48 protein-coding genes and 1 tRNA gene (2 of these 49 cut by a window edge) are annotated in these 57,671 nt (G+C 60.3%); 30 read left to right on the top strand and 19 right to left on the bottom strand.

What is annotated here, in order from left to right:
* The 8 genes from rpe to OC71_RS13910 form a co-directional block, all read right to left on the bottom strand.
* On the bottom strand, positions 1–477 hold the 5' portion of the coding sequence (gene rpe / locus OC71_RS13945; protein ID WP_003228808.1) for a ribulose-phosphate 3-epimerase. The gene continues 198 nt to the left of window position 1, outside the view; the window shows 477 of its 675 coding nt (coding positions 1–477); the start codon lies at positions 475–477; its stop codon lies off the left edge, out of view.
* An 80-nt stretch (positions 478–557) separates the two neighbouring features.
* Positions 558–1,706, bottom strand: coding sequence for an iron-containing alcohol dehydrogenase (locus OC71_RS13940; protein ID WP_041070104.1), 1,149 nt, complete (start codon positions 1,704–1,706; stop codon positions 558–560).
* Between the two features lie 219 nt (positions 1,707–1,925).
* Positions 1,926–2,750, bottom strand: coding sequence for an ABC transporter permease (locus tag OC71_RS13935; protein ID WP_041070101.1), 825 nt, complete (start codon positions 2,748–2,750; stop codon positions 1,926–1,928).
* A gap of 12 nt (positions 2,751–2,762) precedes the next feature.
* Entirely contained in the window at positions 2,763–4,010 is a 1,248-nt protein-coding gene (locus tag OC71_RS13930) for an ABC transporter permease (RefSeq protein ID WP_041070099.1), read from the bottom strand.
* Between the two features lie 178 nt (positions 4,011–4,188).
* A complete protein-coding gene (locus tag OC71_RS13925; protein ID WP_041070096.1) occupies positions 4,189–5,232 on the bottom strand; it encodes an ABC transporter substrate-binding protein in 1,044 nt (347 codons plus the stop codon).
* Between the two features lie 49 nt (positions 5,233–5,281).
* The gene (locus OC71_RS13920; protein WP_041070094.1) at positions 5,282–6,406 is read right to left on the bottom strand and encodes an ABC transporter ATP-binding protein; all 1,125 of its coding nucleotides are present in this window, start codon (positions 6,404–6,406) and stop codon (positions 5,282–5,284) included.
* A 340-nt stretch (positions 6,407–6,746) separates the two neighbouring features.
* Complete coding sequence (locus OC71_RS13915) at positions 6,747–7,376, bottom strand: response regulator transcription factor (protein ID WP_003228820.1); 630 nt, start codon at positions 7,374–7,376, stop codon at positions 6,747–6,749.
* A gap of 85 nt (positions 7,377–7,461) precedes the next feature.
* Positions 7,462–9,858, bottom strand: a complete 2,397-nt coding sequence (locus OC71_RS13910) for a PAS domain S-box protein (protein WP_041070091.1) — start codon at positions 9,856–9,858, stop codon at positions 7,462–7,464.
* A 74-nt stretch (positions 9,859–9,932) separates the two neighbouring features.
* Here OC71_RS13910 and OC71_RS13905 point away from each other — a divergent pair, with 74 nt between their 5' ends.
* Entirely contained in the window at positions 9,933–10,922 is a 990-nt protein-coding gene (locus OC71_RS13905; RefSeq protein WP_041070089.1) for an alpha/beta hydrolase family protein, read from the top strand.
* Between the two features lie 101 nt (positions 10,923–11,023).
* On the opposite strand, the gene OC71_RS13900 is transcribed toward OC71_RS13905, so the two are convergent.
* Genes OC71_RS13900 through OC71_RS13890 form a run of 3 tightly spaced genes read right to left on the bottom strand, consistent with a single transcriptional unit; the run spans position 11,024 to position 13,480 of the window.
* Positions 11,024–11,791, bottom strand: coding sequence for a TerB family tellurite resistance protein (locus tag OC71_RS13900; protein WP_041070087.1), 768 nt, complete (start codon positions 11,789–11,791; stop codon positions 11,024–11,026).
* A 1-nt stretch (position 11,792) separates the two neighbouring features.
* On the bottom strand, positions 11,793–12,464 hold the full coding sequence (gene murU, locus OC71_RS13895) for an N-acetylmuramate alpha-1-phosphate uridylyltransferase MurU (protein ID WP_041070084.1): 672 nt from the start codon (positions 12,462–12,464) through the stop codon (positions 11,793–11,795).
* Positions 12,461–13,480, bottom strand: coding sequence for an aminoglycoside phosphotransferase family protein (locus OC71_RS13890; protein WP_041070081.1), 1,020 nt, complete (start codon positions 13,478–13,480; stop codon positions 12,461–12,463). The genes murU and OC71_RS13890 overlap by 4 nt, the downstream gene beginning before the upstream one ends.
* A gap of 130 nt (positions 13,481–13,610) precedes the next feature.
* Between OC71_RS13890 and OC71_RS13885 the strand changes: the two genes are divergently transcribed.
* From OC71_RS13885 to OC71_RS13835, 11 genes are all read left to right on the top strand, one after another.
* Positions 13,611–16,385, top strand: coding sequence for an LPS-assembly protein LptD (locus tag OC71_RS13885; RefSeq protein WP_041070078.1), 2,775 nt, complete (start codon positions 13,611–13,613; stop codon positions 16,383–16,385).
* Positions 16,366–17,682 (top strand): peptidylprolyl isomerase SurA, encoded by a 1,317-nt coding sequence (gene surA, locus OC71_RS13880; RefSeq protein ID WP_041070075.1) that lies wholly within the window; start codon positions 16,366–16,368, stop codon positions 17,680–17,682. The genes OC71_RS13885 and surA overlap by 20 nt, the downstream gene beginning before the upstream one ends.
* On the top strand, positions 17,679–18,668 hold the full coding sequence (gene pdxA, locus OC71_RS13875; protein WP_041070072.1) for a 4-hydroxythreonine-4-phosphate dehydrogenase PdxA: 990 nt from the start codon (positions 17,679–17,681) through the stop codon (positions 18,666–18,668). The genes surA and pdxA overlap by 4 nt, the downstream gene beginning before the upstream one ends.
* Entirely contained in the window at positions 18,665–19,483 is an 819-nt protein-coding gene (gene rsmA / locus OC71_RS13870) for a 16S rRNA (adenine(1518)-N(6)/adenine(1519)-N(6))-dimethyltransferase RsmA (RefSeq protein ID WP_041070068.1), read from the top strand. The genes pdxA and rsmA overlap by 4 nt, the downstream gene beginning before the upstream one ends.
* A gap of 113 nt (positions 19,484–19,596) precedes the next feature.
* Entirely contained in the window at positions 19,597–19,977 is a 381-nt protein-coding gene (gene apaG, locus OC71_RS13865) for a Co2+/Mg2+ efflux protein ApaG (protein ID WP_041070065.1), read from the top strand.
* On the top strand, positions 19,977–20,858 hold the full coding sequence (locus tag OC71_RS13860; RefSeq protein ID WP_041070062.1) for a symmetrical bis(5'-nucleosyl)-tetraphosphatase: 882 nt from the start codon (positions 19,977–19,979) through the stop codon (positions 20,856–20,858). The genes apaG and OC71_RS13860 overlap by 1 nt, the downstream gene beginning before the upstream one ends.
* A gap of 33 nt (positions 20,859–20,891) precedes the next feature.
* Positions 20,892–21,221: a thiosulfate sulfurtransferase GlpE gene (gene glpE, locus OC71_RS13855; protein ID WP_041070058.1), complete on the top strand. Its 330-nt coding sequence runs from the start codon at positions 20,892–20,894 to the stop codon at positions 21,219–21,221.
* A gap of 294 nt (positions 21,222–21,515) precedes the next feature.
* Positions 21,516–23,438, top strand: coding sequence for a PrkA family serine protein kinase (locus tag OC71_RS13850; protein WP_003228848.1), 1,923 nt, complete (start codon positions 21,516–21,518; stop codon positions 23,436–23,438).
* A 205-nt stretch (positions 23,439–23,643) separates the two neighbouring features.
* Positions 23,644–24,915 (top strand): YeaH/YhbH family protein, encoded by a 1,272-nt coding sequence (locus OC71_RS13845; protein WP_041070055.1) that lies wholly within the window; start codon positions 23,644–23,646, stop codon positions 24,913–24,915.
* On the top strand, positions 24,912–26,474 hold the full coding sequence (locus OC71_RS13840; protein ID WP_041070053.1) for a SpoVR family protein: 1,563 nt from the start codon (positions 24,912–24,914) through the stop codon (positions 26,472–26,474). Before OC71_RS13845 ends, OC71_RS13840 begins: the two co-directional genes overlap by 4 nt.
* Before the next feature lie 64 nt (positions 26,475–26,538).
* Positions 26,539–27,762 (top strand): multifunctional CCA addition/repair protein, encoded by a 1,224-nt coding sequence (locus tag OC71_RS13835; RefSeq protein WP_041070050.1) that lies wholly within the window; start codon positions 26,539–26,541, stop codon positions 27,760–27,762.
* Between the two features lie 90 nt (positions 27,763–27,852).
* Here the strand turns inward: OC71_RS13835 and folK are convergent, their stop codons facing one another.
* Positions 27,853–28,368: a 2-amino-4-hydroxy-6-hydroxymethyldihydropteridine diphosphokinase gene (folK, locus tag OC71_RS13830; protein WP_041070047.1), complete on the bottom strand. Its 516-nt coding sequence runs from the start codon at positions 28,366–28,368 to the stop codon at positions 27,853–27,855.
* Entirely contained in the window at positions 28,359–28,715 is a 357-nt protein-coding gene (gene folB / locus OC71_RS13825; protein ID WP_041070044.1) for a dihydroneopterin aldolase, read from the bottom strand. The genes folK and folB overlap by 10 nt, the downstream gene beginning before the upstream one ends.
* A 74-nt stretch (positions 28,716–28,789) precedes the next feature.
* Between folB and plsY the strand changes: the two genes are divergently transcribed.
* Positions 28,790–29,359 carry a glycerol-3-phosphate 1-O-acyltransferase PlsY gene (plsY, locus tag OC71_RS13820; RefSeq protein WP_041070041.1) on the top strand — a complete coding sequence of 190 codons (570 nt, stop codon included), beginning with the start codon at positions 28,790–28,792 and terminating at the stop codon, positions 29,357–29,359.
* Between the two features lie 23 nt (positions 29,360–29,382).
* On the opposite strand, the gene tsaD is transcribed toward plsY, so the two are convergent.
* Positions 29,383–30,408 carry a tRNA (adenosine(37)-N6)-threonylcarbamoyltransferase complex transferase subunit TsaD gene (tsaD, locus tag OC71_RS13815; protein ID WP_041070038.1) on the bottom strand — a complete coding sequence of 342 codons (1,026 nt, stop codon included), beginning with the start codon at positions 30,406–30,408 and terminating at the stop codon, positions 29,383–29,385.
* A gap of 199 nt (positions 30,409–30,607) precedes the next feature.
* On the opposite strand from tsaD, the gene rpsU reads away from it, so the two are divergent.
* The 16 genes from rpsU to OC71_RS13735 all read left to right on the top strand — a co-directional run bounded on the left by rpsU (position 30,608) and on the right by OC71_RS13735 (position 51,112).
* Entirely contained in the window at positions 30,608–30,823 is a 216-nt protein-coding gene (gene rpsU, locus OC71_RS13810; protein ID WP_002551877.1) for a 30S ribosomal protein S21, read from the top strand.
* A 478-nt stretch (positions 30,824–31,301) separates the two neighbouring features.
* Positions 31,302–33,266 carry a DNA primase gene (gene dnaG, locus OC71_RS13805; protein WP_041070033.1) on the top strand — a complete coding sequence of 655 codons (1,965 nt, stop codon included), beginning with the start codon at positions 31,302–31,304 and terminating at the stop codon, positions 33,264–33,266.
* A gap of 67 nt (positions 33,267–33,333) precedes the next feature.
* Positions 33,334–35,181: an RNA polymerase sigma factor RpoD gene (gene rpoD / locus OC71_RS13800; RefSeq protein ID WP_041070030.1), complete on the top strand. Its 1,848-nt coding sequence runs from the start codon at positions 33,334–33,336 to the stop codon at positions 35,179–35,181.
* A 126-nt stretch (positions 35,182–35,307) separates the two neighbouring features.
* Positions 35,308–39,054 carry a bifunctional diguanylate cyclase/phosphodiesterase gene (locus OC71_RS13795; RefSeq protein ID WP_041070027.1) on the top strand — a complete coding sequence of 1,249 codons (3,747 nt, stop codon included), beginning with the start codon at positions 35,308–35,310 and terminating at the stop codon, positions 39,052–39,054.
* A gap of 15 nt (positions 39,055–39,069) precedes the next feature.
* Positions 39,070–39,146, top strand: a tRNA-Ile gene (locus OC71_RS13790).
* Between the two features lie 136 nt (positions 39,147–39,282).
* Positions 39,283–40,023, top strand: a complete 741-nt coding sequence (locus tag OC71_RS13785; RefSeq protein ID WP_041070024.1) for a hypothetical protein — start codon at positions 39,283–39,285, stop codon at positions 40,021–40,023.
* A 160-nt stretch (positions 40,024–40,183) separates the two neighbouring features.
* Positions 40,184–40,645, top strand: coding sequence for an Lrp/AsnC family transcriptional regulator (locus OC71_RS13780; RefSeq protein WP_007966501.1), 462 nt, complete (start codon positions 40,184–40,186; stop codon positions 40,643–40,645).
* A 206-nt stretch (positions 40,646–40,851) separates the two neighbouring features.
* A complete protein-coding gene (locus OC71_RS13775; RefSeq protein ID WP_041070021.1) occupies positions 40,852–42,534 on the top strand; it encodes an NAD(P)/FAD-dependent oxidoreductase in 1,683 nt (560 codons plus the stop codon).
* A gap of 12 nt (positions 42,535–42,546) precedes the next feature.
* Positions 42,547–43,341, top strand: a complete 795-nt coding sequence (locus tag OC71_RS13770; RefSeq protein WP_041070017.1) for a carbon-nitrogen hydrolase family protein — start codon at positions 42,547–42,549, stop codon at positions 43,339–43,341.
* A 48-nt stretch (positions 43,342–43,389) separates the two neighbouring features.
* Positions 43,390–45,807, top strand: a complete 2,418-nt coding sequence (gene pqqF / locus OC71_RS13765) for a pyrroloquinoline quinone biosynthesis protein PqqF (protein WP_041070014.1) — start codon at positions 43,390–43,392, stop codon at positions 45,805–45,807.
* A gap of 156 nt (positions 45,808–45,963) precedes the next feature.
* A complete protein-coding gene (gene pqqA / locus OC71_RS13760; RefSeq protein WP_003422658.1) occupies positions 45,964–46,038 on the top strand; it encodes a pyrroloquinoline quinone precursor peptide PqqA in 75 nt (24 codons plus the stop codon).
* 81 nt (positions 46,039–46,119) lie between these two features.
* Entirely contained in the window at positions 46,120–47,031 is a 912-nt protein-coding gene (pqqB, locus tag OC71_RS13755) for a pyrroloquinoline quinone biosynthesis protein PqqB (protein ID WP_041070011.1), read from the top strand.
* 135 nt (positions 47,032–47,166) lie between these two features.
* The gene (pqqC, locus tag OC71_RS13750; protein WP_041070008.1) at positions 47,167–47,919 is read left to right on the top strand and encodes a pyrroloquinoline-quinone synthase PqqC; all 753 of its coding nucleotides are present in this window, start codon (positions 47,167–47,169) and stop codon (positions 47,917–47,919) included.
* Positions 47,916–48,191: a pyrroloquinoline quinone biosynthesis peptide chaperone PqqD gene (gene pqqD / locus OC71_RS13745; RefSeq protein WP_041070005.1), complete on the top strand. Its 276-nt coding sequence runs from the start codon at positions 47,916–47,918 to the stop codon at positions 48,189–48,191. Before pqqC ends, pqqD begins: the two co-directional genes overlap by 4 nt.
* Entirely contained in the window at positions 48,163–49,335 is a 1,173-nt protein-coding gene (gene pqqE / locus OC71_RS13740; RefSeq protein WP_041070002.1) for a pyrroloquinoline quinone biosynthesis protein PqqE, read from the top strand. The genes pqqD and pqqE overlap by 29 nt, the downstream gene beginning before the upstream one ends.
* Entirely contained in the window at positions 49,301–51,112 is a 1,812-nt protein-coding gene (locus OC71_RS13735; RefSeq protein WP_084234192.1) for a S9 family peptidase, read from the top strand. Before pqqE ends, OC71_RS13735 begins: the two co-directional genes overlap by 35 nt.
* A gap of 143 nt (positions 51,113–51,255) precedes the next feature.
* Here the strand turns inward: OC71_RS13735 and OC71_RS26860 are convergent, their stop codons facing one another.
* Both OC71_RS26860 and OC71_RS13725 read right to left on the bottom strand, forming a co-directional pair.
* Positions 51,256–51,414 (bottom strand): YqaE/Pmp3 family membrane protein, encoded by a 159-nt coding sequence (locus tag OC71_RS26860; protein ID WP_003228885.1) that lies wholly within the window; start codon positions 51,412–51,414, stop codon positions 51,256–51,258.
* Between the two features lie 196 nt (positions 51,415–51,610).
* Positions 51,611–52,894: an aspartate aminotransferase family protein gene (locus OC71_RS13725; RefSeq protein ID WP_041069994.1), complete on the bottom strand. Its 1,284-nt coding sequence runs from the start codon at positions 52,892–52,894 to the stop codon at positions 51,611–51,613.
* 169 nt (positions 52,895–53,063) lie between these two features.
* Between OC71_RS13725 and OC71_RS13720 the strand changes: the two genes are divergently transcribed.
* On the top strand, positions 53,064–53,993 hold the full coding sequence (locus OC71_RS13720) for a LysR family transcriptional regulator (protein ID WP_041069991.1): 930 nt from the start codon (positions 53,064–53,066) through the stop codon (positions 53,991–53,993).
* A gap of 227 nt (positions 53,994–54,220) precedes the next feature.
* Here the strand turns inward: OC71_RS13720 and OC71_RS13715 are convergent, their stop codons facing one another.
* The 3 genes from OC71_RS13715 to OC71_RS13705 form a co-directional block, all read right to left on the bottom strand.
* Entirely contained in the window at positions 54,221–55,999 is a 1,779-nt protein-coding gene (locus OC71_RS13715) for an acyl-CoA dehydrogenase C-terminal domain-containing protein (protein ID WP_027610696.1), read from the bottom strand.
* A 189-nt stretch (positions 56,000–56,188) separates the two neighbouring features.
* The gene (locus OC71_RS13710) at positions 56,189–57,478 is read right to left on the bottom strand and encodes a GGDEF domain-containing protein (protein ID WP_041069989.1); all 1,290 of its coding nucleotides are present in this window, start codon (positions 57,476–57,478) and stop codon (positions 56,189–56,191) included.
* A 192-nt stretch (positions 57,479–57,670) separates the two neighbouring features.
* Position 57,671 carries a 1-nt sliver of a phenylacyl-CoA dehydrogenase gene (locus tag OC71_RS13705; protein ID WP_041069986.1) on the bottom strand. It continues 1,805 nt past the right edge of the window, so only 1 of the gene's 1,806 nt is visible here; its start codon lies beyond the right edge, outside the window; the stop codon is cut by the window's right edge — 1 of its three bases falls inside, at position 57,671.

Here is a 57,671-nt window from a genome sequence, read left to right as displayed (position 1 = left end):
GCGCAGTTTGTCGAGGGTGCCAGGAATGAACTTCTGCCCGCCGAAGCCCGGGTTGACGCTCATCAGCAAGACCATGTCGACCTTGTCGATCACGTACTTGAGCACGTCCAGCGGGGTCGCCGGGTTGAACACCAGGCCGGATTTGCAGCCGCCTTCACGGATCAGTTGCAGCGAACGATCGACGTGCAGCGTGGCTTCCGGGTGGAAGGTGATGTAGGTGGCCCCGGCCTCGATGAAGTCGCCGACGATGCGATCCACCGGGCTGACCATCAGGTGCGCGTCGATCGGCGCGGTGATGCCGTACTTGCGCAATGCGGCGCAGACCATCGGGCCGATGGTCAGGTTCGGCACGTAGTGGTTGTCCATGACATCGAAGTGAACGAAGTCGGCGCCGGCGGCCAGAACGTTGTCCACTTCTTCGCCGAGGCGGGCGAAGTCGGCGGAGAGAATCGACGGAGCAATTACGAAGGGCTGCATGACGCACCTTTTCTGAGCTAAATCACGATGGCGCGCATTGTATACCTCAAGTTTCCGTGCGCGCACCGTGACCGCGATGATCAGTACGCCGCTCGGTAGATCTTCTCGATATCCGCAGCGCTGAGCCTGCGCGGGTTGTTGCGCATCAAACGCTCGATTCCCGCGGCCTCCACGGCCATGGCCGGGATCGCCTCTTGCGGGACGCCAAAACTGCGCAACCCGACAGGAATTTCCACTGACGCGCACAACTCGGTCATCGCCTGCACGGCTTTGTCCGCCGCCTCGGTCGCGCTCAAATGAGCGGTCTTCACCCCCATGGCTTCGGCGATATCCTGCATGCGCTCGACGCAGGCCATCTTGTTCCAGGTCATGACATACGGCAGCAGCAAGGCGTTACTGACGCCGTGGGCGATGTTGAAACGCCCGCCCAGCGGATACGCCAACGCATGCACCGCGCCGACCCCGGCATTGCCGAACGCCATGCCGGCCATCAGGCTGGCGGTGGCCATGTCTTCCCGGGCCTGCAGATTGCTGCCATTGGCGTAGGCCTTGGGCAGGGCTTTGGCAATCAACTTGATAGCGCCGATAGCCAGTGAGTCGGTAATGGGCGAGGCATTGACCGACAGATAGGATTCGATCGCATGCACCAGCGCATCAACACCACTGGCGGCGGTGACACTGCGCGGGCAGGTCAGGGTCATCTGCGGACTGACCAGCGCCACATCCGGCAACAGGTAGTCGCTGACGATGCCTTTCTTCAGTTGCGCGACCTTGTCCGAGAGAATGGCGACGTTGGTCACTTCCGAACCGGTGCCGGCGGTGGTCGGAATGGCGATCAGCGGCGGGCCTTTGCGCGGCACCTGATCGACACCGAACAGGTCTTCCAGCGCGCCGTGGTATCCGGCATACGCCGCCACGCTTTTGGCGATGTCGATGGCACTGCCGCCACCGAGGCCGATCAAACCGTCATGCCCGCCCTCGCGGTACGCGCGCATGCAATCTTCTACGATGGCGATTTCCGGGTCCGGCAGCACCCGATCAAAAATCTCGTACTCGCGCCCGCCCAATTGGCACAGCGCCAGCTCCACAGTGCCGGACTTGACCAGCGCGGCGTCGGTGACAATCAGCGGGTTGTCGATATCCAGCCGCGTGAGTTCCGCCGCCAGTTGCTCGATGGCCCCGGCGCCGGTGATCAGTTTGTGAGCGATTTTGAACTGGGACAGACTCATCGTGCGCAGCCTCTTATAGATGTGGGAGCTGAGCACAAGCGTAGCTGGGGAAACCGGGTTGTCTGCCATTCACCCCATGAATGACAACCACACATAGATTTTCTGTACGCACGAACATTCCTATGTAGGAGCTGCCGAAGGCTGCGATCTTTTGATTTTGATCTTAAAAAGCCAGATCAAAAGATCGCAGCCTTCGGCAGCTCCTACAGGGGATCAGCGTCAGACCTGGGCGGTACGCAGTTTCTCGCTACGGCCACGCAACCATTCCAGGGTCAGCAACAGGATGACGGAGAAGGCGATCAGCAAGGTTGCCGCCGCCGCAATCGTCGGACTGAGGTTCTCGCGAATGCCGCTGAACATCTGCCGAGGCAGCGTCGCTTGCTCGGGGCCGGCGAGGAACAGCGTCACCACCACTTCATCGAACGACGTGGCGAAGGCGAACAGCGCCCCGGAAATCACCCCCGGTGCGATCAACGGCAGAGTCACCCGGCGGAAGGTGGTCAGCGGCGATGCGCCAAGGCTGGCCGCCGCCCGCACCAGATTGTGGTTGAAACCCTGCAACGTCGCCGACACGGTAATGATCACGAACGGCACGCCGAGCACCGCGTGCACCACGATCAGCGAGAAGAAGCTGTTACCCAGCCCCAGCGGCGCGAAGAACAGGTAACTCGCCACACCAATGATCACCACCGGCACCACCATCGGCGAAATCACCAGCGCCATCACCAGCGCCTTGCCGGGGAAATCGCCGCGGGTCAGGCCGATCGCGGCCAGGGTTCCGAAGACCATCGCCAGCACCGTGGCCGCGGGAGCGACGATGATGCTGTTCTTCAACGAACGCATCCATTCCGCCGAGGCGAAGAAGTCCTGATACCAGTGCAGCGAGAAACCTTGCAGCGGATACACCAGGAAACTGCCCGAGTTGAACGACAGCGGCACGATGACCAGCACCGGCAGAATCAGGAACAGCAGGATCAGGCCGCAGAGGATCCGCAAGCTGTAGAACCACACCCGTTCAATGGGCGACATATAAGGACTCAGCATTTCAAATTCCCCTTAGCTCAGGCGCAGGCGACTGGCGCCCACCAGCCAGCTGTAGATCAGATAAAGCACCACGGTCGCCAGCAGCAACAAGCCGCCCAGCGCAGTGGCCATGCCCCAGTTGATGCTGGTGTTGGTGTAAAACGCGACGAAGTAGCTGACCATCTGATCGTTCGGACTGCCGAGCAGCGCCGGGGTGATGTAGTAGCCGATGGCGAGGATGAACACCAACAGACACCCGGCACCGACACCGGCATAGGTCTGCGGAAAATACACCCGCCAGAAACTGGCGAACGGATGGCAGCCCAGCGAAATCGCAGCACGCATGTAGGTTGGCGAGATGCCTTTCATCACGCTGTAGATCGGCAGAATCATGAACGGCAGCAGAATGTGCACCATCGAGATGTAGACCCCGGTGCGGTTGAACACCAGCTCCAGCGGTTTATCGATGATGCCCATGGCCATCAGCGCGCTGTTGATCAGCCCGCCCGACTGCAGCAACACGATCCACGCCGCAACCCGCACCAGAATCGAGGTCCAGAACGGCAGCAACACCAGAATCATCAGCAGGTTGCTCTGCCGCGATGGCAAATTGGCCAGCAGGTAAGCCAATGGATAAGCGAGGAACAGGCAGATCACGGTGATGATCAGGCCCATCCAGAACGTGCGGGCGAAGATGTCAAGGTAGATCGCCTGATCCGGGGTGGCCGGGGCCAGTTCGCCGAGATCGTCGATACGGTGATCGACCGCCGCCAGCAGGTAATACGGGGTGATGCTGCTGGTGTTGCGTTTGACCGCTTGCCAATAGGCCGGATCGCCCCAACGCTCGTCGAGCGCTTCGAGGGCTTCTTTATAGGAGGCCGGTTCGCTGGCGAAGGGCAGCGCCCGGGCGGTTTTGGTCAGCAGGCTGCGATAGCCGGCCAACTCCATGTTCAAGCGCTTGGACAGATCGCCCAGCGTCTGGTTCTTGCGGGCTTCGGCGAGGTCTTCGCCAGCCGCTTTGTACACTGGCTCAGCAGGCAGGCCGCGGCCGTCCCAACTGGCGATGGCCGCCACGGTGCGCGGCATGCCGCCGACCACTTCCGGGTTACCGACGCTTTTATAGAGCAGCGCCACGATCGGCACCAGGAACACCAGCAACAGAAACAGCACCAGCGGCGCAATCAACGCCTGGGCCTTCCAGCGGTTGACCCGCTCGGCGTGCTTGAGCTTCTGCTTCAAGGTGGGGCTGGCGCCCTCGTTCAGGGGAACGGCGATGGCCATGACGTACTCCGCAAATCGATCTTTCTAATTCATGCAACTTGTGGAAATTGGCCGTGTGGCGAGGGAGCTTGCTCCCGCTTGAGTGCGCAGCACTCACAAGTATTTTGGGGCTGCTTCGCAACCCAGCGGGAGCAAGCTCCCTCGCCACAACAGTTCGCTCCCGAAGTTGGAGTTTTGGTTACTTCGCAGCCCAGGAATTGAAGCGCTGCTCCAGTTGCTCGCCGTTGTCAGCCCAGAAGCTGACGTCGATCTGCACCTGGTTGGCGATGTTTTCCGGAGTGGTCGGCATGTCTTTCAGCACGTCCTTGCTCAGCAGTGGGACTGCCTGAGTGTTGGCCGGGCCGTAAGCGATGTTTTCCGAATAGGTCTTTTGCTGTTGCGGCTGGACCGAATAGGCGATGAATTTCTTCGCTGCATCGGCGCGGGTCTTGTCCAGACCTTTCGGGATCGCCCAGGCGTCGAAGTCGTAGATGCCGCCGTTCCACACCACTTTCAGGTTGGATTCTTTCTGCACGGCGGCGATGCGACCGTTGTAGGCCGAGCTCATCACCACATCACCGGAAGCGAGGTACTGCGGTGGCTGGGCGCCTGCTTCCCACCACTGAATGTTCGGTTTCAGCTCATCCAGTTTCTTGAACGCACGATCCTGACCACCCTTGCTCGCCAGTTCTTTGTAGACGTCTTTCGGCGCCACACCGTCGGCCATCAGCGCGAATTCCAGGGTGTACTTGGCGCCTTTGCGCAGGCCGCGTTTGCCCGGGAATTTCTTGGTGTCCCAGAAATCGGCCCAGCTGGTTGGCGCGGTTTTCAGCTTGTCAGCGTTGTACGCGAGCACGGTCGACCAGACGAAGAAGCCCACGCCGCAAGGCTGAATCGCGCCTTTGACGTAATCTTCGGTTTTGCCGAACAACGCCGGGTCGAGTTGTTCGAACATGTCTTCGTCGCAACCACGGGACAGCTCCGGCGATTCAACTTCCACCAGATCCCACGACACACTCTTGGTATCGACCATGGCTTTGACCTTGGCCATTTCGCCGTTGTACTCGCCGGCAACGATCTTGCCGTTACCCGCTGCTTCCCACGGTGCGTAGAAGGCTTTGACTTGCGCCGCCTTGTTCGCCCCGCCAAACGACACCACAGTCAAATCGGGACCGGCGGCCATCGCGCTGGCCGCACCCATCAGGCCCAGGGTCAGGGCGGTGAACTTCAGGGATCTCAACATTTATTGTTCTCTCCACGTGCAGGGTTGGTGTTGGTATTGCGGGGGCGTTTTAGTGCGCCTCTAGAAGTGGGTCGAGCGCGCGAACGTGCTCGACCTGCCAGCCAAGCGGTACCACGTCCCCGACCGCGAGCGCGGGATCGAGCTCGGCAATCGGCTGTTTCACGAAGAAGTCGGTCTTGCCGCAGACTTCCAGGCGCACCCGGACGTGGTCGCCCAGATAGATGAATTCCGCCACCCTCCCTGAGAAGCGGTTGACGCATTGGTCGCTCGAGCCATTGAGGCTGACGCGCTCCGGGCGGATCGACAGGGTCACCGGTTCGCCGGTCTGGCCGACGTTGACCGCCAGCGCCTCGACCTTCTCACCCCGGCCCAGCTCAACCACGCAACGCTCGCCGCTCTGGCTGAGCAGGCGGCCGTTGAGGCGGTTGTTCTCGCCGATGAAGTTGGCGACGAAGGTGTTTTTCGGTTCTTCGTAGAGGGTGCGCGGCGGCGCGATCTGCTGGATTTCGCCCTGATGGAACACGGCGACGCGGTCGGACATGGTCAGCGCTTCACCCTGGTCGTGGGTCACGTAGACCACGGTCACGCCGAGGCGCTGGTGCAGGTGCTTGATCTCCATCTGCATGTGTTCGCGCAATTGCTTGTCGAGCGCGCCCAGCGGTTCGTCCATCAGCACCAGTTGCGGTTCGAACACCAGCGCCCGGGCCAGCGCTACACGCTGCTGCTGACCGCCGGAGAGTTGCGCCGGATAACGTGAGGCGAACGCGTCGAGCTGGACCATGCTCAGGACTTTCTTGACCTTGTCGCTGACGTCGCTCTTGTTCAAGCCGCGCACGGTCAGCGGGAAGGCCAGGTTCTCGGCCACAGTCATGTGCGGGAACAGCGCGTAGTTCTGGAACACCATGCCGATGTCGCGCTTGTGCGGCGGCACGTTGTTGATGGCACGGCCGGCCAGGAGGATTTCGCCAGCGGTCGGCGTTTCGAACCCGGCGAGCATCATCAGGCTGGTGGTCTTGCCCGAGCCGGACGGCCCGAGCAGGGTCAGGAACTCGCCTTTGCGAATGTCCAGGTTGAGGTCTTTGACGATCAGGTTCTCGCCGTCGTAGCTCTTCTGCACTCCACGAAAGCTGACCAGCACGTCACTGGCCCCTGCGCTTGAATCGACCTGGCTCATACCCACACCTTTGTTATTGGTAACTGCTGTGGATTAAGCCTAGTGGCTGGCGCCAGCCGCGCAAATCGGGGCGCAGGAGAGAATCGCCTCAGCGGGATGGAAGGTTGGGGGTAGGGATTGCCCTACAAGGATGGCGCGTTTTGGCAAGCGCAGCGGCAAGCGATGGGCTGCAAGCTGCAAGTAAAGGCTTTAGCGGATTTACAGGCTGTCGCTAATGGGCATGCTGACACTGAACCTGTGGGAGCTGGCTTGCCAGCGATAGCGGTGGGTCAGTCGGCATTGAATTAGCAGACAGTCCGTCATCGCTGGCAAGCCAGCTCCCACAAGTTCTACAGTGTTGCTAAAGGAGTTTGTGTTCCATCGCGTATTTGACCAGTTCGGCCAGCGAGGTGATGTTGAGCTTCTGCATCAGCCGCGCCTTGTGGGTGCTGATGGTCTTGCTGCTCAGCGCCAGTTGCTGGGCGATGTCATTGACGTTGGCGCCCTGGGCCAGGCGTTCGAACACCGAGAATTCGCGCTCGGACAGCAGCGAATGCAACGGTCGCGTGTCGGTCAGGCCGACCTCGAAGACCATCCGGTCGGCCAGCTCCGGGTCAATGTAGCGCCCACCCGCCGCGACCTTGCGAATCGCCGTCAGCAGCAACGCCGGATCACTGTCTTTGGTCGCATAGCCAGCAGCGCCGACCTTCAGCGCGCGGGCGGCCATTTGCGCTTCATCGTGCATCGACAGCACCAGAATCGCCGGTGGATTGTTCAACGCGCGAATCCGCGGGATCGCCTCCAGGCCGTTGACGCCAGGCATAGAGATGTCCAGCAGCACCACCTCGCACGGCACACTGCGCAAGGTTTCGAGGAGCTGCTCGCCATTGCTCGCCTCCCCCACCACTTGCAGGTCCTTGGCCAGGCCGATCAATTGCTTGATGCCTTCCCGGACGATGGTGTGGTCTTCGGCTACCAGTACACGGATCAAATTTTCTCTCCAGATTTCAGGTACACACCAAACCCTGTGGGAGCGAGCCTGCTCGCGATAGCGTCAGCTCAAACACCACAAACCTTCAAACCTCACTCACCGGCACCCACACCGTCAGACTGGTGCCCTCGCCCGGCTCACTCTCAAGCACCAGCCGCCCGCCCATGATCAACACCCGCTCGCGCATGCCGACCAGGCCAAAGGATGTCGGCCGCTGCGCCGTCGCGACAAAGCCTGCGCCATCGTCGCTGACCGTCAGACACAACTCGTCGCCTTTCAGCGCCAGCGTCAGCTCCACAGTATGCGCTTGGGCGTGGCGCATCACATTGGTCAGCGCCTCCTGCAGGATGCGGAACAGCCCGATCGCCTTGGCGTCGCTGAGCACCGGCAGATTGTCCGGTACCTGCACCAGACATGGAATCTGCGTGCGCGCCTCGAATCGCCGCGCCTGCCACTCGATTGCCGAGGCGATCCCGGCATCGAGGATCGGCGGGCGCAGCGCCGTCGCCACATCGCGCACCAGCTGGAATAACTGGGCGATCAGGCGTTTCATGCTGTTCAACCGTTCGTGCAGGCCCGGATCGAGTTGCGCGTAGGCCAGCTCGCACATCGAGGTTTCCAGTTTCAGCACCGTGAGCATCTGCCCCAGTTCATCGTGCACTTCGCGGGCGATGCGTGCCTTCTCTTCTTCACGCACGCTTTCCAGGTGCGCCGACAGCTCGCGCAGCTGCTCGCGGGACGCCGCCAGTTCCAGTTCGATGCGCTTGCTTTCGCTGATGTCCCAGACGATGCCATCCCAGACATAGGCGCCATCCTCCAGCTGGCGGGTGATTGCCTTGATCTCGGCCCAGCGCTGTTCACCCTGACGGGTGAGGATGCGGCCCTGCCACGACCAGTCACTGTCGGTGTCCAGTGCCTGGTCCTGGGTCTGGTGGTAACTGGCCTTGTCGTCCGGGTGCACCAGGCTGCGCAAGCCCATATCACGGTGCGCAATGGCGGCCGGCGCGTAGCCGACCAGACTCTCGCTGCCCTCGCTGATGTAGGCGAAATCGATCTGCCCGGTCACTGGCGCCCGCTCCAGGCGAAACACCAGCCCCGGTACGTTGGCGGCGATGCCTTGCAGGCGCGCTTCACTTTCCTGTAACGCGGCCAGCGCGCGGCGACGCTCGGTGACGTCGGTGAGATAAACCACCAGATACTCGCTGTCGCGAAAGCGCAGAAAACTCAGCGAAACGTCCGCCGGCAGGATGCTGCCATCAGCGCGCACGCAGCTGGTTTCAAAGCTCAGCGGTCCTTCTTCACTGGCCCGCGCGCGTTTCCACAGGTTGAGCCAGCGGTCCATGTGCAGACCGGGTTCGAAATCGATCAGCGGCCGTTCGATCAACGCGCCCTGTGGATAACCGAGCATGCTTTCCGCCGCGCGGTTGGCGTAACGCACATGGCTGTCCCAGTTGACCCAAAGAATGCCGACAGTACTTTGATCGATGGAAAACTGGGTCAGGCGCAAGGCTTCTTCGCTGGCCGCGCGCAGGGCGATGTCTTCCCGGGCGGCCAGCAGGCGGTGTTCGAGACTGTGTTGCTGGCGTCGTTGCCAGACCACAATGGCCACACAACTGAGCAACAACACCGCAAACAGCAAACTGAGGTTCTGCCAGAACCCCGGCGACTCCGACAGACGCGGGTATTTGGGTTGCAGCCATTGCGTGTGCAGGCGTTCCAGATCCTTCGCAGGAATCGCCCGCAGAGCACTTTCAACAATGCCGGCCAACGCCGGCCAGTCGCGCCGTGTGGCAATCCGCAACAGCTGCGGCAAGCCGATATCGCCGACCACCACCAACCCGGCGAACTCAGGTTCGGCAGACAACCGTCCGAGTTGCGCTTCATCCACCACGGCGTAGGACGCCTGCTGGGTCAACAGCAGTTGTAGCGCCTGACGCTCCAGCGGCACGCCTTGCAGATTCAGATGGGGATAGGTGCTGCGCAAATAGTCTGCCGTCACGCTGGGCATGCGCACGGCGACGCGCGACAGGCTGTCGAGTTTTTCCAGCTCGACCACGCCGCCGCTCTTCTGGTCGCTGACCACCAGTTGCGGCACCCGCATGTAGGGATCGGAAAACTGCCACAGACGCAGTGCACCCGGGGTCTGGGTCAGGCCCGGGGCGATGTCGATTTCGCCGTCGCGGGCGGCCTCCTCCAGTTGCGCCAGATCCTGAAAATTGCGCCAGCTCAACTCGACGTTCAAGGTCTTGGCCAGTGACTTCATCAATTCGACATTGGCCCCGGACAAGCGCTGCAGACGTCGGTCGTATTGCGCGTACGGCGCCTGCAGCACCAGGCCCACACGCAACTCACGGTGCTGCGCCAGCCATTGCTGCTCGGCGGGCGTCAACAGCGCTGCATGCGCCGCCGGCGCAGACGCCGCCCAGCCCATCAAGGGAAAACACAACCCGCCGATAACCCACAGGCAGCAAAAACGCATCATTGAAGTCTCGTACACTGACAAATTCTGACCAACCCATTAGGCTGCCGGGATACTTTTCTGGCCTGGAATAACCGATGCCCTCTGTCTATCGCCTGGCAATGCCAGCATTGTGCCTGTCGCTGATCCTGCCTTGTGCGTTTTCCGTCGAAGCCGCCGATCCGGCGCCCGCCTCCTCCGTCGAGCAACCGGCCGCCGAAAAACCCGCCGAACGCCAGCCACTGCTTGAGCGTAGTCAGGAAGAAGCCGCAGCACTCGAACGCAAAGTCCCGGCACAAGAACAGCAGCAACTGCAGGCCGGCGCCGACACTTTCCTCGCCCTGTGGAAACCGGCCAACACTGCCGAACCCAAAGGTGCAGTGATTATTGTCCCTGGCGCCGGCGAAACCGCTGACTGGCCGCAAGTGATCGGCCCGCTGCGCAACAAATTGCCTGACGTCGAGTGGAGCAGCCTGAGTATCACCCTGCCGGATCTGCAAAGCGATGTCATCGCCCCACGCGTGATTGCGCCCGCCGCCGCGCCGAAAGCCGCGGAAAGTGGCAGCAAGGATGCCACCACCGCGCAACCGATCGAACAGGCCGCGGGCGGCGAAGCGGACGTGGCGGATCAGGTCGTGGCCGAAACGACTGAAGAACAATCCAAGGCCGATGCCGAGCGAATCTTTGCGCGGATCGACGCGGCCATTGCCTACGCCGAGCAACAAAGCGCACGCCGGGTCGTGGTCCTCGGTCACGGCACAGGTGCCTACTGGGCCGCACGCTTCCTCAGCGAGCGGCAGACTGCTCAAGTCGAGAAACTGCTGATGGTCGATGCGCAAACGCCGAGCAAGGCCAAGCCACAATTGGCCGAGCTGACGCCGACCCTGAAGTTGCCGACGGCGGATATTTTCTACATGGACAAGGCGCTGGATCGCAACGCGGCACTGGAGCGCATGCAGGCCAGCAAGCGCCTGAAGACTTCGGCGTTCAGCCAGGTGGCGCTCAAGGCGTTGCCGGATAAAAAGGCTGAGCAGGAACAGCTGTTTCGGCGGGTGCGTGGCTGGTTGAATCCGCAGAAGACTGACTGATAGAAACAAAAGCAAAAGATCGCAGCCTGCGCCAGCTCCTACCTCGGAATGCCTTTCCTGTAGGAGCTGCCGCAGGCTGCGATCTTTTGCTCTTTTGATCGCTAGCGAAAATCCCGCCGCGCCCGAATCAGGGTAAACGCGTTGTGCAACTCACGGGTTTTCTCGGTCGCCTCGCGCACCTGCTCAGGCGTCGCTCCGCTGCCGGCGATCTTGTCCGGGTGATGACGACTGAGCAGACGTCGATAGGCGCGCTTGATCTGTGCCGGCTCGCTGGTCGCCGACACGCCGAGCAGGCGCATCGCTTCCTGATAACTCACCGCCGCACTGACAATCGGCCGTTTATTCGGCTCGTAATCATTGGCCAGCGCCTGGATCTGGTGCGTCGTCCAGCCCAGCCACTTGCCCCACTGCGCCAATAATTCGCGCTCACTGACGCCCGCACGACCGTCGGCCCAGACCATCCGCCAGCAGGCGCGCAACACACCTTCGGCGGCATGCGGCTGAGCACTCAGGCGCCGCAGATAACCGCGCAGGCGGTCGCCGCCGGACTTGCCACGATTGAACGCAGCAATCGCCCGCCGCCGCGCCGGCTCGCTCATTTCCAGCGCGTTCATTTCATTGCGCGCCTGCTGGATATGGCCGTCCGTCACTCGCCCGTCACTCTTGGCCAGACGCCCGAGCAACACGAACAACAATTCGTCGTTGCGCAACATCGGCCGTCCGCCGAGTTTTTCCCGCAAGTGCCCCCAGCTTTGCAGGTGCAGGCGCCGATCCAGCGCCTGTCCCAACAATGCCCCAAGCATGGCCCCCGGAATGCTGGCGATCGCAAAACCCGCTCCGGCTCCAATCAGAGTCCCTGGCCACAACATATCAACGACTCGCTTCTATCAATGCTTCGGCTTCGGCCAGACGCTCATGCGTGCCGACATCCACCCAATGGCCTTTCAGACGTTCACCGCTGACCTGCCCGTCTGCCATGGCTTTGCGCAGCAACGGTGCAAGCTTGAAGGCTCCTTGCGTGCAGCCATCGAACAACTGCGGATGCAGGACGGCGATGCCGCTGTAGGTCAGGGTTGCCGCGTCCGGTTGGCCATCGATCACCTGACCGTTGGTCAAGGTGAAATCGCCTTGCGGGTGGTGGGCCGGGTTGTCCGCCAGCACCAGATGCGCCAGACCGCTGATCGGTTGGTGCAGTACGCTGAAGTCATAGTCGGTCCAGATATCGCCGTTGACCACCAAAAAGGCGTCGTCAGCGAGCAACGGCAAAGCACGGAAAATCCCGCCGCCGGTTTCCAGCGGCTCGCCTTCCGGCGAGTACTGGATGCTCACGCCAAACTGCGAACCGTCGCCCAGGTAATCCTCGATCTGCTGACCGAGCCAGGCATGGTTGATCACGATTTCACTGAAACCAGCCGCCGCCAGTGCGCGCAGATGGTATTCGATCAATGGCACGCCGCCGGCACGCACCAGCGGTTTCGGGGTGCTCAGGGTCAGCGGGCGCATGCGCTCGCCCTTGCCTGCCGCCAGAATCATCGCCTTCATGCGGCCACTCCGCCACGCAGACTGGCGAGCAATGCCTGCAGATCCGCCAGTTCAGGACGACGCACAATCACCGCTTCTATATAGGCGAAGAAACGCGGCACGTCGGCCAGGTAGCGCGGTTTGCCATCGCGATGGCAGATGCGCGCAAAGATGCCGATGACTTTCAGGTGGCGTTGTACGCCCATCAGGTCGCTGGCACGCAGGAAGTCTTCGAAGTCGGCGTGCACCGGAATGTCCAGCGCCGAGGCTTGCTGCCAGTAACTTTCCAGCCAGCCGCGCACGCGCTCTTCAGGCCAGCTGAGGAAGGCGTCCTTGAACAGGCAGGTGACGTCGTAGGTGACCGGGCCGTAGACCGCATCCTGAAAGTCCAGCACGCCGGGATTCGGCTCGCTGAGCATCAGGTTGCGCGGCATGTAGTCGCGGTGCACCAGGACTTTCGGCTGGGCCAGTGCGCTGTCGATCAGCAGCTCGCTGACGGACTGCCATTGTTGCTGCTGTGCCGCGTCGAACTCGATGCCGAGTTCGCGCTTCACGTACCACTCGGGGAACAGTTCCAGCTCACGGCGCAGCAGCGCGACGTCGTAGCTCGGCAGCGGTGCAACCATCGGCAATTGCTGAAAAGCCAACAGTGCCTGCAAGGCATCGCTGAACAAAGCATCGGCATTTTCGCCGTCGATCACGTCGAGATAGGTCTTGTTGCCCAGGTCATTGAGCAAAAGAAAACCGCGTTCGAGGTCTTCTGCATAAATTTTCGGCACGTTAATTCCGGATTTCGCCAGCAAAAAGGCGATATCCACGAACGGTTTGCAGTTTTCCTGGGGCGGTGGCGCGTCCATCACGACGAAACTGCGGCCCGCGCCTTCCCAACGGAAATACCGGCGGAAACTCGCGTCGCTGCTGGCCGCGGTCAACGTGGCCGGGGGCACGGTGCCCCAGCCTTGATCTGCAAACAGGATTGCCAACTGCTCATCGAGCCAAACTTTCAGGTGTTGCAAGCGTACATCTTGGTCAGGCATTGCAAGGGTCTCCGACGGCGCTAGCCGTCAAGCGGGTCATGCTTTATTATCCAGCATCTTTTTCAGACCATCGAGAGGCGTGCGGCCCACACCGCGGGCAGATGGCACGCAGGAAGCCCGGACTAATAAGATGGCATTGAAATCCCCCGCGTTTCGTAAAAAATTTCCGTTGTTGGTAACCGGCAGTCTGCTGGCTATGCAACCTCTGGCCAGTCAATTCGTTGTTGCCGCCGAGCAGTATGACTGCGCCGTCTCGGCAACGGGTGGCTGGGCGTGTGCGCCCAAGACGCCGGCAGCTGCATTGCCGCCGCGTCCGGTGCATGACGGCAGCGCCGTCAGCGCCGCCGGCGAAGCCCCGGCCCAGAACGGTTCGACTGCCGACAGCGGCGCCAAGCCTGTGCTGGTCACCGAAGCCAAGGGCCGCGGCCTGAAATCACGTAGCGAAGACTACAGTCACCTCGACTGGGTTCCGCGCGAGAAGCTCACCGCCGCCCAATTGGCCGAGACCGGTCCTTACTGCTCTGGTTCCTATATCGAACCGATTCGTCCTGGCATGAATGACAAGACGAATAAAAGTGACGCACCGACCTTTATCGGCGCCAAGGCCTCGCGCTACAACACCGAAGATCAGGTGGGTACGCTGGCCGGCGACGTGGTCCTGCGTCAGGGCAGCATGCAGGTCGAGTCCGACGAGGCCAGCCTGTATCAGGCCGAGAGCCGTGCCGAACTCAATGGCGACGTGCGCATTCGCGACAACGGTGCACTGATCGTCGGCGACCACGCCGATGTGCAGCTCGACACCGGTGAAGCCAAGGTCGACAACGCCGAATACGTGATGCACAAATCGCGCATCCGCGGTAACGCGCTGTACGCCAAGCGTGCCGAGAACGCGATCATCCGCTTGAAGGACGGCACGTACACCACGTGTGAGCCGAACAGCAACGCGTGGCAGCTCAAGGGCAACAACATCACCCTGAACCCGGCCACCGGCTTCGGTACCGCGACCAACGTGACACTGCGGGTCAAGGACATTCCGATCCTGTACACGCCGTACATCTACTTCCCGATCGACGACCGTCGTCAGTCGGGCTTCCTGCCGCCGACCATCGGCACCGGCAGCGACACCGGCTTCATGCTGGTGACTCCGTACTACTTCAACCTGGCGCCGAACTACGATGCCACGTTGTACCCGCGCTATATGAGCAAGCGCGGCATGCTGGTCGAAGGCGAGTTCCGTTACCTGACCAAGTCCAGCGAAGGCCAGTTCGGTGCGGCGTATCTGAACGACGAAGATACCGATCGCAGCAAGCAGACCGATTACGAAAAAAATCGCTACATGTACAACTGGCAGCACAAGGGCGGTCTCGACTCCCGTGTGTTCACCCAGGTTGACTACACCAAGATCAGCGATCCGTACTACTTCCAGGACCTGAGCACCGATCAGATCGGTGTGAAGAGCGCTGACTATGTGAACCAGCAGGGTTCGGTGACCTACCGTGGCGACTCGTACACCGCCATGTTGAACGCTCAGCAGTACCAACTCGCGACCGTTTCGAACATTACGCCGTACGGTCGTCTGCCGCAGATCACCTTCAATGGTCAACTGCCGTATCACCCGGAAGGTTTGAATTTCGATTACGAGACCGAGCTTGTGCGGTTTGATCGTGATCTGAAAACAGGAAGCTTTACGGATGAAGACGGCAACGTATCGCCACGCCTCGATACCAACGTACAGGGTCTGGCGCGCGCCAATGGCGACCGTCTGAATCTGAAACCAGGCGTCAGCCTGCCGATGAACTGGACCTATGGTTTCCTGAAGCCATCGCTCAAGTACCAGTACACCCAGTACGACCTTGATCTGGATCAGCGTGGGAAAGACACCCTGCTGGCCGGCGAAAACTATAGTCGTAATCAGAGCCGTGGCGTACCGATCGCCAGCGTCGACAGCGGCCTGTACTTCGACCGCAACACGTCGTACTTCGGCAAGAACTATCGCCAGACCCTGGAACCGCGCCTGTTCTACCTCTATGTACCCAAGGTTGATCAGGAAGACATTCCGGTATTCGACACCAGCGAATACACCTTCAACTACGCGTCGCTGTTCCGTGACAACCGCTTCTCCGGTGCCGACCGTGTCGGCGACGAGAACAAGCTGTCGCTGGGTGTGACCAGCCGCTGGATCGAAGACGATGGATTCGAGCGTCAGCGCATCAGCGTCGGTCAGGCGTACTACTTCAAGGATCGTGAAGTCCAACTGCCAGGCATTGCGTTCAAGGATCGCAAGGATGCCCAGTCCGACGTGTCGCCATACGCGCTGGAATACGAATACCGCTGGAACCGCGATTGGCGCACCACGGCCGATTACAACTGGGATCCGGACAGCCGCAGCCCGCGTTCCGGCAGCGCGATGTTCCATTACCAGCCAGAAGACAACCCGAACAAGGTGGTCAACGTCGGTTATCGCTATCGCAACGACCAGGTTCGTTACGATCAGACCACCGGCAAATGGTCGGTGGGTGGTGGCGACTACGGCACCCCGGGGCAGCCTGGCTACGTGAAGGATTACTACAAGATCCAGCAGCATGACTTCTCGGTCATCTGGCCGATCGTTCCGCAGTGGAGCGCGATCAGCCGCTGGCAGTACGACTACAACCGCAACCGTACGCTGGAAGCCTTTGGTGGTTTCGAGTACGACAACTGCTGCTGGAAACTGCGCCTGATCAACCGTTACTGGGTTTCCTATGACGAATTCAGTCAGGAAGCTCCGCAAAACGAAAAAGGCGACCACGGCGTCTTCCTCCAAATTGTTCTGAAGGGACTCGGCGGCCTGACTGGCGCCAAGGTAGAGAGCTTCCTCGACAAAGGCATCCAAGGTTATCGTCAACGTGAAGATCAAGCTTTCTGATTCTCTGCGCCCGCTGTTGCTGGGCGCGCTGTTCCTGGGTACTGCGGCCAACGCCGCAGTACAGTCCATCGATAAAGTGGTTGCGATCGTTGATAACGACGTGGTCATGCAGAGCCAGCTGGACCAGCGTGTCCATGAAGTTCAGCAGACCATCGCCAAGCGCGGCGGCGGCATGCCGCCGCCGGGCGTGCTGGATCAGCAGGTGCTCGAGCGCCTGATCGTCGAAAACCTGCAACTGCAGATCGGCGAGCGTTCCGGGATCCGCATTACCGACGAAGAGCTGAACCAGGCAGTCGGCACCATCGCCCAGCGCAACAACATGACCGTGGATCAATTCCGCGCTGCCCTGGCTCACGACGGTTTGTCCTATGACGACGCCCGTGACCAGATCAAGCGCGAGATGATCATCAGCCGTGTGCGTCAGCGTCGCGTGGCAGAGCGCATCCAGGTCTCCGAGCAGGAAGTGAAGAACTTCCTCGCCTCCGACCTGGGCAAGATGCAGCTGTCCGAAGAACTGCACCTGGCCAACATCCTGATCCCGACGCCGGAAAGCGCCAGTTCTGAAGCGATTCAGAGCGCTTACCGTCAGGCGATGGACGTTTACCAGAAGCTCAAGCAAGGCGCTGACTTCGGTCAACTGGCCGTGGCCAAATCCGGCAGCGACAACGCTCTGGAAGGTGGCGACATGGGCTGGCGTAAAGCTGCGCAACTGCCACCGCCGTTCGACCGTGAGCTGAGCAGCATGGCCGTTGGCGACATCACTCAGCCTGCACGTACCCCGGGTGGTTTCATCATCCTCAAGTTGCTGGCCAAACGGGGTGGCGAAGCGCAGATGCGTGATGAGGTGCATGTGCGCCACATCCTGGTCAAGCCAAGCCCGATCCGTGACGAAGCCAAGACCAAAGCCCTGGTGCAATCGCTGTACGAGCGCATCCTCGCCGGTGAAGACTTCGCTGAACTGGCGAAGAACTACTCCGAAGACCCGGGTTCGGCACTCAACGGCGGCGACCTGAACTGGATCGACCCGAACGCACTGGTACCGGAATTCCGCGAAGTGATGGCCAAGACCCCACAAGGTCAGCTGTCCAAGCCGTTCCAGACCCAGTACGGCTGGCACGTCCTGGAAGTCCTTGGCCGCCGCGCCACCGACAGCACCGAATCGGCACGCGAGCAACAAGCAATGAATGTTCTGCGTAACAAAAAATACGATGAAGAGCTGCAAAACTGGCTGCGTCAGATTCGTGAAGAAGCCTACGTAGAAATCAAACTCCCTGGTGCAGACCAGGCAGCGCAGTGAAACCCAAGCGTTTCGCGCTGACACCCGGCGAACCAGCCGGCATCGGTCCCGACCTGTGCCTGCTGCTCGCCTCGCAAGCCCAGCCACATCCCCTGATTGCCATCACCAGCCGCGACCTGCTCACCGAGCGGGCCGCGCAGTTGGGGCTGGCCGTCACTTTGCTTGAGGTTGCGCCTGACAACTGGCCGGCTGTTCCAGCCCCCGCCGGTAGCCTGTATGTCTGGGACACTCCACTCAGCGCTCCGGTGGTCGCTGGACAACTGAACAAGGCTAACGCCGCCTTCGTCCTCGAAACCCTGACCCGTGCCGGCAACGGCTGCCTGAACGGCGACTTCGCCGGGATGATCACCGCTCCGGTACACAAGGGCGTGATCAACGAATCCGGTATCCCGTTCTCCGGACACACGGAATTCCTCGCCGACCTGACCCACACCGCCCAAGTGGTGATGATGCTCGCTACTCGCGGTTTGCGCGTGGCCCTGGTCACCACTCACCTGCCCCTGCGCGAGATTGCCGATGCAATCACCCCGGAGCGGCTGGAGCGGGTCACGCGAATTCTGCATGCCGACCTGCAAGAGAAGTTCGGCATCGCCCGGCCACGCATTCTGGTCTGCGGACTCAACCCGCACGCCGGTGAAGGCGGACACCTGGGTCATGAAGAAATCGACATCATCGAACCGACATTGGAGCGCCTGCGCGGCGAGGGCATGGACCTCCGTGGCCCGCTGCCTGCCGACACTCTGTTTACCCCCAAATATCTGGAGCACTGCGACGCAGTGCTGGCGATGTACCACGACCAGGGCCTGCCCGTGCTGAAGTACAAAGGCTTCGGCGCGGCGGTCAACGTGACCCTCGGCCTGCCGATCATCCGCACGTCGGTCGACCACGGCACTGCCCTGGATCTGGCCGGCAGCGGCAAGATCGACACCGGCAGCCTGCAGGTCGCCCTGGAAACCGCCTACCAGATGGCCGAGACCCGTTTATGACCGAGCAATACCAACACAAGGCGCGCAAACGCTTTGGCCAGAACTTCCTGCACGATGCCGGCGTCATCGACCGCATCCTGCGCTCCATCAGCGCCAAGCCTGACGACCGCATGCTGGAAATCGGCCCGGGCCAGGGCGCACTGACCGCCGGCATCCTCAACTCCGGCGCGCAACTCGACGTGGTGGAACTGGACAAGGACCTGATCCCGATTCTCAACCAGCAGTTCGCCGGCAAGAGCAACTTCAACCTGCATCAGGGCGATGCGCTGAAGTTCGACTTCAACAGCCTCAACGCCGCGCCGAACAGTCTGCGTGTGGTGGGCAACCTGCCTTACAACATTTCCACGCCGCTGATTTTCCATCTGCTGAACAACGCCGGCATCATTCGCGACATGCACTTCATGCTGCAGAAGGAAGTGGTCGAGCGTCTGGCCGCAGGCCCGGGCGGCGGCGACTGGGGGCGCCTGTCGATCATGGTTCAGTACCACTGCCGCGTGGAGCACCTGTTCAACGTCGGCCCGGGCGCGTTCAATCCGCCGCCGAAGGTCGACTCAGCCATCGTCCGTCTGGTGCCGCACGCGGTGCTGCCGCACCCGGCCAAGGATCATCGCCTGCTGGAGCGCGTCGTTCGCGAAGCCTTCAACCAGCGTCGCAAGACCCTGCGCAACACCCTCAAGCAATTGATGACCGCTGCCGAGATCGAAGCCGCCGGTGTCGATGGCAGCCTGCGCCCCGAGCAACTGGACCTGGCCGCATTCGTGCGCCTGGCCGACAAGCTCAGCGAACAAGCCCCGCAAACTCCTGTCGCCGACTGACCGGCGATGAACGCTATCGGGCAGGACGCCACTCTGGTTTACTGCCCGATACTTGCCTAGACTGACTCTTCATCAGCTACGCCACGCGTTCCGCTTCGTTAAGGCCCTTTTGCATGTCCGATTCCCGTTATCAGGTCGATGTCAGCGTCGTTACCCATTATCTGGCAGACCAGTCGCAACCCGAGCATGACCGCTTCGCCTTCGCCTACACCATCACCGTACAGAACAATGGCGAAAAGCCCGCCCGCCTGATGTCACGGCACTGGGTGATCACCGACGGTGACGGGCATGTCGAAGAGGTTCGCGGCGCCGGCGTTGTCGGCCAGCAACCGCTGATCGAGGTCGGCAAAAGCCACACCTACAGCAGCGGCACAGTGATGACCACCAAGGTCGGCACCATGCAGGGCACCTACGAAATGGTCGCCGACGATGGCAAGCATTTCGACGCAATCATCAAGCCTTTTCGCCTCGCCGTGCCTGGAGCCCTGCACTGATGACGACGTACGCCGTCGGCGACCTGCAAGGCTGCCTTGCACCGCTCAAATGCCTGCTCAAGCAAGTCGCGTTCGACCCCAGGCTTGATCGGCTGTGGCTGGTCGGCGATCTGGTCAACCGTGGCCCTCAATCGCTGGAAACCCTGCGGTTTCTCTACGGCATGCGCGACTCACTGGTCTGCGTACTCGGCAACCACGATCTGCATCTGCTCGCCGCCGCCAACAACATCGAGCGCCTGAAGAAATCCGACACCCTGCGCGAGATTCTCGAAGCCCCCGATGCGGCTGACCTGCTCGAATGGCTGCGCCAACAGAAACTCATGCACTACGACGAACAGCGCGAAGTCGCCATGGTGCACGCGGGCATCCCCCCGCAGTGGTCGTTGCGCAAGGCCTTGAAGTACGCCGCCGAAGCCGAAGCCGCGCTGCGTGACGACAACCTGTTTCCGTTGTACCTCGATGGCATGTACGGCAACGAGCCGGCGAAGTGGGACAGTGATCTCACCGGCGTGACCCGTTTGCGCGTGATCACCAACTATTTCACCCGCATGCGCTTCTGCACCGCCGACGGCAAGCTCGATCTTAAAAGCAAGGAAGGCCTGGATACTGCCCCGCCCGGCTACAAGCCATGGTTCCAGCACAAGGAGCGTAAAACCCGTGGCCTGCGGATCATTTTCGGCCACTGGGCCGCACTGGAAGGCGATGTCCGTGAACCGGGCGTCTCGGCACTGGACACCGGTTGTGTCTGGGGCGGCAGCCTGACCCTGATGAACGTCGACAGCGGCGAGCGCGTGTCGTGCAAATGCGATGAGCACGGCGGACTTGCCCCGACCGTCGCCCCACTTATCCCCGAAACGTCGCCAGTCAGCGTCCCGCGTTAGACTGCGCATTCTGCCGAGCTACAGGAACCCGCCATGAGCGAATTCAAACGAATCCCCCCGGAACAGGCCCAGGCCCTGCGTGAACAAGGCGCAGTGGTGGTCGACATCCGCGACCCGCAAACCTATGCCGCGCTGCACATCGCCGGCTCGACCCATCTGGATAACCACTCGATCTCGGAATTCATCCGTAACGCCGATCTCGACGCACCGCTAGTGGTGGTCTGCTATCACGGCAACTCCAGCCAGAACGCTGCGGCTTACCTGATCAGCCAGGGCTTCTCCGACGTCTACAGCATGGACGGCGGCTTCGAGCTGTGGCGTACGACTTATCCTGCGGAAACCGCGCAAGGCGGCGCCGAATAATTTTTTTGTCACGCGCAGGCCCCGGCTCACGCGGGCCTGCGCGTGACAGACGAACGGTCTGCCACAACTAATTACGTATCTCGCCTTTACCTCTCGAATTCCCAACTATCCTTAAGCCCAGGCCATCCAAAACAGGGGAGAGCCGGTACACCGGCGCACGGGTCATCGGGAGTGACTTTCAAGGTTGTCGACCGCGAAAGTGTTCTGGGGGGTAAACAAGCGGCCACCGCGGCTGCTTGCCAGCATCGACTGAGTGATCCGGCGTCGGCTCCACGTATCGAGCGAGGTGACGTCATGAGTATCTTTAGCCACTTCCAACAACGCTTCGAGTCCACACGCCAGGAAGAACTCTCGCTGCAGGAGTACCTGGAGCTGTGCAAAAAGGATCGCAGCGCTTACGTTTCCGCCGCCGAGCGTCTACTGATGGCTATTGGCGAACCCGAGCTGCTCGATACGTCGACCAACTCGCGGCTGTCGCGGATCTTCTCCAACAAGGTGATTCGTCGCTATCCGGCCTTTGAAGACTTCCACGGGATGGAAGAATGCATCGACCAGATCGTCTCGTATTTCCGCCATGCCGCCCAAGGCCTGGAAGAGAAGAAACAGATTCTCTACCTGCTCGGCCCCGTAGGTGGCGGTAAATCGTCCCTGGCCGAGAAGCTGAAACAGTTGATGGAAAAAGTGCCCTTCTATGCGATCAAGGGCTCGCCGGTATTCGAATCACCTCTGGGTCTGTTCAACGCCACCGAAGATGGCGCGATCCTCGAGGAAGACTTCGGCATTCCACGGCGCTATCTGAACACCATCATGTCGCCGTGGGCGACCAAACGCCTGGCTGAATTCGGCGGTGACATCAGCCAGTTCCGCGTGGTCAAGCTGTACCCGTCGATCCTCAATCAGATCGCCGTGGCCAAGACCGAACCGGGCGACGAGAACAACCAGGACATCTCCGCACTGGTGGGCAAGGTCGACATCCGCAAACTCGAGGAATACCCACAGAACGACGCTGACGCCTACAGCTACTCCGGCGCGCTGTGCCGGGCCAACCAGGGCCTGATGGAATTCGTCGAAATGTTCAAGGCACCGATCAAGGTGCTGCACCCATTGCTGACCGCCACCCAGGAAGGCAACTACAACAGTACCGAAGGCCTCGGTGCGATTCCGTTCACCGGGATCCTGCTCGCGCACTCCAACGAATCGGAATGGCACACCTTCCGCAACAACAAGAACAACGAAGCCTTCATCGACCGGATCTATATCGTCAAAGTGCCGTACTGCCTGCGGGTCAGTGACGAAGTGAAGATCTACGACAAGTTGCTGTTCAACAGTTCGCTGGCGAAGGCCCACTGCGCACCCGATACCCTGAAGATGCTGGCGCAGTTCACTGTGCTGTCGCGCCTCAAGGAGCCGGAAAACTCCAACATCTATTCGAAGATGCGTGTCTACGACGGGGAAAACCTAAAAGACACCGATCCGAAGGCCAAGTCGATTCAGGAATACCGCGATTCGGCCGGCGTCGACGAAGGCATGAACGGTCTGTCGACCCGCTTTGCCTTCAAGATCCTGTCCAAAGTGTTCAACTTCGATCCGCATGAAATCGCCGCCAACCCGGTACACCTGCTGTACGTGCTGGAACAGCAGATCGAACAGGAACAGTTCCAGGCTGAAACCCGTGAACGCTACCTGCGCTACCTCAAGGAGTACCTGGCGCCGCGTTATATCGAATTCATCGGCAAGGAGATCCAGACCGCTTACCTGGAGTCTTACAGCGAGTACGGGCAGAACATCTTCGACCGCTACGTGCTGTATGCGGACTTCTGGATTCAGGATCAGGAATACCGCGATCCGGAAACCGGCGAGATTCTCAACCGCGTCGCCTTGAACGAAGAACTGGAGAAAATCGAGAAACCGGCCGGCATCAGCAATCCGAAGGATTTCCGCAACGAGATCGTCAACTTCGTATTGCGCGCCCGGGCCAACAACAACGGCAAGAACCCGACCTGGCTCAGCTACGAAAAACTGCGAGTGGTCATCGAGAAGAAAATGTTCTCCAACACCGAAGACCTGCTGCCAGTCATCAGCTTCAATGCCAAGGCCAGCAAAGAGGATCAACAGAAACACAACGACTTCGTTACTCGAATGGTCGAACGCGGCTACACCGACAAACAGGTACGACTGCTGTCCGAGTGGTACCTGCGGGTCAGAAAGTCACAGTAAACCGCGGCCGGTCAGACCGGTTGTCGTCAGCCCGAGGCCTGTGCCTGCATTTTCTGCTACACAGGCCTCTGGAAGGTGTTCGCAAGTCGGTAGCGAGGTACAGGCAGCATCCAGAGCGCTTGGGGGAGCGTGTACGTCCCCTGGCATTCGGCTCAATGCTGCATGACCGCTCCCGCCTTAGCAGGACAGCTTCTAAGGAGCAGTCATGAGCTATGTGATCGACCGACGTCTCAATGGCAAGAACAAGAGCACGGTGAACCGCCAGCGCTTCCTGCGGCGTTACCGTGACCACATCAAGAAGGCTGTCGAAGAGGCGGTCAGCCGGCGTTCCATCACTGACATGGAACACGGTGAGCAGATCAGCATTCCCGGTCGCGACATCGACGAACCGGTGCTTCACCACGGTCGCGGCGGCAAACAGACCGTGGTTCACCCCGGCAACAAGGAATTCACTGCCGGCGAACACATCGCCCGACCACCGGGAGGGGGCGGCGGACGCGGTCCCGGCAAGGCTGGCAATTCCGGCGAGGGCATGGACGAATTCGTTTTCCAGATCACTCAGGAAGAATTCCTCGAATTCATGTTCGAAGACCTCGAACTGCCGAATCTGGTGAAACGCAATCTCAGCGGGACTGACACGTTCAAGACCGTGCGCGCCGGGATCAGCAACGAAGGCAACCCGTCGCGGATCAACATCATCCGCACCCTGCGCTCGGCCCATGCCCGGCGCATTGCCCTGTCCGGCAGCAGCCGCGCCAAGCTGCGCGAGGCCAAAGAGGAACTGGCGCGATTAAAACGCGAAGAGCCGGACAACTTCGGCGATATTCAGGAACTCGAGGCAGAAATCGAAAAACTCAGCGCGCGCATCCACCGCGTGCCGTTTCTCGATACGTTCGACCTCAAATACAACCTGCTGGTCAAGCAGCCCAACCCCAGCTCCAAAGCGGTGATGTTCTGCCTGATGGACGTATCCGGTTCGATGACCCAGGCCACCAAGGACATTGCCAAACGCTTTTTCATCCTGCTGTACCTGTTCCTCAAACGTAACTACGACAAGATCGACGTGGTGTTCATCCGCCACCACACCAGCGCCCGGGAAGTGGACGAGGAAGAGTTCTTCTACTCGCGGGAAACCGGCGGCACCATCGTCTCCAGCGCCCTGAAACTGATGCAGGAGATCATGGCCGAGCGTTATCCGAGCAACGAGTGGAACATCTACGCCGCGCAGGCTTCCGACGGCGACAACTGGAACGACGACTCACCGATCTGCCGCGACATCCTGATCAACCAGATCATGCCGTTTGTGCAGTACTACACTTATGTGGAGATCACCCCACGCGAACACCAGGCCCTCTGGTACGAATACGAACGCATCGCCGAAGCCTTTTCCGACACGTTTGCCCAGCAGCAGCTGGTCTCGGCCGGGGATATTTATCCGGTCTTCCGTGAACTCTTCCAGCGCAGGTTAGTGACATGACCGCCAAAGAGCAGAAGCGCCAACCCATTTCCACCGGCTCCGAATGGACGTTCGAGCTGATTCAGGCCTACGACCGCGAGATCGCCCGGATTGCGGCCCGGTATGCTCTGGATACTTACCCCAACCAGATCGAAGTGATCACCGCCGAGCAGATGATGGACGCCTATGCCTCGGTTGGCATGCCACTGGGCTATCACCACTGGTCCTACGGCAAACACTTCCTCAGCACCGAGAAATCCTACAGCCGCGGGCAAATGGGGCTGGCTTACGAGATCGTGATCAACTCCGACCCTTGCATCGCCTATCTGATGGAGGAAAACACCATCTGCATGCAGGCCCTGGTTGTGGCGCACGCGTGCTATGGCCACAACAGCTTCTTCAAGGGCAACTACCTGTTCCGCACCTGGACCGACGCCAGCTCGATCATCGATTACCTGGTGTTCGCCAAGCAGTACATCATGCAGTGCGAGGAGCGCCACGGTATCGATGCGGTGGAGGACCTGCTCGACTCCTGCCATGCGCTGATGAACTACGGCGTCGACCGCTACAAACGTCCTTATCCGATTTCTGCTGAAGAGGAACGTCGGCGGCAGAAGGACCGCGAAGAGCACCTGCAGAAGCAGATCAACGATCTGTGGCGCACCATTCCCAAAGGCGCAGACAAATACAGCGACAAGGACAACGCCCGCTTCCCGGCCGAACCGCAGGAAAACATCCTGTATTTCATCGAGAAGCACGCACCGTTGCTGGAGCCGTGGCAACGGGAGATCGTGCGCATCGTGCGCAAGATCGCCCAGTATTTTTATCCACAGCGTCAGACGCAGGTGATGAACGAAGGCTGGGCCACGTTCTGGCACTACACGCTGATGAACGATCTGTATGACGAAGGCCTGGTAACCGACGGCTTCATGATGGAATTCCTTACCTCGCACACCAGCGTGGTGTTCCAGCCAGGTTTCGACAGCCCGTATTACAGCGGAATCAACCCCTACGCACTGGGCTTTGCGATGTATCGCGACATCCGCCGCATGTGCGAAAACCCTACCGAGGAAGACCGGCGCTGGTTCCCGGACATTGCCGGTTCCGACTGGCTCTCGACCATCAAGTTCGCCATGAGCAGCTTCAAGGACGAAAGCTTCATCCTGCAGTACTTGTCACCCAAGGTCATCCGCGACCTCAAGCTGTTCAGCATCCTCGATGACGACCAGAAGGACGATTTGCTGGTGCCAGCGATCCACGACGAAACCGGTTACCGGATCATCCGTGAAACCCTGGCTGCGCAGTACAACCTCGGCAACCGTGAGCCGAACGTGCAGATCTACAGCATCGACCGACGCGGCGACCGCTCGCTGACCTTGCGTCACCAGCAACACGACCGTAAACCGCTGGGCGACTCCACCGATGAGGTACTCAAGCATCTGCACCGGCTGTGGGGCTTCGACATTCATCTGGAAACCCTGCAGGGCGACCAGATCATGAAAACCCACCACGTGCCGCCCCGCAGTGAACACAGCGAGGGTGATTACGGTCGGCTCGACCTGGCCGTGATTCATCTCTAGTTGCGGTTCTGACCTCCGAAAGTCCGGCACAAGGTTTATCCTGTCGGGCTAACGGAGGTTTTTTATGCAGATTTTCAAGGTTGGCGGTGCGGTACGCGATCGCTTGCTCGGGTTACCGGTGACCGATATTGATTGGGTAGTGGTCGGCGCCACGGCGGAGGAGATGCTCGCCAAGGGGTATCGCCCGGTTGGCGCGGATTTTCCGGTATTCCTGCACCCGCAAACCGGCGAGGAATACGCTCTCGCCCGCACCGAACGCAAAAGCGGTCGCGGCTATGGCGGCTTCACCTTTCACGCCAGCCCCGAAGTCACCCTTGAAGAGGACTTGATCCGCCGCGACCTGACCATCAATGCAATGGCCGAGGATGATCAGCAGAACCTGACGGATCCGTACCATGGCCAGCGCGATCTCGAAGCCCGCATTCTGCGTCACGTTTCCCCCGCATTTGCCGAAGATCCGCTCCGGGTATTGCGCGTTGCGCGCTTTGCCGCGCGTTATGCCGGACTGGGTTTCACCGTTGCCTCAGAAACGCTGGAATTGATGCGTCAGCTCAGCGAATCCGGCGAGCTGGAAGCGTTGACCGCCGAGCGTAGCTGGAAAGAAATCTCCCGCGCGCTTATGGAGGATCAGCCACAGGTATTCATTCAGGTGCTTCGCGACTGCGGCGCGCTGAAAGTACTGATGCCGGAAGTTGACGCGCTGTTTGGCGTGCCGCAACCGGAAGCGCATCACCCGGAAATCGATACCGGGCTCCACACACTCAGCGTGCTGGAACAATCGGCGCTGCACAAACAACCGCTAACCGTACGCTGGGCCTGCCTGCTGCACGATCTTGGCAAAGGCCTGACTCCTGAAGAAGCCTGGCCACGGCACATCGCCCATGAACACACGGGGTTGAAGCTGATCAAAGCGGTCAACGAACGCTTCAAGGCGCCAAAGGACTGTCAGGAACTGGCGTTGCTGGTCGGCCAGTACCACACCCACGGCCACCGCGCCCTGGAGCTGAAGGCATCGACCTTGCTGGAGCTTTTGCAGAGCTTTGACGTGTATCGTCGCCCGCAGCGTTTCGAGGAGTTCATCGTCGCGTGCGAGATGGATGCGCGCGGACGCAAGGGGCTGGAACAGCGCAGTTATCCACAGGCCGATTATCTACGCGGCGCTGCCAGTGCGGCGCGTGGCGTGGCAGTGCAGCCGTTGCTGGAGAAGGGATTCAAAGGCCCGGAACTGGGCGAAGCGCTTAAACGCGAGCGACTCAAGGCGTTGAAGGCGTACAAAGAGAACGCTTGAAACAAGATCAAAAGATCGCAGCCTGCGGCAGCTCCTACATGGATACGCGCGTCCCCGTGTAGGAGCTGCCGCAGGCTGCGATCTTTTGCTTCAAAGGTTCAAAGGCGTGAGCTGTTCGCCCCGCCATTCAAATCCAACTGGCGCCAAAACCTGATCAATCTGCGCCTCGGCCCACAACGTCGCGAAGCTTTTTCCCACACCCGGATGCACCCGGTCCGGCGCAATCAGCGACAGCGGCCACAGCACAAAGGCGTTTTTCAGAATTTCGGCACGCGGCAGGATCAAACCGTCGAAATTACCCGTCAGATCACCGTACAGCAGCACATCGATATCCAGCGGCAACCCCTTGCGATCAGGGGCGTACCGACCATTATCGGCCTCGATGAATTTCAGGCGTCGATCCAGTTCCATCAACGGCAGATCGGTATATGCCGAGACTACGAAATTGAAGAACGGTCCGCTCTTGATTCCCACTGGCTGGCTCTCGAACACCGCCGAACAGCGGATATCCACCAGAAATGTCGCCAAAGCGTCGAGCCCGGCGCGCAAATGGGTTTCGCGCTCGATATTGCTACCGAGCCCGAGGTACACCTGAGTCAGCGACATCCGCGCTCAATCTCCACACCCACGCCACCCTTGGCGGCCGGCACGGCGCCCGGCTTGGTCAGTTTCAGGCGAACCCAGGTAATCTTGAACTCGGTCATCAGCACTTCGACCAGACGCTCGGCAAAGGTCTCGACCAATTGATATTGCGCTTGTTCGGCAAAGGCCTGGATGCGCGTTGAAACGCTGGCGTAATCGAGCGCCAGAGTCAGGTCGTCACCGGCCGCAGCCGGACGATTGTCCCAGGCGAAGCTCAGATCAAGACGCAAGCACTGACGGATGCCGCGCTCCCAGTCATAGGCACCGATCACGGTGTCGACTTCCAGGCCCTCGATAAACACTCTGTCCAAGCACTTCTCTCCGCTGCACGACAAGGGCGCAATGCGCCGTTAGAATCAGGGCGTCCTCGCCCGGAATAGTTAGCATGTTTTGGTTACTGGCGACTCTCGCCTACCTGCTCGGCTCTCTGTCCTTCGCCATTTTGCTCAGCCGCCTGACCGGAAATCCGGATCCGCGAATGAGTGGCTCGGGTAATGCCGGCGCCACCAACATGCTGCGCCTGGCCGGTCGCAAACTGGCGATCCTGACCTTGCTCGGTGATCTGTGCAAAGGCCTGCTGCCGGTGCTGATCGCAGCCGCCGCTGGCCTTTCGCTGCAGGATCAGGCCTGGATCGGCGTGTGCGCCGTGATCGGTCACCTGTTCCCGCTGTATTTCCGTTTTCGCGGCGGCAAAGGCGTCGCCACGGCTGCCGGCATGCTGCTGGGCCTGTATCCACCCGCCGCGCTGCTGGCGGTGTGCGCCTGGCTGCTGACGTTCTACCTGACCCGGACCAGCTCGCTGGCGGCGCTGATCGCCACGCCCCTGACCTTGCCCCTACTTGCATGGCAAGAGCCGGAGGCGCTGCTGCCGATGAGCGCGCTGACGCTTCTGATCGTCTGGCGCCACCGCGGCAATCTACGCGACCTGTTTGCCGGGCGCGAACGGCATTTTTAAATACCGCCCATGAGCGCCGCACATTACAGCGCCGACAACTGCTCCATCGGCCAGCGCGCCTGCACGCTGATCGCCAGACTTTCCTGCTGACCGGCCTGCAAACGCTGACAACCGGCAAACGCGATCATCGCGCCATTGTCGGTGCAGAACTCGGGACGGGCGTAAAACACATCGCCCTTCATATCGCCGAGCATCTTTTCCAGCGAAGCGCGCAACGCCTTGTTGGCACTGACGCCGCCAGCGATCACCAGACGTTTCATGCCTGCGTGTTTCAGGGCCCGCTTGCATTTGATGGTCAAAGTCTCCACCACGGCCTGCTGGAACGCCAGCGCAATGTCGCAACGGGCTTGCTCGCTGTCGTCCCCGGCGCTGACGCATTGCTGCCAGGTGTTGAGGGCAAAGGTCTTCAAGCCGCTGAAGCTGAAATCCAGGCCCGGGCGATCACACATCGGACGCGGGAAGGTGAAACGTCCCGCAACGCCCTTCTCGGCCAGCTTGGCGATTTCCGGCCCGCCCGGATAATTGAGGCCCATCATTTTCGCGGTTTTGTCGAACGCTTCACCGGCGGCATCGTCGAGGGTCTCGCCGAGCAGGCTGTATTGGCCAATTCCATCGACCTGAACCAGTTGCGTGTGCCCACCGGACACCAACAAAGCGACGAACGGGAATTCCGGCGGTTTTGGCTCCAGCATCGGCGCCAGCAAGTGGCCCTCCATGTGGTGCACACCGAGTGCCGGAATGCCCCAGGCAAACGCCAGCGCCTGAGCGCACGAAGCACCGACCAGCAACGCGCCGACCAGGCCCGGGCCTGCGGTGTAGGCGATCGCATCGATCTCGGTCGGCACGCAGTCGGCCTCGGCCAACACCTGACGAATCAAGGGCAGCATGCGTTTGACGTGGTCACGCGAGGCCAGCTCCGGCACCACGCCGCCATAGACGCGGTGCAGGTCGATCTGGCTGAACAGCGCGTCGGCCAGCAGGCCGCGTTCACTGTCGTATAATGCGACACCGGTTTCGTCGCAGGAGGTTTCTAATCCCAGTACTAGCATGGGTTTGCGCCTTGTTTAGGCTGAATTCGAAGGCGCGCATAATAGTCGCCACGCGATGCCCCGACTAGCGGTTTTCGATCAGAGGCTTTGCATTCCGAGCGATGAGGGGTTAACATCCGCAACCCTTAAAAACCGACGTCTTCAAGTGCTCTTTTGCCGCGAGGATGTTGACCCCGGTAATGAATGAAGGTAGCTCTGGATGCCAGCCGTCAAAGTTAAAGAGAACGAACCCTTCGACGTAGCTCTGCGTCGTTTCAAGCGCTCCTGCGAAAAAGCCGGTGTACTGGCTGAAGTTCGTAGCCGCGAATTTTACGAGAAGCCAACTTCTGAGCGTAAGCGCAAAGCAGCAGCCGCTGTTAAGCGTCACGCCAAGAAAGTTCAGCGCGAACAGCGCCGCGCCGTTCGTCTGTACTAATACACAGACGTTCGTAGCAAGCTTCTTGCCTAAGCCCGGCCTTCAGCCGGGCTAATGGCATTTGCGTAAAACGCTTGATGCTTCACCGTCGAAGCCGCACACGCGACCGAGACAAATCTGCTTCACGCGTCAGACCTGGCTCTTTTGCCAGCGGTGCACGTCTTTTCTGACGAGTCTTTCAAGGCTACTGACGAGCACACCCACTGATTCCTCTCACGACGATCAGCCCAAGGCACCTCCATGCGTGCCCGCTTTATTGAGCTATCCGAGGCCATTTTTCGGCCGTCAGCGGATTCAGCGCAACACTTTCAAATAGTCGACAACTGATGATTACTAACGTCAGTGGATTTTCGGCAGATACACTTCCCGACAGTGAATATGCACCGACCGGTCGAACCGCCCATTTTGTGCGCTTCACTCAAGACCTGTGTCCGGCAGCCCTTCGCATCGGACTCATTACAGCGCAGACGAGAACGCCATGGCCGGGCTGATTCCCCAGAGCTTTATTGACGACCTCCTGAACCGCACCGACATCGTCGACGTGGTCAGCTCGCGCGTGCAACTGAAAAAGGCCGGCAAGAACTACACCGCTTGCTGCCCGTTCCACAAAGAGAAAACCCCGTCGTTCAGCGTCAGCCCCGACAAGCAGTTCTATTACTGCTTCGGCTGCGGCGCCGGCGGCAATGCCCTCGGCTTTCTCATGGACCACGACAACCTGGATTTCCCCCAGGCTGTCGAGGATCTGGCCAAAGCCGCCGGCATGGAAGTCCCCCGCGAAGAAAGCGGCCGTCCGCACAAACCGCGACAGCCAACCGACTCGCCGCTGTATCCGCTGCTCACCGCCGCCGCCGACTTCTACCGCCAGGCGCTCAAGAGCCATCCGGCGCGCAAGGCTGCGGTGGATTACCTCAAGGGCCGCGGCCTGACCGGCGAGATCGCCCGGGACTTCGGTCTCGGTTTTGCGCCGCCGGGCTGGGACAATCTGTTCAAGCACTTGAGCAGCGACACTTTGCAGCAGAAGGCCATGATCGACGCCGGCCTGCTGATCGAGAACGCCGAAACCGGCAAACGCTATGACCGCTTCCGCGATCGCGTGATGTTCCCGATCCGCGATACCCGTGGCCGGATCATCGCTTTCGGTGGCCGGGTACTGGGTGACGACAAGCCGAAATACCTGAACTCGCCGGAAACCCCGGTCTTCCATAAAGGCCAGGAACTCTACGGCCTCTATGAAGCACGCAAGAACAACCGCAACCTCGACGAAATCATCGTCGTCGAGGGTTACATGGACGTCATCGCCCTCGCCCAGCAAGGCTTGCGCAATGCCGTCGCAACCTTGGGCACGGCGACCAGCGAAGAGCACCTCAAGCGCCTGTTTCGCGTCGTGCCCAACGTTCTGTTCTGCTTCGATGGCGACCAGGCCGGCCGCAATGCTGCATGGCGCGCACTGGAAGCGACACTGCCGTGCCTGCAGGACGGGCGCCGTGCGCGCTTCCTGTTCCTGCCCGAAGGCGAAGATCCGGATACGCTGGTTCGCGCCGAAGGTACTGACGCCTTCAAGGCCCGCATCAATCAGCATGCGCAGCCGCTGGCAGATTATTTCTTCCAGCAACTGACCGAGGAAGCCGATCCGCGCTCGCTCGAAGGCAAGGCCCACATGGCCACCCTCGCCGCGCCGCTGATCGACAAAGTACCGGGTGCCAACCTGCGTATTCTGATGCGCCAGCGCCTGACCGAAATCACCGGCCTGAGCAGCGAAACGGTCAGCCAGCTCGCGCAAAGTGCGCCGCAGGAAGCTCCTCCGGCCTATGATCCGGGCATCGATTACGACGCAATGCCGGACTACAGCGACTACCATCAGCCGCAGGCACAGGACATGTATGTGCCGCAGCAGGAGTGGACGCCAAAGAAACCCGGCGCCGGCGGCAAAAAATGGGACAAGAAACCCTGGGACAAGAACGGCAAGCGTGGCGGCGATCGCGATCAACAGCGCCCGCGCACGCCGATTGGCGTCGAGTCCCCGACGCTGACCGCCCTGCGTACATTGCTGCACCACCCGCAACTGGCGGAACGCGTCGAAGACGCCGGGCACATTGCGGACGAAAATCAGACCAATGCCCAGTTGCTTGTGGCGCTGCTTGAAGCCGTACAGAAGAATCCCAAGCTAAACTCATTTCAGTTGATCGCGCGATGGCATGGCACTGAACAGGGTCGCTTGCTCAAGGCGCTGGCGGAAAAGGAGTGGCTGATTGACGGAGAAAACCTTGAACAACAGTTTTTCGACACCATTACTAGCTTGTCAGCCCGCCAACGCGAGCGAAATCTGGAACAGTTGCTCAGGAAAGCGCGTCAAAGCGAACTGAGCGCCGAAGAGAAAAATCAACTGCGCGACCTACTAAGTCGCAATGTTTCCGCATCAAACCCGACCTCAACTGGCGCGTGAGGTCATAGCTCAGGTATAATCCTCGGCTTGTTTTTTGCCCGCCAAGACCTTCAGTGGATAGGGTGTTATGTCCGGAAAAGCGCAACAGCAGTCTCGTATTATTGAGTTGATCAAACTGGGTCGTGAGCAGAAGTATCTGACTTACGCCGAGGTCAACGACCACCTGCCCGAGGATATTTCAGATCCGGAGCAGGTGGAAGACATCATCCGCATGATTAACGACATGGGGATCCCCGTACACGAGAGTGCTCCGGATGCGGACGCCCTTATGTTGGCCGACGCCGATACCGACGAGGCCGCTGCGGAAGAAGCCGCCGCCGCGTTGGCCGCGGTGGAGACCGATATCGGTCGCACCACTGACCCGGTGCGCATGTACATGCGTGAAATGGGTACGGTCGAGCTTCTGACTCGTGAAGGCGAAATCGAAATCGCCAAGCGTATCGAAGAAGGCATCCGTGAGGTGATGAGCGCTATCGCGCACTTCCCAGGCACGGTTGACCACATTCTCTCCGAGTACACTCGCGTCACCACCGAAGGTGGTCGCCTGTCCGACGTTCTGAGCGGTTACATCGACCCGGACGACGGCATTGCGCCGCCTGCTGCCGAAGTGCCACCGCCGATCGACGCGAAAGCCGCCAAGGCTGACGACGATACCGACGACGATGACGCCGAAGCCTCGGATGACGAAGAAGAAGCCGAAAGCGGTCCGGATCCGGTCATCGCTGCCCAGCGTTTCGGCGCTGTGTCCGACCAGATGGAAATCACCCGCAAGGCCCTGAAAAAGCACGGTCGTCACAACAAGGCCGCCGTTGCCGAGTTGCTGGCCCTGGCCGAGCTGTTCATGCCGATCAAACTGGTGCCGAAGCAATTCGAAGCCCTGGTCGAGCGTGTTCGCAGTGCCCTTGATCGTCTGCGTCAGCAAGAGCGCGCGATCATGCAACTGTGCGTACGTGATGCACGTATGCCACGCGCCGATTTCCTGCGTCAGTTCCCGGGCAATGAAGTCGACGAAAGCTGGTCCGACGCCCTGGCCAAAGGCAAGAGCAAATACGCCGAAGCCATTGGTCGCGTGCAGCCAGACATCATCCGTTGCCAGCAGAAGCTGATCGCGCTGGAAACCGAGACCGGTCTGACCATCGCTGAAATCAAGGACATCAACCGTCGCATGTCGATCGGTGAGGCCAAGGCCCGCCGCGCGAAGAAAGAGATGGTTGAAGCGAACTTGCGTCTGGTGATCTCGATCGCCAAGAAGTACACCAACCGCGGCCTTCAATTCCTCGATCTGATCCAGGAAGGCAACATCGGCCTGATGAAAGCGGTGGACAAGTTCGAATACCGTCGTGGTTACAAGTTCTCGACTTATGCCACCTGGTGGATCCGTCAGGCGATCACTCGCTCGATCGCCGACCAGGCTCGCACCATCCGTATTCCGGTGCACATGATCGAGACGATCAACAAGCTCAACCGCATTTCCCGCCAGATGCTGCAGGAAATGGGTCGCGAACCGACTCCGGAAGAGCTGGGCGAACGCATGGAAATGCCTGAGGACAAGATCCGCAAGGTGTTGAAGATCGCTAAAGAGCCGATCTCCATGGAAACCCCGATCGGTGATGACGAAGACTCTCATCTGGGTGACTTCATCGAAGACTCGACCATGCAGTCGCCAATCGATGTGGCAACCGTTGAAAGCCTGAAAGAAGCAACCCGCGAAGTGCTGTCCGGCCTCACTGCCCGTGAAGCCAAAGTACTGCGCATGCGCTTCGGTATCGACATGAACACCGACCACACACTCGAAGAAGTGGGTAAACAGTTTGACGTAACGCGCGAGCGGATCCGTCAGATCGAAGCCAAGGCGCTGCGCAAGCTGCGCCACCCGACGCGAAGCGAGCATCTGCGCTCCTTCCTCGACGAGTGATACCAGAACCCCCGGCCCAGGCCGGGGGTTTTGTTTATACGGCAGATTAAGTCCCTCGCACCGCCCCTCCCCCGCATACCCCGTCTACACTCGAAACAATCAATCCCGTGCCCTAACGAGACGGTTATGCCCAGACTGGCGCCCGTGCTTTTCTTGCTGTCACTGATGATCTGGACCGCAACGGCTAACGCGCTGACTCTGACCGATGAAGAACGTAGCTGGCTCGCGGCTCACCCGGACTTGCGCCTGGGTGTTGACGCCTCGTGGCCGCCGTTCGAGTTCCGCGATGAACAGAATCGCTATCAAGGCCTGGCCGCTGATTACATCGACGTGATCCGCCAGCGCCTGGCCGTCAAACTCACTCCGGTCGAGCCGTCGAGCTGGACTGAGGTGCTGGCGCAGGTGAAAACAGGCAGGATCGATCTGCTGCCTGGGATCATGTCCACGCCCGAGCGCCAGAATTATCTGTCGTTTACTCGCCCGTATCTCGATTTCCCGATCGTGATCCTCGCCCATATCGGCGGCGCGCAACCGCGCAAAATCGAAGACCTGTACGGACTGAAGATCGCCGTGGTGGAAAACTACGCCCCCCACGAACTCCTGCGCACCCACCATCCGGACCTGAATCTGGTGGCCATGCCCAATGTCAGCTCGGCCTTGCAGGCCCTGGCTACCGACGAAGTAGATGCGGTTGTCGGCGATCTCGCCTCCAGCGTCTGGAGCCTGCGCCAGCTCAAGCTCGACGGCTTGTACGTAAGCGGCGAAACCCCGTATCGCTACCAGTTGGCCATGGGCGTGCCCCGTGACAACAAAATGCTGGTGGGCATTCTGGACAAGGTCCTGGCGGACATGAGCCCGGAGGAAATCAGCAGCATTCAGGAACATTGGGTCGGCAATGTCCTCGATCATCGGACATTCTGGTCGGATTTGCTGATTTACGGCCTGCCGGGCCTGTTATTGCTGATGATCATCCTGGCCGTGGTCATTCGCATCAATCGCCGCCTGAGTTCGGAAATTGCCCGCCGCGTCGACCTCGAACAGGAATTGCGCAGCAGCGAATACCACTACCGCGGACTGGTGGAGAGCCTGTCGGCCATCGCCTGGGAAGCGCGCATGAGCGACTTCACCTACAGCTATGTGTCGCCGCATGCCGAGGATCTGCTCGGTTATCCACAGGCGCACTGGCTGATTCCGGGTTTCTGGCGCAACATCATCCACCCCGCCGACCTGACGCGTGCCCAGGCCATCTGCGATGAGGCGGTGCGCGAAGGGCGCGATCACACCCTCGATTATCGGGTGATTACCGCAGACGGGCGCTGCCTGTGGGTGCGCGATATTGTCAGCCTGATCGAGCACGGCCATGAGCCGGTGATGCGCGGGCTGATGATCGACATCAGCGAGACCAAACGTACAGAAGAAGCATTGCGGCTGTCGGAGCAGAAGTTCGCTTCAGTGTTCCAGCAATGCCCGGACATTCTGGTCATCGCGAGGCTGTCCGATGGCTGCCTGTTGGAGGTCAACGAAGCCTTTGAAGAACAGATCGGCCTGAAGGCCGAAGAAGTCATAGGCCAGACCGCCACGGAACTCAACATCTGGGGCATTCCCGGGGTCGGGCCGGGACTGCTCCAGCGCTTGCAGGCCGGCAGCATCCGCAACCTGGAGATGCCCTTTCGCCGCAACAACGGCCAGGTATTCACCGGCCTGATCTCCGCCGAACCCTTCGACCTCGACACCACTCCAGCGCTGGTGGTGGTGGTGCGCGACATCACTCAGCTCAAGGAAACCCAACAACAACTGCAAACCTCCGAAGAGAAGTTCGCCAAGGCTTTTCATGCCTCACCGGACGGTTTGCTGCTGTCGCGTCAGAGCGATGGCCTGCTGCTGGAAGTCAACGAGGGCTTCAGCCGCATCACCGGATTCAATAGCGCGATGTCGGTGGATCGCTCGGCGCTGGACCTGGGGATCTGGGTCAACCTCAACGAACGCAAGCAGATGCTCGACCTGTTGCACCGCGACGGCTTCGTGCGCGACTTCACCTGCCATATCCGCCGCAGCGACGGGCAGATCCGCCTGTGCGAAGTGTCCAGCCGACCGCTGCCGATCGGCGAAGAAGACTGCATGCTGACCATCGCCCGGGACATCACCGAACGCCATCTGATGCAGGAAAAGCTGCAACAGGCCGCCACCGTTTTCGAGAGCACCGCCGAGGGCGTGCTGATCACCGACACCCAGCAGCACATCAGCGCGGTGAACCGTGCGTTCACCGAAATTACCGGCTACAGCGAAAGCGAAGCCCTCGGCCACACCCCGCGCCTGCTCGCATCCGGCCTGCATGACAGCGCGTTTTACGCGGCGATGTGGCACCAATTGACCGACGAGGGTCACTGGCAAGGCGAGATTTCCAACCGGCGCAAGAACGGCGAGCTGTACCCGAGCTGGCTGACCATTAGCGCCGTGCGCAACCGCGACAAATTCATCACCCACTTCGTCGCGGTGTTTGCTGACATCTCCAGCCTCAAACACGCACAAGCCAAACTCGACTATCAAGCGCACCACGACCCACTCACCGGCCTGCCGAATCGCACCCTGTTCGAAAGTCGCCTGCTCACCGCGCTGAACAGTCAGCAGGAAAATGGCGGTCAGGGCGCTGTGCTGTTTCTCGATCTCGACCGTTTCAAACACATCAACGACAGCCTCGGGCACCCGGTTGGCGACCTGTTGCTCAAAGGCATTGCCGTACGCCTGAAGGAGCAATTGCGCGATATCGACACCGTCGCCCGACTGGGCGGGGATGAATTCATTATCCTGCTGCCGGGCCTGCAACAAGCCAGTGATGCCGACAATATCGCTATCAAACTGCTCAACTGCTTTGGCGCACCGTTTCAGGCCGGTGAGCACGAGTTTTTCATCAGCGCCAGCATCGGCACCAGCCTCTACCCACGGGATGGCTGCGACGTTGCCACCCTGGTGAAAAACGCCGACGCCGCGATGTACCGCTCCAAAGCCAAGGGCCGCAACCGCGTCGAAAGCTACACCCGCGATCTCACCGCCCAAGCCAGCGAACGCGTGGCACTGGAACACGAACTGCGCCGGGCCATCGAACGCGAAGAGTTGTTCCTCTACTACCAACCGAAAATCAGCCTCGACGACCATCGCCTGGTCGGCGCCGAAGCACTGATCCGCTGGCGCCACCCGACCTTCGGCGAAGTGCCGCCCGAGCACTTCATCCCGCTGGCCGAAGAGAACGGCATGATCTTGCAGATCGGTGATTGGGTGCTCGAGACCGCCTGCCGGCAGATGTTCGAGTGGAATCAGATCTACGACAGCCTCGGCCCGCTGTCAGTCAATCTCGCCGGCGCGCAACTGCGCCAGCCGAATCTGCTCGGGCGTATCGAACAACTGCTCAGGGACAACCGTTTGCAGCCGGATTTACTGCAACTGGAAATTACCGAAAACTTCATCATGAGTCAGGCCGAAGAGGCCTTGGCGGTGCTGCACCAGCTCAAACACCTGGGTGTACAACTGGCGATCGACGACTTCGGTACCGGTTATTCTTCGCTCAGTTACCTCAAACGCCTGCCGCTGGACATCCTCAAGATTGACCAGTCTTTTGTTCGCGGGCTGCCCGACGACCCGCACGACGCGGCGATTGTGCGGGCGATCATCGCACTGGGCCGAAGCATGCAATTCACCGTGATTGCCGAAGGCGTGGAAACCCAGGCGCAACAACAATTCCTGGCGGCTGAGGGCTGCGAACAGATCCAGGGCTACATCGTCAGCCTGCCACTGCCCCCGGAAGAATTCGCCGCAACGTTTCTTCGTGTAACCGTATCGGATTATTCGGATAGCACAGCCGAGAAACCGTCGTTATAATCCGCGACCTACTGAGGGCCTATAGCTCAGTTGGTTAGAGCAGAGGACTCATAATCCTTTGGTCCACGGTTCAAGTCCGTGTGGGCCCACCAAACAATCAAAGGCTTATGCTTAATGGCGTAGGCCTTTTGTTTTTGTATCTCGTCATACAATCAGTCGAACCCATCCACCTGGACGTGAATGGTGCATGCGGGACATGGGTAAAATCAAATCGCAAGGGAGCACGCAATGAGCGTAATGGAAAAGGAACTTCCAGAAATACACATCGGCGACACCATCAAAGTTCTTGAACACTTGAGTACATGCAGACCGCTGAAGGCATCTGCAAGGCGTAGCAGGCTCGAATTGAATGCGGAGAAATTTGCCAATTGGTGTCTCGTTATCGGCGGTGGCGGGATGGCCGTCGCTGCCTGCATGGCCTACTGGCATACATCGCAGGCTCCGCTGCCGGAAGGGGCCAAGTATCTGGCTCTCTATCTTGTGCTCTTCTCGACAATATCCACTTTGCTGTCGCTGCTTACCCCCATGTTGGCACTGATCTATGCGCTCTTCCGATGGGAGACCATCACCTTGAAAAGCATGATTGCCGATTTCAGACACGAGAATGCATTAGTGGACTCGCTTCAACCTCATTCGGAAGTGGCACTTCTGGATGCGAAGTATTGGCTCGAACTCAGAATCAATCGAGCAGAAGCGCGTGTCGCCCTGTTTTTTGGAGAAAAAGCTGCAGCCCTTGCTCTGCTGGGAACGGCCTACGTCTGCGCGGAAAAATTCGGCGGTTTTCCCTGGATCAGTAAGACCTTATTGGCCGGACCTGTGAACGGGAACTGGGGTAATAGCGCCCTATTGATGATCATTGCCTTGGTACTCGGTCTTTCCATAGGAGCGGTACTGCTCAAACGAGTGAATCTTCGATACCGCTTCCAGATCGAACTTATCGATCAAGCCTTACGCAGAATGGCCAGATAACGGTCAATCCAGCGCATAGAAATCCGCGAAGTTACGCGGATTTTTCGTTTCCGCTCTTCGCGCCCCATTGACCAGACATTCGATTACCGCCCACAAGCGTCCCGTCGGTTGAGCCTGTAACATGCTCCCTCCAAGAACCGCGTTCTAAGGAGCCGCCCCTTTGCCCGACACCCGCCCCCCCGCCCTCGACGAAATCGACCGCCAGCTGATCGCCGCCCTGCAAATCAACGCCCGCGAAAGCGTGGCGATGCTTGCCCGGCAACTGGGCATTGCCCGCACCACCGTGACTTCGCGGTTGGCGCGGCTGGAAAAGGCCAAGGTGATCACCGGTTATGGCGTGCGTCTGGGGCAGCGCGTGGTCGATGGCGGGTTGCAGGCGTATGTCGGGATCAAGGTACAGCCACGTTCCGGCAAGGAAGTGCTGCGCCGGTTGAGCGCGATGGCGCAGGTGCAGCAGTTGTGTGCGGTGAGTGGCGAGTTTGATTATGTGGCGTGGTTGCGCACGGACTCGCCGGAGCAGCTGGATCAGTTGCTGGATCAGATTGGCAGTGTGGATGGGGTGGAGAAGACGACGACGTCGATCATTTTGAGTAGCAAGATCGATCGGGGGCAGCCGGTTTAAATGTGTTGGCTGAGAGGGACTCTTCGCGAGCAGGTTCGCTTCTACACCTGGTCGGTATGCAGTCACCAATCGTCATATTGATCAGTTAAATGGCAAAACGACGACATATTGCGTCTTATTAACGTGTTCTACGCTCCCTAAAATGGCTGGCATCTTTTCCTATACTCAGACGCGCGTCTTGCGTCGGGTCGCCAACAGGGTCAGCCATGAACAAGAACAATCGCCATCCTGCAGACGGTAAGAAACCCGTCACCATTTTCGGCCCGGACTTTCCGTTCGCGTTTGACGACTGGATCGAACACCCGGCCGGTCTCGGCAGCATTCCTGAACACCACCATGGCGCTGAAGTGGCGATTGTCGGCGCCGGTATCGCTGGTCTGGTGGCCGCGTACGAGCTGATGAAGCTCGGCCTGAAACCTGTGGTGTACGAGGCTTCGAAACTGGGTGGACGTCTGCGTTCGCAGGCGTTCAACGGTACCGACGGCATCGTCGCGGAACTGGGCGGCATGCGTTTCCCGGTGTCCTCCACGGCGTTCTACCACTACGTCGACAAGCTCGGGCTTGAGACCAAACCGTTCCCGAACCCGCTGACGCCAGCCTCCGGCAGCACGGTGATCGATCTCGAAGGCAAAACCCATTACGCACAAAGCCTGAAGGATCTTCCTGCACTGTTCCAGGAAGTGGCTGACGCCTGGGCAGATGCGCTGGAGGCGGGCTCGCAGTTCGCTGATATCCAGCAAGCCATCCGTGACCGCGATGTGCCACGCCTCAAAGAACTGTGGAACAAACTCGTGCCGCTGTGGGACGACCGCACGTTCTACGACTTCGTGGCCACCTCCAAGGCCTTCGCCAAACTGTCGTTTCATCACCGCGAAGTGTTCGGTCAGGTCGGTTTCGGTACCGGCGGCTGGGATTCGGACTTCCCCAACTCGATGCTGGAAATCTTCCGCGTGGTGATGACCAACTGCGACGATCACCAGCACCTGGTGGTGGGCGGTGTGGAGCAAGTGCCGCAAGGCATCTGGCGCCATGTGCCGGAGCGCTGCGTGCACTGGCCTGAAGGCACCAGCCTGAAATCCCTGCACCGTGGCGCGCCGCGTTCCGGCGTGAAGAAAATCGCCCACGCGCCGGACGGCCGTTTCGCTGTCACCGACAACAACGGCGACACCCGCGAATACGCCGCCGTGCTGACCACCTGCCAGAGCTGGCTGCTGACCACGCAGATCGAATGCGACGAAACCCTGTTCTCGCAGAAGATGTGGATGGCGCTGGACCGCACGCGCTACATGCAGTCGTCGAAGACCTTCGTCATGGTCGACCGCCCGTTCTGGAAGGACAAGGATCCGGAAACCGGTCGCGATCTGATGAGCATGACCCTCACCGATCGCCTGACTCGCGGCACCTATCTGTTCGACAACGGTGACGACAAGCCGGGCGTGATCTGCCTGTCGTATTCGTGGATGAGCGACGCGCTGAAAATGCTCCCGCATCCTGTTGAAAAACGCGTGGAGCTGGCGCTGAACGCGCTGAAGAAGATCTACCCGAAAGTCGACATCGCCGCACGGATCATCGGCGATCCGATCACCGTGTCGTGGGAAGCCGATCCGTACTTCCTCGGCGCATTCAAAGGCGCCCTGCCCGGCCATTATCGCTATAACCAGCGGATGTACGCGCACTTCATGCAGGACGACATGCCAGCGGAGCAGCGCGGGATTTTCATCGCCGGCGACGATGTGTCGTGGACGCCGGCGTGGGTCGAAGGCGCGGTGCAGACTTCACTCAACGCGGTGTGGGGCATCATGAAACACTTCGGCGGTTCGACACATAAAGAGAACCCGGGCCCGGGTGATGTGTTCAAAGACATCGGCCCTATCGCCCTGCCCGAGTAAGAGGATTCCCCGATGCGTGTCGCCCTTTACCAATGTCCACCGCTGCCCCTGGAACCCGCCGCCAACCTGCATCGCCTGCAGCAACTGGCGATGGAGGCCAAGGGTGCCGACCTGCTGGTGCTGCCGGAGATGTTCCTGACCGGCTACAACATCGGCGCCGAGGCAGTCAGTACGCTGGCCGAGGTCTACAACGGCGAATGGGCGCAACAGATCGGTCGAATCGCCAAAGCCGCCGGGCTGGCGATTGCTTACGGGTACCCCGAGCGCACGGCCGACGGGCAGATCTACAACGCCGTGCAGTTGATCGACGCGCACGGCGAGCGCCTGTGCAATTACCGCAAGACCCACCTGTTCGGTGATCTGGATCGGTCGATGTTCAGCCCCGGCGAAGATGATTTTCCGGTGGTTGAACTCAACGGCTGGAAGCTCGGTTTCCTGATCTGCTACGACCTGGAGTTCCCCGAGAACGCGCGGCGTCTGGCGCTGGCCGGTGCCGAGCTGATTCTGGTGCCAACGGCAAACATGATTCCGTTCGATTTCGTCGCCGACGTCACCGTGCGTTCCCGCGCCTTCGAAAACCAATGCTACGTGGCGTACGCCAATTACTGCGGACAGGAAGGCGAGATCCACTATTGCGGGCAAAGCAGCATCGCTGCTCCGGACGGCAGCCGTATCGCCCAGGCCGGCCTCGATGAAGCGTTGATCGTCGGAGAGCTGGATCGGCAATTGATGGCCGATTCCCGCGCCGCCAATCGCTACCTCAACGACCGTCGCCCTGAGCTTTACCACGCGTTGAACAAGCGCTGACCCCATGCAATCCGCTAGCATGGGCACTTCACTGTTCTGGAAGTGCCCATGCCTGCGCCGACTCACCCCCGCCCCCACACTGAAACCCTGGCCAACGGCTTGCGCGTGACCCTGCGTCAGGTGCCCGGTTTGAAGCGCAGTGCCGCTGCATTGCGGGTGGCTGCCGGTAGCCATGATGTGCCACTGGAGTGGCCGGGGCTGGCGCATTTTCTTGAGCATCTGCTGTTTCTCGGCACTGAGCGTTTTCCTGCGAGTCAGGCGCTGATGGCCTACGTGCAAAGTCACGGTGGGCAAGTGAATGCCAGCACCCGTGAACGCACCACCGACTTCTTCTTCGAACTGCCGACCTCGGCCTTCAGTGCCGGGCTTGAGCGTCTGTCAGACATGCTCGCCCAGCCGCGTATGAATCCGGACGATCAATTGCGCGAACGGGAAGTACTGGACGCGGAATTTGTCGCGTGGTCGCAAGATCCCACAGCTCAGCAGGAACTGGCGTTGTACGACGGTTTGCCGGCAACACATCCGCTGCGCGGATTTCATGCGGGGAATCGCGACAGCCTGAAAGTTGAGTTACCAGCCTTTCAAAAGGCGCTGAAGGATTTCCATCAGCAGTTTTATCGCAGCGGACAAATGACCCTGAGCCTGGTCGGACCGCAGAGCATTGAAGAATTGCGCGTACTGGCGCAGCAGTTTGCCGCCGCGCTGCCGGTTGGGGATAAGGTCGAACAGGCAGCGACCCTGCCTTTGGCGGTGAACAGTTATCAACAGGTCGGCGAGCGAAGCAGCCATCTGTTGTTCGCTTTCGAAGCGTTGCCCGACTCGTCCGCCGAAGCGCTGGCGTTTCTCTGCCATTGGCTGAACAGCGCCAAGTCCGGCGGTTTGCTCGCCCATTTGCAGCAACAACGCCTCGCGGACGGTTTGAAAGCGGTGCCGCTGTATCAGTTCGCCGGGCAAGCGTTGCTGGACCTGCAATTCACCGCCCCAGCCGAATCCTTCAGCGCCATTCGTGAACAGTTTCTGGACTGGTTGAGCTTCTTTGCCGCGCAACGGGACTGGGCAGCGTTGCGCGAGGAATACGCCAAATTGCTGGAACGCCAGCAGCAAGTCAGTGGCGCACTGCATCTGGCGCGCCGCGACAGCGAACAGCTTGCACACGGCTTGTCGGAAAACGGTGTCGTTGTGCTCAAACACATCCTGCGCGACATCGGTGTTGTGGATAACTTCAGCGCGCATTGGCATCGGCCTGCCGTCAACCCATTCCTCGGTTCCAGTGAACCGCTGGCCAACGCCGGGCTGATCCGCGGCCAGACCAGCGCCCATCGTGGATTGCGCACTTTCGCTCAGGATCGCTCGCGCGGGCGGCGTGAGCGTTCACCGATGCAGTTCAGTCAGGCGCTGCCGGACCACACTGATCACGGCGCGATCTACTTGCGTTGGCAAACCGCAGCGCAGGCTGGCGTCGATCTGCAAGGCAAGCTGCAACGCAGTCTGCAGGAAACTCAGGAAGATGCACGGCAGGCCGGCGTCGAAATCGCGTTCAGTGCCAGCGGCACTCAGTGGCTGCTGAAACTGACGGGACTGCAGGAGCCGATGCCCGGTGTCCTGGAACACGCGCTGAAATGTCTGACGCAAATTGACGCCGATTCAGCCAACGCAGGGCCGGAAGCGCCGTTGATACCAATCCGTCAGCTGCTCAAGGCGTTGCCTGAACATTGCCTGCCATCGGCCGTCGAGTCGAACGACGCCAGACAGCTGTGGACAACTTCGCGCTGGGACGGATTGGCCGTTGGCCTTAACGCACAGACGCAATCGGCCATGGGTCTGGCCCTGAGCCGCATCCCCGGTACACCGGACAATCAACTGCCGACAGTGCCGACGATCAATACGCAACATTTGTGGAGCCGCATCGACACCGCTTCCAGCGAGCATGCACTGCTGCTGTTCTGCCCGGCCGCAGGCCACGAAATCGCTGACGAAGCCGCCTGGCGACTGCTCGCGCAGCTGTGCCAGACCCCGTTCTATCAGCGCCTGCGAGTCGAATTGCAATTGGGCTACGCGGTGTTCAGTGCCTTGCGACAGGTACATGGTCAGAGTGGATTGCTGTTCGGTGTGCAGTCGCCAGAGACTGCGCCCGTTGAGCTGCTCGGCCATATCCAGCAGTTCCTCAAAGACATTCCTGCGCTGATCGAAAACCTCGACGACGTGCATTTCACCCAGCAACGCCAGTCACTCGCCGATCAGTTCGATGAGCGTCATCTGTCCGGAAAAGACGCCGCCGAGTTGCTGTGGCAGGCCAAACTCGCGGGCCACTCGTCGGATTATCTGGCACAACTGCACACGGCCATTGGTCAACTGCAACGCTCGGCATTGCTGGCGGCAGCGCAGCGCTTGCTCAACGCCGAGGGCGGCTGGCACTGCCTGGCCAGCGCACCGTCACCCGGCGCACCGTGGCAAGCGACAAAATGATCATTACCAAGGCTGCAAGGAGCTTTCTCAAAGATTCACGGGCAATACCGTTGAAATTTTGAGTAACATAGCAGCCTAACTATTTGGAACATCCCTGCGCTGCCGTGGACTATAACTATGGACAGCGCTATCCCACCCACCCTGAAGGAGACACCCATGTCCTGGACAAAACCGGCTTACACCGACCTGCGTATCGGCTTCGAAGTCACCATGTACTTCGCCAGCCGCTGAGTTCTGCCTACGCAGACTTGCAGTGCAACGCCTCGGCTCGCCGGGGCGTTTTATTTTCAGCGTTGAAAGATGGGAGCGTTCATGTTCGTCCAGATTCTGGGTTCGGCCGCCGGTGGCGGATTTCCGCAGTGGAACTGCAACTGCGTCAATTGCGCAGGCTTTCGCGACGGCAGCCTGAATGCCAAGGCCCGCACCCAGTCGTCCATCGCGATTTCCGACGACGGCGTGAACTGGGTGCTGTGCAACGCTTCGCCGGACATCCGCGCGCAACTGCAGAGCTTCGCTCCAATGCAACCGGGCCGAGCCCTGCGTGACACCGGGATCAGCGCGATCATCCTGATGGACAGCCAGATCGACCACACCACCGGCCTGCTCAGCCTGCGCGAAGGCTGCCCGCATCAGGTCTGGTGCACAGACATGGTTCACGAAGATTTGAGCACCGGTTTCCCGCTGTTCAAGATGCTCACCCACTGGAACGGCGGGTTGAACTGGAACCGCATCGAACTCGACCAGAGCTTCACCGTCGCTGCCTGCCCGAACCTGCGCTTCACTCCGCTGCCGTTGCGCAGCGCCGCACCGCCGTATTCGCCGCACCGTTTCGACCCGCACCCGGGCGACAACATCGGGCTGATCGTCGAAGACCTCAACACCGGCGGCAAACTGTTCTACGCCCCGGGCCTGGGCAAGGTCGACGCGCCGCTGCTGGAAATCATGGCCGGCAGCGACTGCCTGCTGGTGGACGGCACGCTGTGGGATGACGATGAAATGCAGCGCCGTGGCGTCGGCACCCGCACCGGTCGTGAAATGGGCCACCTGGCACAGAACGGCCCCGGCGGCATGCTCGAAGTGCTGGAGCAGTTGCCTGAGCAACGCAAAGTGCTTATCCACATCAACAACACCAACCCGATTCTCGATGAGGATTCGCCGGAGCGCGCGGAGTTGGCGCGGCGTAATGTTGAAGTGGCGTTCGATGGCATGAGTATTGTGCTGTAGCGGATGGCTCCATCGCTGGCAAGCCAGCTCCCACAGGGTTCTGTGGCGTACACAAAAACTGTAGGAGCTGGCTTGCCAGCGATGACGTCCGACCAGACACCCAAGATTTTAACGGTTGTTCCCCGGAGAACCGCAATGACCGACACCCCGCTGTCCCCCAGCGAATTCGAAGCCGCACTGCGCGCCAAAGGCGTCTACTACCACATCTACCACCCGTACCACGTGGCGATGTATGAAGGGCGTGCCACCCGCGAGCAGATTCAGGGCTGGGTCGCCAACCGCTTCTACTATCAGGTGAACATCCCCCTGAAAGACGCGGCGATCCTTGCCAACTGCCCGGATCGCGAGGTCCGTCGCGAGTGGATTCAGCGCCTGCTCGACCACGACGGCGCCCCCGGTGAAGACGGCGGGATTGAAGCCTGGCTGCGCCTCGGGCAAGCGGTCGGCCTCGATCCGGATCAGTTGCGTTCCCAGGAGCTGGTGCTGCCCGGCGTGCGTTTCGCTGTCGATGCCTACGTCAACTTCGCCCGCCGCGCCAGTTGGCAGGAAGCCGCCAGCAGCTCGTTGACCGAGCTGTTCGCGCCGCAGATCCACCAGTCGCGCCTCGACAGCTGGCCGCAGCATTACCCGTGGATCGACCCGGCCGGTTACGAATATTTCCGCACCCGCCTCGGTCAGGCGCGGCGCGATGTCGAGCATGGTCTGGCGATCACGCTCGAGCACTACAAGACCCGCGAGGGTCAGGAGCGCATGCTGGAAATTCTCCAGTTCAAACTGGACATTCTTTGGAGCATGCTCGATGCCATGAGCATGGCTTACGAACTGAACCGCCCGCCGTACCACAGCGTCACTGAACAACGGGTCTGGCACAAAGGAATCACCTTATGAGTTTCGATCGCAGCAAGATCCCGACCTGGCGTCCCGGCTACCGCTTCCAGTACGAACCGGCGCAAAAAGGCCACGTGCTGCTCTACCCCGAGGGCATGATCAAGCTCAACGACAGCGCCGCGCTGATCGGCGGTTTGATCGACGGTGAGCGCGATGTCGCAGCGATCATCGCCAAACTCGATGAGCAGTTCCCCGGCGTACCCGAACTCGGTGACGACATCGAGCAATTCATGGAGGTTGCCCGTGCGCAGCACTGGATCGAACTTGCCTGAGGCATCGGTGCAAGTACCGCCAAAACCTGAAGTCGGCCTGCCGCTGTGGCTGCTCGCCGAGCTGACCTACCGCTGCCCCCTGCAATGCCCGTACTGCTCCAATCCGCTGGATTTCGCCGAGCAGGGCAAAGAGCTGAGCACCGAGCAGTGGATCAAGGTCTTCCGCGAAGCGCGGGAGATGGGCGCGGCGCAACTGGGTTTTTCCGGTGGTGAGCCGCTGGTGCGCCAGGACCTCGCCGAACTGATCCGTGAAGCGCGGCAGTTGGGTTTCTACACCAACCTGATCACTTCCGGCATCGGCTTGACCGAACAGAAGATCAGTGACTTCAAGAAGGCCGGCCTCGATCACATCCAGATCAGTTTCCAGGCCAGCGACGAGCAGGTGAACAACCTGCTCGCCGGCTCGAAAAAGGCTTTCGCGCAGAAGCTGGAGATGGCTCGTGCGGTGAAGGCCCACGGCTATCCGATGGTGCTGAACTTTGTCACCCATCGGCACAACATCGACAAGATCGACCGTATTATCGAGCTGTGCATCGCGCTCGAAGCGGACTTCGTCGAGCTCGCCACCTGCCAGTTCTACGGCTGGGCGCAGCTCAACCGTGTCGGCCTGCTGCCGACCAAGGAACAGTTGGTGCGCGCCGAACGCATCACCAACGAATACCGCGCCAAACTGGAAGCCGAAGGGCATCCGTGCAAGCTGATTTTCGTCACCCCGGACTACTACGAAGAACGCCCGAAAGCCTGCATGAACGGCTGGGGCAGCATCTTTCTGACGGTTACCCCGGACGGCACCGCCCTGCCCTGTCATGGCGCCCGACAGCTGCCGGTACAATTTCCCAACGTGCGCGACCACAGCATGCAGCATATCTGGTACGACTCGCTCGGCTTCAACCGCTTTCGCGGTTACGACTGGATGCCCGAGCCATGCCGCTCCTGCGACGAGAAGGAACAGGACTTCGGCGGCTGCCGCTGTCAGGCGTTCATGCTCACGGGGGACGCGAGTAACGCCGATCCGGTGTGCAGCAAGTCCGACCATCACGGCGTGATTCTCAAGGCCCGCGAAGAAGCCGAGACCGCCACCCAGACCATCGAACAACTGGCCTTCCGTAATGAACGAAACTCACGCCTCATCGCCAAGGGCTGAGCCTTTCAGCGCCACCCAGGCCGTCGCCGCCGGAATGGACTTCGCCGAACTGCAACTTGGCGTTCACGGTTTGTTCTGGAATGAATATCGCCCCGAAGACGCCGCGTGCCGGATCTGGCACTGGCGCGACGGCGTGGCGAAATGTCTGACGCCGAATGGCTTCAGCGTGCGTAGCCGGGTGTACGAATATGGCGGTGGCGCGTTTTGTCTGACGCCAGACGGGGTGGTTTTCGTCAATGAGGCGGATCAGCAGTTGTATCGGCAGACGCTGGATGGCGCGCCCGAGGTGCTGACTTCTGGCGGGTGTCGTTATGGCGATCTGCATTGTGCTTTCGGCCAGGTGCTGGCGGTTGAGGAACTGCGCGACCAGCATCGGCTGGTAGCGATTGATCTGGCCGACGGCACCCGGCATTTGCTGGCTGAAGGTGCGGATTTTTATGCAGCACCGGTGATCAGCCCGGACGGTTCGCGATTGGCCTGGATCGAGTGGAGTCGGCCGCATCAGCCTTGGACATCCACGCGATTGATGGTGGCCGAGCGTCTGGCTGAGGGTGGCTTTGGCGCACCGCGTTGCGTGGCGGGGGCTGACCTTGAAGAGTCGATCCAGCAACCGCGGTTCGACGCGAAAGGACGCTTGTTGTGCCTGACTGATCGCGGCGGTTTCTGGCAGCCGTGGGGCGAAACGTCCGACGGTTTGCAGCGACTGCCCTGCGCCGAGGCCGATCATGCGCCCGCCCCTTGGCAAATGGGTGGCTGCACCTGGTTGCCGGTGGGCGATTCGTTTCTGGCGAGCTGGACCGAGGGCGGTTTTGGTCGCCTGGCGCTCGACGGCGACGACTTCACCGGCGACTACAGTCGTTTCCGGCACCTGGCGCTGGATCAGCAACTCATCTATTGCATCGCCGCCTCGCCAATCAGCCCCTCGGCGGTGATTGCCATTGATCGTTCCAGCCGCGAAGTGAACGTGCTGGCCGGTGGTATTGCGCCACTGCCGGCGGAGCGCATCAGTCGTCCGCAGACGTTGCGCTACCCGAGCGGCAGCGGTGAGGCTCATGGGTTCTTTTATCCGGCAATGAACGACGAAGCACAGCCACCACTGGTGGTGTTCATCCACGGCGGCCCGACCTCGGCCTGCTACCCGATGCTCGACCCGCGCATCCAGTACTGGACGCAACGCGGTTTTGCTGTCGCCGACCTCAACTACCGCGGCAGCAGCGGTTATGGCCGCGAATACCGTCAAGCGTTGCATCTGAGCTGGGGCGAGGTAGACGTCGAGGACGCCTGTGCGGTGGTGGCGTATCTGGCCAGACAAGGACTGATCGACGGCGAGCGCGCGTTTATCCGCGGCGGCAGCGCCGGGGGTTACACCACGTTGTGTGCGCTGGCGTTTCACCAGGTGTTCCGCGCTGGCGCCAGCCTCTACGGCGTCAGCGACCCGGTGGCACTGGCCCGCGCGACCCACAAGTTCGAAGGCGATTATCTCGACTGGCTGATCGGCGATCCCCAACAGGACGCCGAGCGCTACGCCGCACGCACGCCATTGCTGCACGCGAGCAACATCCGGGTACCGGTGATTTTCTTTCAGGGTGAGCTGGATGCCGTGGTGGTGCCGCAACAGACCCGCGACATGGTCACGGCGCTGGAACGCAATGGCATCCCGGTCGAGGCGCATTATTACGCAGAAGAGCGCCATGGTTTTCGCCGGGCGGTGAATCAGGCGCATGCACTGGAGCAGGAGTGGAGGTTTTATCGACGAGTGATGGAGTTGGCGGACTAAATACCGCACTTCTTTCAAAATGGCGCCGCCCCCATCGCGGGCAAGCCCGCTCCCACAGGTTCTTTTGGTGTACACAAAATGTGTGACCTACCGAAAACACTGTGGGCTTGCCCGCGATAGCAATCTATCGCGCGCCACTGAACTCAGCGCTTGGCGATGATGTACACCGCATGCACGATCCCCGGGATATAACCACACAGCGTCAGCAGAATGTTCAGCCAGAACGCCCCACCGAACCCGACCTGCAGAAACACACCCAGTGGCGGCAACAGAATGGCGATGATGATACGAATGAAGTCCATGGGTCAGCTCCTGATTGGGGGTTGGCTCACTTGAGCCATACAAGCTAATCGACCTGCGCCGTTCGTCAGGGTTCAGTGCAAACGCCATTTGATCGCCACTATCGGGCATAAAAAAACGCCCCACGCCAAAAGAATCAGGCGTGAGGCGTGCGTTATACCGCGAGACGGTTCTTGAAATCGGGCAGGAAACTTCAGTTCAGACGGCAATCCCTTTGCGGCATTGCAGTTGCGCGGTGCGCACCCGCGAGAAAGCGCGGGCCAGGCGCAGGAGCATTTCGTCGATGTTGGCCTTGCTGACGGTGAGTGCCGGGGTGAAACGCAGGCAATCGGCTTGCGGCGCGTTGAGCAGCAGGCCTTCGTGCAGGGCGGCACTGACTACGGCATCGGCGCAATCCTCTGACAGGCTCAGTCCCCAGAACAGTCCTTGACCACGCAGTTCGCCATGGCCGTAACGGTGCGCCAGGCGCGCAAGTCCCTCGCGCAAGTGCTGACCGTGATCTTTGACCTGTTCGAGAAATGCCCGGTCCTGCACGCTGTCGAGCACCACCAGACCGGCTGCGGTCATCAGTGCATTGCCGTGATGAGTGCCGCCCAGTTCACCCGCATCAAAGCAGCAGGCCTTGCCTCGGGCCAACAGCGCTGCCAGCGGCACACCACCACCCAGGCCCTTGCCGAGTACGACAATATCGGCGCGCACACCGTAGGATTGCTCGGCGAGCAAACTGCCGCAGCGGCCGATACCGGTCTGCACTTCGTCGAGGATCAGCAGAATGCCCAGTTCGCGGCACAGCCGTTCAACGCCTTTGAGGTAATGCTCAGTGGCCGGAATCACCCCGGCATCGCTCTGAATCGGCTCGAGCATGATCGCCACGGTTTGCGCATCGACAGCCGCGTGCAGCGCCGGCAAGTCGTTGAATGGCACCAGATCGAAACCTGGCAGCAGCGGAGCGAAACGGTTGTGCAGGTTGCAACTGTCTGACGCGGAAATCGTCGCCAGACTACGGCCGTGACAGCCTTGTTTCGCCACGATGATTCGCGACGCCCCACCACGATGCAGCTGACCCCATTTGCGCGCCAGTTTGATTGCCGCTTCACAGGCCTCGCTGCCACTGTTGAGCAAGTAAGCCTGGTCGCTGGAAGTGCTGGCACACAAACGTTCGGCAAGGTTGAGCATGCCGCGATTGTGCAGATTGAAACCGGGATTGATCAGTGCCTGAGCCTGACTGGCAATCGCTTTGACCAGCGCCGAAGGGCTGTGCCCCAGACTGTTGGCACCGCCGGCCTGGGAGAAGTCGAGGTAGGCGCGATCATGACTGTCCCACAGCCAGGAACCCTGACCACGAACGAACACCTGCAGCGGGCGCTCGACGCTGGGCATCAAGCGCTCGGCATTCAGACTGTCGCCTGCCCCGGCGGGATTGGGCTCGAACGCGAGGTCATCAAGACTCGGCGCCTGGCGCCGCAAACTGAACAGATTCATTGAAAGAAACCTCGTTTGAGGTTTTTTGAACTGCCTATGCAAACACTGTCGAAGCAAACGCTATTCATCGCGCTTTCTGGCCCTGTAAGCCTTGTGATTGCGGTTAGACTAGGCTCACAGCGGGCTTCGAGCCATTTCGATTTACCAGCATTTTCGATAATCATTACTTATGGATTTCAAACAACTGCGTTATTTCGTCGCGGTCTACGAAGAAGGCCATGTGGGCCGGGCCGCTGAGCGTCTGTCGATCTCGCAACCGGCGCTCTCGCAACAGATCCGCCAGCTCGAGCAGAACCTCGACGTCACCCTGTTCGAACGTAGCAGCAAACGCCTGCTGCCGACCCTCGCCGCGCACACTCTGTACAACCACGCGCTACCACTGCTCGATGGATTGCAGCGCGCGCGCGAGGCATTGGGCAATTTCAAGGGCCAGGCCTTGCGCACCTTGGCGATCGGTGTACTGCAAACCGTGCACACCAGCCTCGTCCCGCAAATGCTCGAGCGGGTACGCAAGGCGCAGCCGCATCTGGTGGTGCAGATTTACGAGCTAACCGGTCTGGAGATCGAGCGCCGCCTGCTCAACGGCTCGCTGGATATCGGCATCAGCTACCTGCCACCGCGGCAACCCGGTCTGCATGGCGTAATGCTGTATGAAGATGAGCTGACGCTGGTGATCCCGGCGGATCATCCGCTGCGTGAATTCAAAAAGGTTTCGATGCGACAGGCAGCGGAATTGCCGATGTTGCTGCTGGGCGAAGAGTTTCAGATCCGGCAGATCTGGCAGGCGCAACTGACCAGCCTGGGGCGACGCCCGCAAGTGCAGGCCGAGCTGAACAATATGCTGGGGATTCTCGACAGTTTGCCGCACACCAAACTGGCGACGGTGCTGCCCGGGCGCTCACAGAAGGAATACGACGATCAGGATCTGCTGTGGAAACCGCTGAGCGAGCCACGGGTGCCCCTGCAGGTTGGCCTGGTGTGTCGCGATGTTCAGCGCCAACAGGCGTCTCTGGCGTTGCTGCGCACGTTGCTGGAAGAGGTGATTCAGCGTGAAGACAAACCGCTGAAAGCCGCGCCACCACTGGATCCGCTGCCCTGAAAACTTTTCTTCAGACAAAAGAAAACCCCGCCGAAGCGGGGCTTTGCAGACTGTTTCCCTGACATCCATTTCACTCCGCCACCCTGGCAGAATCCTACGTGTCCGTGTTGTTGCTTTGCGCTTCCTGCGCGACGTCCATGAGTTGTAGATTAGCTGTGGATCCAATCTACGCCTATGGGAGAACAGCAGCACGTCATGTAAGAGAATGCTTACATGACGTTACATCATCAGAACTGTTCAGCGTTCAGCAGGAACAGCGACTCGCTGCCCGCCTTCACCGATGCGCTCAACGAGTGGATACGCGGCAGCAGACGAGCGAAATAGAAGCGTGCGGTGCCCAGTTTGCTGGCGTAGAAATCGTCCTGCGCTTCTTTGCCCAGCGCGGCTTTCGCCATCAGTGCCCACATGTAGGCATAAGCGGTGTAGCCGAACGCTTGCAGATATTCGACCGAGGCTGCGCCGATTTCGTTCGGATTGGTTTTCGCCCGATCCAGCAGCCACGCAGTCAATTCGTCGAGGGTGCTCACGGCGTCGTTCAGCGGCTTGGTGAATTCGCCGAGGTCAGCGCTGGCGGTCGCGGTGAAGTGGCGGATCTCGTCAGCGAACAGCTTGTAGAACGCGCCGCCGCTGCCGACGATCTTGCGCCCGACCAGGTCCAGTGCCTGAATGCCGTTGGTGCCTTCGTAGATCTGTGTGATGCGCACGTCACGCACCAGTTGCTCCTGGCCCCACTCGCGGATGTAGCCGTGGCCGCCGAAAATCTGCTGGCCGTGAACGGTGGTTTCCAGGCCTAGGTCAGTGAGGAATGCCTTTGCCACCGGGGTCAGCAACGCGACCAGATCTTCTGCGCGCTTGCGGGTGGTGGCGTCTTCGCTGAATTTGGCGGTGTCGAGTTGCATCGCCACGTAAGTGGAGAAGGCGCGACCGCCCTCGTTCGAGGCTTTCATGGTCAGCAGCATGCGACGCACGTCAGGGTGGACGATGATCGGGTCGGCAACCTTGTCCTTGTTCTGCGCGCCGGTCGGCGAACGGCTCTGCAGACGATCGCGCGCGTATTCGACGGCGTTCTGATAAGAGCGCTCGCCGCTGGCCAAGCCTTGAATGCCGACGCCCAGACGTTCGTAGTTCATCATGGTGAACATCGCCGCCAGGCCCTTGTTCGGCTCGCCGACCAGATAACCCACGGCTTCGTCGAAGTTCATCACGCAGGTCGCGGATGCCTGGATGCCCATCTTGTGTTCGATCGAGCCACAGTTCGCCGGATTGCGTGCGCCCAGACTGCCATCGGCATTGACCATGAACTTCGGCACCAGGAACAGCGAAATGCCTTTCGGACCAGCCGGGGCGTCCGGCAATTTCGCCAGCACCAGGTGGATGATGTTCTCGGTGAGATCGTGCTCACCGCCGGTGATGAAGATCTTGGTGCCGCTGACCTTGTAGGAACCGTCGGCCTGCGGTTCGGCCTTGGTGCGGATGATGCCCAGGTCGGTGCCGGCGTGCGGCTCGGTCAGGCACATGGAACCGGCCCAGATGCCGGCGTACATGTTCGGCAGGTAGGCGGCCTTCAGCTCTTCGCTGGCGTGGGCGTTGATCGACAGGCAGGCACCGGCGGTCAGCATCGGGTACAGACCGAACGACAGGCTGGCGGAGTTGACCATCTCTTCTACTTGAGCCGAAACAGCCTTGGGCATGCCCATGCCGCCGTAGGCCGGATCGCCACCGACACCGACCCAGCCGCCTTCAGCGTAAGTCTGATAGGCCTGTGGGAAACCGGCCGGGGTGCTGACGGCACCGTCCTTCCAGTGGCAGCCTTCTTCGTCGGCTGCGCGGCTCAGGGGGGCGATGCTTTTGCTGGTGACCTTGCCGGCTTCTTCGAGAATGGCTTCTACGGTTTCTGCATCGACAGTCTCGGCCAAGGCCGGCAGTTCGGCCCAGAGTTTGGCGACTTCGAATACTTCATTGAGGACGAAGCGCATATCGCGCAGCGGCGCTTTGTAGTCAGCCATGGCAAACCTCGCAAGATCTAAACAGGTGATTCGTGGAAGAGTGTTTTCGTTGAGGCCGAGTGTACCTCAACAACTTTTGCGACACATAGGGTCAACCGGTGACTGATTTGTTATTTTTGGTCACTAGCATTCAGCGATAAAACAAAGCCCGCAATCAGCGGGCTTTTGAGCGATGGCGTGTGGCTTGACTCAGCCCGCGGCGCTGTCCATGCGCACCGCGCCGCGACGGTTCTGACCGAACGCCATGACGCAGTTACGCCCGGCGCCCTTGGCGCTGTACAACGCCTGGTCGGCAGACTTGAGGACTTCTTCCGGCGTTCGCTGCTCGACGCGTTCGGCAACACCGATACTGACCGTGACCGAGACACTGGAAGCACCGCTGCCGCCACGCCGCTGGCGACCTTGCTGGTCATCTTGCGGACGGTTTTCCTGATTACGCAGCTGAATGTTGTAGGAAGCAATCGACTCGCGGATCACTTCCAGGTGCGGCATGCATTCCTCAAGGGTTTTGCCCGCAAACACCAAGGCGAATTCCTCACCGCCATAGCGATATGCCCTACCGCCACCGCTGATTTTCGACAGTTTGCTCGCGACCAGGCGCAGCACCTGATCACCAACGTCATGACCGTGAGTGTCGTTGAATTTCTTGAAGTGATCGACGTCGCTCATCGCCAACACATAATTGCGACCCAGGCGCTGCATGCGCTCATTAAGCGCGCGCCGCCCCGGCAAACCAGTGAGCTCATCGCGAAAGGCCATTTGGTAGGCCTCATGCGCCACGGCGGCGGCAATCATCAGCATCACCTGACTGCACATGATGTTCAGGGTGAACGGCAGGATGAAGGTTTTCGGCAGCATCCAGAACAACCCGAGCAAGCCGACCAGTTGCGCCGCATGCAACGGGCGCGGGTTGCGCCAGTATTGCCAGGCCAGCAGCAGGAACGCCGAGAGAAACACCGGATAGGACATCTGGATCAGGCTCATCCAGGCGCCGTGCAGCGCAGGCCAGCGGATTTCCGAGAGCCACATCAGCAACGCCTGGGGATAACTTTGCTCAAGACCGAGGGCGACGCTGCCAAAGGCCAGCAGCACGGCGAACCGCGCGACCATGTCCTGAAACAGATGGGTGCGCTCTTGCCACGCGGCGAACAGGCCGAACAACAGCGGCAACAGCAGACAGACCAGATGAAACACCACCGCGGCGTCTTCGCGCACTTTGCCGTTATCGCGGTAATAGTCAGTCTGGGTGTCGAGCAGAAAGTAGGCGATGTACACCGTGAGCATCAGAAACAGTTCGCGCTGACGTCGGTAAACCGCACAGTAAGCGCCGCCCAACAGCAGCACCAGGGTCGGCAGCACGTTGAACAGCGAAGTGAAGAACACATTGAGGTCTTTGACGTACGCAGCCGCCAACCCCGCGAGCAATAACAGCAGTGAAGGCAGGAAATGACTGAAACGTACAGCGGAAGAACGCGGCAAGGGTAAAGCTCCGACCCGTCATATCAAAGAGATGGCATTGTGCCTGCAATGTGGCCAGTTAAGCACACACAATGTGATCCAGATCACAGGCAGTCTCTTTAACGGCAGAAAAGCCGGGTTGCTGAGCGATTCAGCAACAAAAAAAACCGCTGCCCCCGGAAGAGCAGCGGTTTGGTCAGACCGCGTTGAGGCT

Source organism: Pseudomonas sp. W15Feb9B (genome assembly GCF_000828175.1).
GTDB classification, from domain to species: domain Bacteria; phylum Pseudomonadota; class Gammaproteobacteria; order Pseudomonadales; family Pseudomonadaceae; genus Aquipseudomonas; species Aquipseudomonas parakoreensis.
The sequence above is the reverse complement of the archived record's forward strand: the minus strand, read 5'-3'. Positions and strand labels throughout refer to the sequence as shown.

Bases quoted from the DNA above. Each gene is read 5' to 3' on its own strand.
- OC71_RS13940 (WP_041070104.1), bottom strand. From the start codon at position 1,706: ATGAGTCTGTCCCAGTTCAAAATCGCTCACAAACTGATCACCGGCGCC.
- OC71_RS13935 (WP_041070101.1), bottom strand. From the start codon at position 2,750: ATGCTGAGTCCTTATATGTCGCCCATTGAACGGGTGTGGTTCTACAGC.
- OC71_RS13930 (WP_041070099.1), bottom strand. From the start codon at position 4,010: ATGGCCATCGCCGTTCCCCTGAACGAGGGCGCCAGCCCCACCTTGAAG.
- OC71_RS13925 (WP_041070096.1), bottom strand. From the start codon at position 5,232: ATGTTGAGATCCCTGAAGTTCACCGCCCTGACCCTGGGCCTGATGGGT.
- OC71_RS13920 (WP_041070094.1), bottom strand. From the start codon at position 6,406: ATGAGCCAGGTCGATTCAAGCGCAGGGGCCAGTGACGTGCTGGTCAGC.
- OC71_RS13910 (WP_041070091.1), bottom strand. From the start codon at position 9,858: ATGATGCGTTTTTGCTGCCTGTGGGTTATCGGCGGGTTGTGTTTTCCC.
- OC71_RS13905 (WP_041070089.1), top strand. From the start codon at position 9,933: ATGCCCTCTGTCTATCGCCTGGCAATGCCAGCATTGTGCCTGTCGCTG.
- OC71_RS13900 (WP_041070087.1), bottom strand. From the start codon at position 11,791: ATGTTGTGGCCAGGGACTCTGATTGGAGCCGGAGCGGGTTTTGCGATC.
- murU (WP_041070084.1), bottom strand. From the start codon at position 12,464: ATGAAGGCGATGATTCTGGCGGCAGGCAAGGGCGAGCGCATGCGCCCG.
- OC71_RS13890 (WP_041070081.1), bottom strand. From the start codon at position 13,480: ATGCCTGACCAAGATGTACGCTTGCAACACCTGAAAGTTTGGCTCGAT.
- OC71_RS13885 (WP_041070078.1), top strand. From the start codon at position 13,611: ATGGCATTGAAATCCCCCGCGTTTCGTAAAAAATTTCCGTTGTTGGTA.
- rsmA (WP_041070068.1), top strand. From the start codon at position 18,665: ATGACCGAGCAATACCAACACAAGGCGCGCAAACGCTTTGGCCAGAAC.
- apaG (WP_041070065.1), top strand. From the start codon at position 19,597: ATGTCCGATTCCCGTTATCAGGTCGATGTCAGCGTCGTTACCCATTAT.
- OC71_RS13860 (WP_041070062.1), top strand. From the start codon at position 19,977: ATGACGACGTACGCCGTCGGCGACCTGCAAGGCTGCCTTGCACCGCTC.
- glpE (WP_041070058.1), top strand. From the start codon at position 20,892: ATGAGCGAATTCAAACGAATCCCCCCGGAACAGGCCCAGGCCCTGCGT.
- OC71_RS13850 (WP_003228848.1), top strand. From the start codon at position 21,516: ATGAGTATCTTTAGCCACTTCCAACAACGCTTCGAGTCCACACGCCAG.
- OC71_RS13845 (WP_041070055.1), top strand. From the start codon at position 23,644: ATGAGCTATGTGATCGACCGACGTCTCAATGGCAAGAACAAGAGCACG.
- OC71_RS13840 (WP_041070053.1), top strand. From the start codon at position 24,912: ATGACCGCCAAAGAGCAGAAGCGCCAACCCATTTCCACCGGCTCCGAA.
- OC71_RS13835 (WP_041070050.1), top strand. From the start codon at position 26,539: ATGCAGATTTTCAAGGTTGGCGGTGCGGTACGCGATCGCTTGCTCGGG.
- folK (WP_041070047.1), bottom strand. From the start codon at position 28,368: ATGTCGCTGACTCAGGTGTACCTCGGGCTCGGTAGCAATATCGAGCGC.
- plsY (WP_041070041.1), top strand. From the start codon at position 28,790: ATGTTTTGGTTACTGGCGACTCTCGCCTACCTGCTCGGCTCTCTGTCC.
- tsaD (WP_041070038.1), bottom strand. From the start codon at position 30,408: ATGCTAGTACTGGGATTAGAAACCTCCTGCGACGAAACCGGTGTCGCA.
- rpsU (WP_002551877.1), top strand. From the start codon at position 30,608: ATGCCAGCCGTCAAAGTTAAAGAGAACGAACCCTTCGACGTAGCTCTG.
- dnaG (WP_041070033.1), top strand. From the start codon at position 31,302: ATGGCCGGGCTGATTCCCCAGAGCTTTATTGACGACCTCCTGAACCGC.
- rpoD (WP_041070030.1), top strand. From the start codon at position 33,334: ATGTCCGGAAAAGCGCAACAGCAGTCTCGTATTATTGAGTTGATCAAA.
- OC71_RS13795 (WP_041070027.1), top strand. From the start codon at position 35,308: ATGCCCAGACTGGCGCCCGTGCTTTTCTTGCTGTCACTGATGATCTGG.
- OC71_RS13785 (WP_041070024.1), top strand. From the start codon at position 39,283: ATGAGCGTAATGGAAAAGGAACTTCCAGAAATACACATCGGCGACACC.
- OC71_RS13775 (WP_041070021.1), top strand. From the start codon at position 40,852: ATGAACAAGAACAATCGCCATCCTGCAGACGGTAAGAAACCCGTCACC.
- OC71_RS13770 (WP_041070017.1), top strand. From the start codon at position 42,547: ATGCGTGTCGCCCTTTACCAATGTCCACCGCTGCCCCTGGAACCCGCC.
- pqqF (WP_041070014.1), top strand. From the start codon at position 43,390: ATGCCTGCGCCGACTCACCCCCGCCCCCACACTGAAACCCTGGCCAAC.
- pqqB (WP_041070011.1), top strand. From the start codon at position 46,120: ATGTTCGTCCAGATTCTGGGTTCGGCCGCCGGTGGCGGATTTCCGCAG.
- pqqC (WP_041070008.1), top strand. From the start codon at position 47,167: ATGACCGACACCCCGCTGTCCCCCAGCGAATTCGAAGCCGCACTGCGC.
- pqqD (WP_041070005.1), top strand. From the start codon at position 47,916: ATGAGTTTCGATCGCAGCAAGATCCCGACCTGGCGTCCCGGCTACCGC.
- OC71_RS13735 (WP_084234192.1), top strand. From the start codon at position 49,301: ATGAACGAAACTCACGCCTCATCGCCAAGGGCTGAGCCTTTCAGCGCC.
- OC71_RS26860 (WP_003228885.1), bottom strand. From the start codon at position 51,414: ATGGACTTCATTCGTATCATCATCGCCATTCTGTTGCCGCCACTGGGT.
- OC71_RS13725 (WP_041069994.1), bottom strand. From the start codon at position 52,894: ATGAATCTGTTCAGTTTGCGGCGCCAGGCGCCGAGTCTTGATGACCTC.
- OC71_RS13720 (WP_041069991.1), top strand. From the start codon at position 53,064: ATGGATTTCAAACAACTGCGTTATTTCGTCGCGGTCTACGAAGAAGGC.
- OC71_RS13715 (WP_027610696.1), bottom strand. From the start codon at position 55,999: ATGGCTGACTACAAAGCGCCGCTGCGCGATATGCGCTTCGTCCTCAAT.